Genomic DNA, 57671 nt, shown 5'->3' with positions numbered 1-57671 from the left:
TCTAAAACAATTGAAGTACTTAGCGCCCGCTCGCAAGAGATTTCAAAATCACTTGGTGTGATCACTGACATTGCCGCACAAACGAACCTGCTTGCCCTGAATGCTGCCATTGAGGCGGCCCGTGCCGGTGAGGCAGGACGCGGATTCGCGGTAGTAGCCGAAGAAATCCGCAAACTTGCCGAGGGATCACGCAAATCTGCTAACGAGATCAATACGCTGGTAGAAGATGTGAAAAAAGATACCGCCTCTGCCGCAATGGCGATCTCCACCATGGAAGGCCGTGTATTGAAAGGAAAGAATGCGACATTCGAAGCATCTGGCGCCTTCAAGAACATTGCCGCTTCCTCTGGTGAAACGCTTCGTTCGGCACAGGACATCCTGACAGCAACTGAGGTGCAGAAGTCGTCGATCGGCGACGTAGTGAAGTATGTGGAAGAAGTGGTAGCGATTGCCGAGCAAACGGCCTCTGGTACACAGCAGGTAGCGAGCACAGCCAAACAGCTGTCCGCCTCAATGCAGGAACTTACTTCGTCTTCGCAGAACCTGAACGACATTGCCGCAGACCTGCAGATCAGTATCTCCGCCTTCAAACTGGTGGATGGAAACCTGGTGTTCAACCACAGCCCGAATAATCGTCGTCTGGCTTCTATGCCTACCAAGCCGAAGCAGAAGCAATTGGCTGGCAACTCACGTCTGAGCTCGGTTAGCTCCAGAAATAAAAACAGCGAGGACAACAAATAATCCGTTCCGGACTGATGAAAGAAAAGACAAGTAAGAAAGAGGAACAATCCGTTGCCGCAGCAGTTGCACCCGGACAGGGTAATACGGCTGCGACTGCGGCAGCTCCCGCTAAAGAGAGTCTGGCTAAGCCTGAAGCCGTGAAGGATGAGATGATTCACCTGATCGTCTTTAAACTTGGCTCTGAAGAGTACGGTATTAAGATCGACCAGGTAAAAGAGGTGACGGTAACGCCAAATGTGACCCGTATGCCACGGACGCCTGATTTTATCAAGGGTGTAGCCAATATTCGGGGTGACATTATCGCCATTATGAATCTGGAAGAGCGCTTTGGCATACGATCCGTTCCATTGGCCAGTGACGTAAATCCACACATTACCTATACCCTGGTAATAGAAGCAAGGGAATACAGTATAGGCGTGATTGTGCGCGAAGTACCACAGTCCCTGAACCTTTCGATGACCAAGATTGACAAGACTCCTTCGTTTTTGCAGGATATCAATATCCACGAAAATTACATTGAAGGTATTGCCAAGGTCAATAACCGCCTAATCATTGTACTGGATATGTACAAGATCCTGACCCAGGATGAGATAAGGGAGCTGAAAAATAATTAAAGCAATTCATTCAAATTGAAGCTATACTTTAAAGTATGAAAAGAATTCTGATTGTAGATGACTCCTTCTACATGCGCACCATGCTCAAGAACATGCTCACAGATGCAGGTTATGAGATAGTTGGAGAGGCTCCAAACGGGCAAACAGCGCTGGAACTGGCTAAGGAAACCAATCCTGACCTGATTACGCTCGATGTGATCCTGCCAGACAATACGGGACTTGATGTGCTGAAGGGTATTAAAGCCGAGCAGCCTGATATGAAAATCGTGATTGTGAGCGCCGTAGGGCAGGAAGTGATCGTGAATGAAGCACTGGAGTACGGGGCTCTTTCTTATATCGTAAAGCCTTTCTCAGAAGAGCGGGTGCTGGAGGTTGTTAAGAAAGCGCTGGAAGAATAGCTGTATTCTGACTGTAGGAGTACTTATTGTTGGTAGAAGGAAAGGAGTCGTACTTTGAAAGGACAGAATAGCAGGCTGAAAGTCCTAGTTGCTGACGGATCAAGTCATGCTCGCCTGGTGCTTGAGAGCATACTCAGTCATTCACCTGATCTGGAAGTGATAGGTCTTGCTTCTAACGGAGCTCAGGTGTTGGAAACGTTGCGTCACCGGAAAGCAGATGTCATACTTGCTTCTGTGGATCTTCGGGATAACGAGCATTTACTTGTCTTCAAGCAGATCTTCAGTGAGTGCCCGACACCGATCATAATGTTGGTGGGGAAAGAACAGCTGAGTCTGGAACTTCTCCAGGAGGCTATCGATCTGGGAGTTTATGGAATGATTCTGAAGCCAGATCCATTAGCAAGACCAGCCTACAGAACCATTGCGGAGGAGATCCGCAGGAAAGTAGCCGCAGTGCGGGATTCCGAATACTGGGATCCTAAAAAGCGCTTGAGCATGCTGGGTGAAGAAGCACAGATTCTGCACCTGACTGAGCAAAAGAGGCACCGGAATGCGACAGCAGATATCATCATTGTGATTGGTGCTTCAACAGGCGGAACGCAGGCAGTGGAGCAAATCATACGGCAATTAGACCCGAAGCTAAAGGCTTCTGTTTTAGTTGCCATACACATGCCGCCAAAGTTCACGCACAGTTACGCTCGCAGACTCAAAGGCATGACGGGGCTGACCGTGACGGAGGGCCGTACAGGTTTGATACCTAGACCCGGTCATGTAGTTATTGCCCCTGGAGGTAGAAATATGATTGTACATACTGTGATGGGAAATGCCTCCAGCCTGAAGGTCGGCTTTAATGTAGGCGATGAAGCAGAGCACGATTTGCCATCAGTCGATCAGCTGATGATAGCGGTCGCCCAAAGCGGCGTACGACGCGTGATAGGTGTCATACTCACAGGTATGGGCAAAGACGGCACAGCAGGAGTTATGGCCATATCACAACGGGAAGGGGGACATGTTATAGCACAGGACGAGGCTTCGTCGGCCATTTTTGGGATGGCCAAATCAGCCATAGAGAGCGGTAACACCGACAAAGTGCTGCCTTTGTCAGAAATAGGCCAGTACCTGAACCGGTATGTGGCTGCAGGACAGCAGCAAGTCAGTACAACTGACATTAATTCATGAAATCGAGAGAGCAGGAGTATAAAGAGATATTTATAGCAGAAGCGCTGGAGTATTACGACGCCCTCAACAGGCTCATCAGCGAACTGGAAAAAAAACCGCAGGACGATCAGGTGCTGGCGGAGATATTCCGTATGCTACATAACCTGAAGGCGAACGCGAAGGCGATCGGTTACCTGCAGATCTCTGACGTATCGCATAAACTCGAAACAGCATTTGGCCTGATCCGCAACAAAGAGCTGAGTTTCAGTGATGAAGTGGTAGGCGTTCTGTTTGATGGGATCGACCTGCTCGGTGAACTGATCAAAAACATCGACAGCGAACGTCAGGTAGAAATTGACCCGGTTCTAATCCGAAACCTGGATATCGTAGTCGACAGTCTTTCAGATAGCACTGTAGAGTTGGCCAAGGTGCAGAAATTCAGCACCTCCCGCAACCTGACGCTATCTGATCTCATTTACATTCAGGTCAAAAAGCTGGACCACCTCATGAACCTGGTAGGTGAGCTGATCATTGACCGGGACCGTATACTCTCGCTCAGCCGCGAGTTGGACAATGATGAGCTAAAGATGGTGAGTTCACATTTGTACCGCATTACAGAGGATTTGCAGTACAGTGTGATGGATGCGCGTTTGGTAAGCATCGGTACATTGTTCAATAAATTTCCGCGAGTTGTACGCGATATTTCAACTGCCGAGAAAAAGGAAGTCAATCTGGAGTTAAGCGGTCAGGATATTCAGATTGACCGAAATATTCTGCAGATCATAACAGACTCGCTGCTGCACCTGGTGCGCAATGCAATCACGCACGGTATTGAGAAACCTGAACAGCGGTCGAAGGTGGGTAAAACTAAAGCCGGTTCGCTGCAGCTCTCTGCCCGCAGCGACCGCGAAAGTGTAATTATCACCCTGACAGACGATGGAAGAGGTATAGACGTCGGAAAAGTGAAGAGAGCCGCTGTTGAACGACATCTGGTTTCAGGGGATGTAGCTGACGGGCTTCCGGACTCAGAAGTGTACTCTTTCCTGTTTGAGCCCGGTTTCTCGCTGGCCAAGGAAGTGACAGAGTTCTCTGGCCGGGGCGTAGGGTTGGATGTCGTGAAAAATGCGATCGATTCAATTGGCGGGCGCATACGTATAGAGTCAGAAAAAGGGAAAGGGACCTCTTTTATTCTGCAATTACCGACTTCTATTGCCGTTAAGGGAGCCCTTTTATTTGAAATAGACAGTATTTTTTATGCCATCCCACTGATCCACACCGATTCCGTGGTAGCGCTGGATAAAGACGAACTACACGAAGTAGGAGAGGTGCTTGTCGCCGACATTAAAGGAGAAACAGTAACGGTCGTATACCTGGACGAGCTCCTGAACATGGAGGAAAGCCAGATGCGTTTGGGTGATAAAACACGGTTAAAGGGACAGGTACAGAACATCATTATTGTTACCTACAACAACCGCAAGCTCGGCCTGATAGTGGATAAGCTTTACCGGCAACAGGATATAGTAGTGAAGCCACTTAGCAAGCCACTGGATAGCATAGATTTATATGGCGGTGTCACGCTGCTGGGTACAGGCAAGGTATGCCTGGTGCTGGACGTGCCTGCTATCACTAAGTACTTTGTGAACAAAAGATGAGGAACTGAGGCGATGGATTACGGAATTTATAACACGATGAACATGATGGATACGCATGTAACCGAGTTGGAAAAGGATATTATCAAAGAAATCCTCAATATAGGACTGGCACGCGCCGCTGATTCTTTTGCCACGATCGCCAAAGATAAGGTTATGCTCAAGGTGCCCGATGTGCAACTGATCGAAGTAAAAGACCTTATTTCGCTTATCGCCAAATATGAAAACTCACACTTTATCATTCAGTCTGATATAAAAGGTGACTTTAACGGCGCTACGCTCATGCTCTTTTCAGATGAGCACATCACACTGCTCTCCAATGTGTGCCTCAGCATGCTGAATGTGCAGAAGGGCGAACTGAATGTGATGCAGGAGTCACTGCTACTCGAAATCAGCAATATTATAACGGGAGCTCTGGTCACCCAGCTGGCTAACATCCTGAAGAGCAACATTTACGGCTCGCCCCCGAAAGCGCCTAAAAGCCACATTGCGAACTCACTGAAGGATATCCTGGTACAGCATCCGCTTTTCCAGCCACTTGTGTTCACAGTCATCACTAAGTTCCAGCATAATTCAAAAGATATAGAACTTCCCTTGCTATTGTTTTTCGATACAGGCACCCTGATCAAGATGCTTGAAATCATCAGAACATTTAAAGTATAAACAGCCTGTCGTATACCTGTTTATAACCGATTCAAATAAAATAACTGACGAGCTATACCTGTCTGGTTTATCCCCACAGGTATAGCTCGTCCGCTTTTTATGCTATACTATGCTCGTGAAGGGGACGGCTCGCACAGTTCTAACTAGATGGCGTAGTTTGATTATAGCGTCAGTTTTCGTTTTTTTGCATTTTTATTTTCAAGAAACCACTAAGTCAATTGATGAACGCTTTAGGAAGACACATTTTAGTTGAATTTTACGATTGCTCCCCTGAATTAATGAACGATGTGATCCACATCGAAAACAGTATGGTTGCCGCCGCCGAAACGGCCGGGGCCACCGTCATCAACAGTACTTTCCATCACTTCTCGCCTTATGGTGTATCCGGAGTGGTGGTGATTCAGGAAAGCCACCTGGCCATCCATACCTGGCCTGAGTATGGCTATGCAGCCGTAGACCTGTTTACCTGCGGCGACTCGGTTGACCCTTGGGTTTCTTATACCTACCTGAAAGAGGCCTTCCAGTCCGGTCATGGATCTTCCATGGAGCTGCGCCGCGGCCAATTAAGTCTTTTGAAGCGCAACGACTTCAACCTGGAGAGCCTTCGTGACGCGTCTGCCAAAACAATTGAGGCAGATGGTTCTATTACAAGAGACGTTTGGTTCACAGAGCGTGATGAGAACATCGCTTTATCCCTGAAGCATACCGGCAATCAGCTTTATAAAAAAGACTCAGACTATCAGCGGGTAGAGGTATACGAGACACTGGCTTACGGCAACATGCTGACGCTGGATGGCATGGTGATGTGCACACAAAAGGATGAGTACGTATATCATGAGATGATCACGCATGTGCCGATGCTTAGCAACCGCTCCGCAAAGCGTGCACTGGTGATAGGAGGAGGCGACGGTGGTACCGTACGGGAGCTGCTGCGCCATGAGCATCTGGAGGAGGTCACACTGGTAGAAATCGACGAGCTCGTGATCGAGGCCTGTAAGCTGCACCTTCCTGAAACAGCCGTAGCCTTCGATAACCCGCGTCTGAACCTGCTGATTGAGGATGGCATCAAATATATTAAAGAGTGTGCTAATGAGCACTACGACTTGATCATAGTAGACTCTGCTGATCCGGTTGGGCCGGGTGAGGGCCTGTTTACGGCAGCGTTCTATCAGGAAGTATACCGCTGCCTGACAAAAGACGGTGTGATGATCACACAAAGTGAGTCACCTCGCTTCAACTCGGCTGTTTTTGTTGAAATTTACGATACTTATAAGAAGATATTCGGACAAGATAAAGTATACTGCTACCTGGCGGCTATACCTACTTACCCGACCGGCACCTGGAGTTTCTCGTATTCAGCAAAAGGTGATGCCAGACCTTTGCAATTTGATGTTGAGACAGCTGCAGCGTTTTCCAAAAAAGAGGGCCTCAAATATTACAATGAAGAAGTGCATATGGCTGCCTTCGCACTCCCTAACTTCGTGAAGGAGCTTTTAAACACAAAACCTGAACATGTAACTGATGAGTACTCAGCAGAACCAACCAACCAATAGCAAACAACAGAAGATCGCATCATTTGACCCGAACGGGGTGGGCGACGTGAATGGCGGCCTTTTCGGTTTGCCATTTACTATTGAAGAATCAGAGGTTGTCCTTATACCTGTGCCCTGGGAAGTAACGGTGTCTTACAGTGCCGGTACAGCAGCAGGACCACAGTCCATCAAAGATGCCTCCCCACAGCTCGACTTGTTTGAGCCTGCCATCAAAGACGCCTGGAAACTGGGTATAGCGATGGAGGAAATCTCTGAAGAATGGGCAGTAGTAAGTGATAACCTGCGCCAGCGGGCCGAGAATTATATCAACTGGCTGGAAGATGGAAGCCCGGAAACGGACAGAGCGGAGTTTGAGAACCTGCCAGCAGAAGTGACTGAAAAAGGAGAGGAACTGCTGCAGTGGCTCAAGACAAAGGCGCACAGCTACCTGGACCAGGGTAAACTGGTTGGCGTAGTGGGCGGCGACCACAGCACACCGCTTGGACTGATGCATGCGTTGGCCGAGCGCCACGAGGAATACGGTATCCTGCAGGTCGATGCACACGCCGATTTACGCGATGCCTATGAAGGCTTTAAGTATTCGCATGCTTCCATCATGTTCAATGCGCTGCAACTGCCGCAGGTTAAAAAACTGGTGCAGGTAGGTATACGCGATATTTGTCAGGCAGAGGCGGAACTGGCTAATCAGTCAAACGGACGGGTGGCTATTTTCTATGACAGTGTGCTGAAAGAGAACATGTATGCGGGAGACAGCTGGAAAAAAGAGTGTAAGAAAATCATCGCCCAGCTTCCACAAAAGGTATACATCAGTTTCGACATCGACGGACTTGATCCGAAACTTTGCCCTGCCACAGGTACACCGGTGCCTGGTGGTCTGGAGTTTGAAGAAGCCATATACCTGATTAAAGCACTTGTGAGATCAGGGCGTGAGATCATTGGTTTTGACTTGTGTGAAGTAGCACCCGGCGACAGCGAGTGGAATGGCAATGTAGGCGCGCGACTGTTGTATAAGTTGTGTAACTGGATGGCTGTATCTCAAAAGCGACTGGAAGTACAGTAGTCTTACCTTTATTCCCGATTTGCCGTATAGCGGGTTAGAAATAACATTCTATCACTATATATCGAAACAAAATGGGAATCATCATTAAGATCTTACTGACCGGTGTAGCCGCTCTTTTGGCTGCCTACTTACTGCCCGGTGTACATATTGACGGATTTGTAACGGCTCTGATTCTGGCAGTCGTACTGGCTTTGCTTAATGCGGTGGTTCGCCCGATCCTGGTTATTCTGACTATACCGGTTACAATACTGACACTTGGCTTGTTTTTGCTGGTCATCAACGCGCTTATCATTTTGTTGGCCGACTACCTAATAGGAGGGTTCGGTGTGGATAGTTTCCTGTGGGCGCTTATATTCAGCTTATTGCTGTCTCTTATTTCAGCGATACTAGACATGATCTTTTAAACGCAACTGTACCATAAACAGAAAAGCTCCTGGTTTAGATCAGGAGCTTTTCTGTTTTGAGAATTTGGTATTTAGCGTGACATCCAAGCTTCGCAGGCGTCAGCACATTCGCGGCAGGCGTCGGCGCATTTCTGGCAATGTTCGTGATCGTGCTTGCGACACTCTTCTTCGCACAGTCGACAAATTTCAATGCACTCTTTCATTACGTGCTTGGCATGGGCCGAGTCGCGGGCAACAAAACGCGCGGTAAGGGTACAGATGTCGGCGCAGTCACGGTCGAGCATAATACAGCGTACCATCATTTTAACGTCGTCTTCCTGCAAACAAGCGGTAGCACAGGTCTCGCAAGCGGTGATGCATTTGATCAGTACATGTTCTAGATCATTGGTTCTTTCAGATTTCATAGCTTCTGGTTTATAAAGTTCATACTTCTTTAAAATACGGTTGCGTGTGTTCATTGTTGGTATATCCGAAACCTATACCTAAAACATGAACCTATTTCACGCTGATATTGGTTAACTTTGGGTTCAGGATAGCAAATCTATTTCGCATCGTTACACTTTCTACAAAGCATGAGTTTAGGTATAAGAGAAGCACGTGAGGCATTAAAACTGTATTTTGGTTATGAGCAGTTCAGGCCGATGCAGGAGGAAATCATCACGAATATTCTGCAACAGAAAGATGTAGTAGTGCTCATGCCAACCGGGGGCGGTAAATCAGTCTGCTACCAGGTGCCTGCCGTGGTTATGCCTGGTCTGTGCGTGGTGGTATCTCCTTTAATTGCCCTGATGAAGGACCAGGTGGAGGCGCTTTTGGCGAATGGTATACCTGCTGCTTTCCTGAACAGCTCTCAGACGACGGATGAGCAATATAAGATAGAGGAGAAAAGCCTGGCAGGGCAGATCAAATTGCTGTATGTGTCTCCTGAGAAACTGCTTTCTGCAGGTTTTTTCTCTTTTTTGAAGAGATTGCAGGTATCCCTTTTCGCGGTAGACGAGGCGCACTGTATCTCTTCCTGGGGGCACGATTTCCGGCCGGAGTACACCCAGCTACGCGCCCTCAAGCAGCAGTTCCCGACTATACCTGTGGTGGCGCTCACTGCCACTGCCGACAAGCTTACTAAAAAGGATATACAGGAGCAGCTGCAGCTGCGACAACCCCAAGTGTTTGTGGCTTCTTTTGACCGGCCAAACATTAACCTCACAGTGCTGCCCGGGCAGAATCGTTTCAATAAAATCACAGATTTCTTGTCACGCCGTTCCGGACAGCCGGGTATTATTTACTGCCTGAGCCGTAAAGCAACAGAAAGCCTATCTGGCAAGCTGCGCGAGAACGGGTTTAATTCCACTTTCTATCATGCAGGTATGAGTGCCCAGCAACGCTCAAAAGCACAGGAGGCTTTTCTGCGTGACGATGTGCAGATCGTTTGCGCGACCATCGCATTCGGTATGGGCATCGATAAATCTAATGTGCGCTGGGTGATCCACTACAATCTGCCTAAAAATGTAGAAGGCTACTATCAGGAGATCGGCCGGGCCGGTCGCGACGGCGCCAAATCGGACGCGCTTTTATTCTACAGTTTTGCTGACGTCATGAATTTGCGTTCGATGCTGTCGGAGAATGACAAGGCTCAGAACGAATTGCAACTGGTGAAACTGGAACGTATGCAGCAGTTCGCCGAAGCCACCTTCTGCAGAAGACGCATCTTGCTGCAATACTTTGGCGAGGGCATGGCTAAGGACTGTGGCAACTGCGATATTTGTCGCAATCCCCCCAGCCGTTTTGATGGTACTCTAATCGCGCAGAAAGCCTTGTCTGCCATTGCACGATCGCAAGAGAAATTAAACATGAGCCTCTTGGTTGACGTGCTTCGCGGCTCCCGCAACAGCCAGGTAATGGCCGGCGGATACGATCGCATCAAAACCTACGGGGCAGGTCGCGATATTGGCACCCTGGACTGGCACCGCTACCTGCACCAGATGCTCAACGCAGGTCTGGTTGAACTGGCCTATGACCAGAACTATACCTTAAAGTTGACGGAACAGAGCAAACAGGTACTTTTTGATGGCCGTAAGATTGAGCTTGTGAAGTTTGAGGATGCCAAGCAGCAGACTGAAACGCTGCAAAGAGAGAAACCAAAACGCGAAATCATTAAAGATGCTCTGTTCGAGCGTCTCCGGGCATTGCGCAAGCGCCTGGCCGATGCTCAGAACGTACCGCCTTATGTTGTGTTCACCGATAGCACACTGCAGGAGATGGCAGCTGAGAAGCCGGCGAATCGGATTGCCATGTTAGCGATCAGTGGGGTCGGAGCTCAGAAGTTCGAGCGCTACGGTCATGATTTTATAAATGAGATCATTGCTTTTCTGACAGAAGAGCAGGCAAAAGGCAGCGCGATCAAAGGTGCTACGCACCTGGTTACTTGGGAGGCATATCAGCAGGGACTCAGTCCGGAGGAAATCGCAAGGCGGCGCAATCTGAATCCTGTTACGATCTATTCTCACCTTGCTACGCTACTGGAGCAAGGCTACGATGTGCCGGTTCACGATTTTGTCTCGAAGCGTGAGTACGAAGCAATTTCAGAAGCAATTGAGCGCCTCGGCAAGGATGCAAAGCTCAAGGATTTGTTTGAGCACCTGGAAGAACGCTATGAGTACTTCAAAATCCGACTGTCGGTTGCCATGTACAAAATGCAATACGCCTGGTAAAACAATAGCCAGTGAATGGTAAAAACGGAAGGCCGCTCTTTGGAGAGCGGCCTTCCGTTTTATTATAAGGTATAAGAATTACTCCACTGAAGCAATTGGATCTGGCCAGCTGTCTTTGTCGCCGTTTACAATACCTTGTGAGAATATCTCGCCACGAAGAAGTAGAATACCAGCCACGTGCGGTGCTGCGAGGGAAGTGCCGCTTCCGGCGCTACCGATACCACCGCCTATGCGCGTAGAAGTTACACTCACGCCTGGAGCAGCGTAGTCAACTGGAGCACCGTAGTTGGAGCTTGACCAGAGATTTTGATAGCTATCCATAGCAGAAACTGTATACACACCGGTCGCATTCACACGGGCAGGGGAGTTTACAGAGCAATCTGTAGCGCTATTGCCAGCTGCGATGGCAAACAGAATGCCTCTGCCAGCAGCCGTTGTCACAGCATTGTCCAGCGTGCTAGATATACCTGCTCCCAGGCTCATATTTACCACATCGCCAGGTTTCCCCATGTTGATCACATAGTTAACAGCACTGATAGCACGCGACACTGTACCATAGCCTGTGTTATCAAATACGCGAAGGGCAACAATAGTAGCATTAGCTGCTACACCCACCATGCCGGTGCCATTGTTTTTGGCGGCGATGATACCTGCCACATTCGTGCCGTGACCAAAACCATCCTCAATGGAGGCATCCCCATAGATAAGCGATGCGCTGCGCTGAAGGTCAACATTCAGGTCCGGATGATCCGTATCAATACCTGAGTCGATCACCCATACCGTTTTACCGGTACCGTCACCATAGCCGTTCATCGCAATGTGCCAAGGCAGTGTTTCGCCTGTAAGAGGCGTTATTTTAGCATATGGGCTGTTGGTAGGCTGCTCGGGTTCCGGCTCCGGGCTTGGCTCAGTAGGAGTAGGCTCGGTTGGAGCAGGTTCTGTTGGCGCTGGCTCAGTCGGAGTTGGTTCTGTAGGAGTGGGCTCCGTAGGCGCTGGCTCAGTCGGCGTAGGTTCGGTTGGAGTTGGCTCAGTAGGAGCTGGTTCAGTTGGGGCTGGCTCAGTTAGTTTTTTCTTGCCGTTACCGTTGCCTTTTGTATTCGTATCCGTGCTGCCGTCTTTTGTTTTGCCATTCCCTTTTATGGTCGTGTCATCACTCGTGTCCTTGGTCTTACCACTGTTACCTTTCGCTGATGTATTATCAGTGCCAGGCTTTGCAAGCATAATGATACGGTCTTGCTCTACATAGGCTACCTCGGGGTTTTTGCGCAGTTGCTCTAACTGATTTTTGGTCAGTCGGGCTGCAAAACCGTTTACATTTCCTTCAAAAGTTTGCTGTATAGCGTCACGCTCTATACCTGAGGCGAGTAACATTCGCTCACGAAGCGCCACTGTGGCAGCACGCCCCGCCATGGTCATAGCGCTCACACCAGTTGTGCTTAAATTGTTGGAACCGTTTTTAAATACCACAATGTATTGGCCAGGTATAGCCTGTCCGTGTTGTGCGTTTATTTGAACAGAATCTGTTTGAAACTGCTCCTCCATAAAGTCTTCTTTCTGACAGCTGGATAGGGTGAATACGGAAGCCAGTGCTAAACCTGACAACGCTTTAAATAGTGTAGAATTGTTCATCATATAAGCTTGGTTGGATTGGGTAATTAATTGAAGTTATTTTTTCACAAAGTATCGTAACAACACGTATTTTTAAAAAGTTTAAAGCAAGTCAAAAATTGTAAAAAATCAATGATGGCTTCAAATTTAGACGAATAAGAAATTCCTGTCTACATTTTAAAATGTGGATTCTTGAAGATATAGATCTCGTAAAGAGAGGAGAGGAATGTAAGGTTTTAGTAGATTTTTATCATATAATATACGTTATCAGTAACTTTTCACGAAAGATAATTGGATAAAAAGTAAGAATGCAAATTTTTATACAACTAAATTTTAATTGTATTATTATGATGCGTTTTATAAGTAAATAAAATGATTATGCATTAGTAAAATTGTACTATAAGAATATGTATAGGTTTTTATAAATATAACTAAAAATTACAACAAATATTTGCTAATAAAATTAGTATAATACGTATAGATTTAGTAAGTTTACATGCTGGCACCTAGAGTGCATTATTTATTGTCAGGACTTGAAGAAAGAATAATAGTGGAAAAGGTAACATCGAATATAAGGCATCTTCGCAAGCACGCCGGGTATACCCAGGCACAGCTTGCTGAAAAGCTAGAGATCAAGCGTTCGTTGGTTGGAGCGTATGAGGAGGGAAGGGCAGAGCCAAAATTAAGTACCCTTGTGAATGTGGCCCGCCTTTTCGAGGTTTCTTTAGACGAACTCATCACCGCGGACCTGTCAGATCCAAACTACAAACCAGAAGTTGGGCAGCAAGGTGGTGGCAAACTGCGAGTGCTGGCCATTACGGTTGATCAGGATGATCGTGAAAATATAGAGTTGGTGCCCCACAAGGCGAGCGCCGGTTACCTCAACGGGTATGCCGATCCGGAGTTTATTGAGGAGCTTCCCCGTTTCCGGCTTCCTACCTTGGGAAGCGGCGGTACTTATCGCGCGTTCGAGATTAGCGGAGACTCTATGCTGCCGCTGTCTTCCGGTACTGTCATTGTCGGCAGGTATGTGGAGGACTGGAATACGCTGAAAGACGGAACTCCCTGCATCATCGTGAGTGGCAAGGAAGGCGTAGTCTTTAAGCGTGTATTCAACAAAGTGAAAGAGGCTGCTACCCTGCGTCTCCATTCTGACAATCCGCTTTATGTGCCTTATGAACTTTCAGTGGATGATGTGGTGGAGATCTGGGAAGCCAAGTCTTACATTAGCTCTACTTTCCCCATTGCTGACATCTCACTTGACAAATTGTCGTCTATTGTTTTGGATCTTCAGAAGGAGATGCTCAAGTTGAAGAAAGCGGAATAACTTGTACCTTTAGGTATAGGAACAGTAGTAGATCCTGTCTCTAATGAGGCAGGATCTACTGTTTTAGCGCTGTTTTAATTGGTCCGTTAACTACAAACGGCATTATCCGTAAAGGCATAGCATAAAACAAAAGCGCGATATGATACGACTAATTACCGATTCCCAAAGATATGAGGCGCAGGTAGGCGAAGGACTTCGTTCTCACTACCTTTTCTCTTTTGCAGATTATTACGATCCGGAAAACATGGAGTTCGGCCCTTTGCGTGTCTTCAACGATGACTATGTCGCTCCCCGCTCCGGTTTTCCCGCGCATCCGCACTCTGAGATGGAGATCATGACTATAGTGCTCTCAGGTGAACTCACTCACAAGGATAACATCGGGAATGAAACAACCGTTACGCCAGGCCAGGTGCAGCGCATGACCGCAGGCACAGGACTCACCCACTCCGAAACAAATGAAACGGAAGAGGAGATCCACTTGCTGCAGCTTTGGTTTTTGCCAAACAAGCGTGGGCTTGCGCCTTCCTATGAAGTAATGGATGTCGGATTCCTGAAGGCTAAGAATGAGCTTATACCTTTGGTGACCGGACAGAAAGTGTTAGAAGATGTGGCTTACATCAACTCTAACTCTACAGTATATTATGGAAGCGTCACGCAAGGAGAGGAGGTTGATTTCAGAACCTTTAAGCTCCGCAGAACTTTGATCTATGTGCTGACAGGTAGTGTGCTGGTCAACAATGTGGAAGCCGATAGGCATGACCAGATCAGGTTGGATGACCAGGAGGTTATTGGGATAAAAGCGACAGCCGATGCCACCTTTATCTTGGTGGATGTTCCGGCAGTTGAAGCTAATTACTAACTGACTTATTACGAAAGCAGTGAGCAGGTCTTCTATAGGCCAGCTCACTGCTTTACTTTTTAGTCGATGTCCTCCCCGGGAACAGCGATAGCTTCCTGCAGGAGGTGTTCATCCAGTTGTTTGCTTGTTTTAGCGCCAAGTTCACGCAGTATCTCCACTTTGCGTATCAGGTTTCCCTTTCCGTCAGTGAGTTTGCTCATAGCGCCGCTATAGGCAGTCTGGCTTTGCTCCAAATGGCGGCCAACTGTTTTAAGGTCCTCGACAAAGCCAACAAATTTATCATAGAGCTTCCCGCTTTCTTCTGCAATCCTGAGTACGTTTCTTTTCTGGTCTTCCTGTCGCCACACACCGGCAACGGTACGCAAAGTAGCCAGAAGGGTAGAGGTGGTCACGAGGACAATATTTTTGTCAAAAGCATCCGTAAAGATATTTTGGTCATGCTGCAGTGCCAGGTTAAAGGCAGGTTCTATGGGAATGTACATCAGCACAAAATCAGGGGAATTGATGCCGCTCAGGCGGTGGTAGTTCTTGCGCCCCAGATCCGTATAATGTGTCCTGATTGATGTGATGTGGCTGCGCAGGTATGTCTCTAACTGTGAGTCGTCTTCGCAGCTGCAATAAGCTTCGTAGGCGACGAGCGAAAGTTTGGAGTCGATGACCAAGTGCTTGGTGTCTGGCAGGCGTATGATCACATCGGGGCGGTATACCTTTTGCTCATCGTTCTGCCTTACCTCTTCACGCTCATAATGTACTCCTTTTCTTAAACCGGATTTTTCGAGCAGACTCTCCAGCAAATATTCACCCCAGTTCCCTTGTGTTTTGTTTTCACCCTTCAGAGCTTTTGTCAGGTTAAGCGCATCCTGGCTCATCTGCTGGTTCAGGGCCGATAACTGCGTGATCTGCTCTTTGAGTGAAATGCTATCCTTGAGTGTTTTCTCATAGGTCTGGTCAACTTTGGCCTCGAACTCGCGGATGCGCTCTTTTAAAGGAGACAGAATGCGCTCCAGGTTTTCGGAAGAAGCTTTGTTGAAGTGCTCGGCGTTCGTCATCAGCACCTGGTTGGAGATGTGCTGAAACTGCTGAAGGAATTTTTCGCGGAGTTGCTCGAGTTCTCTGGCTTGCTCGTGCATGCGCTCGCGCAGGTGTTCGTAGTCGGATTCTGTTTTGGTGAGGGCATTTGTCAGCTCCATAGTTTCTGCCTGGGCATCACGCAATTGGCTTTTCAGCGCTTCGGCTTCCTGCGCCTGGTGCCGGGCCTGGCCCTCCAAAACTCCCTGTGCCACGACTGCTTGGTTCAATTTGTCCTGCAGTGCGCTTATTTTCCCTTTCATAGCCAGATAGGCTATTACGAGCCCCGCCAGAAATGCCGCTATACCTATCATGATCTCCATACTGTAAAGGTATGTTTTTTTAGCATTTCAAACCAGATGCTAACCATTTTAGTTTTTAGGAAATCTCATGATGGTCTTTTGTATCCCACTCTGCATAAAACTGGCTCAGAAAATCTTCCATGTACTGGTGGCGCTTTTCGGCCAGGGCGCGGGCCGTGGGGGTGTGCATCCGGTCCTTTAAAAGCAGCAGCTTTTCATAGAAGTGGTTGATGGTGGGCGCTGTGCTTGCTTTATAAGCCTCAAAATTATCATGAAGCACAGGCTCTATACCTGGATTATAAAGCTCCCTTCCCTTGTGGCCGCCATATGCAAAGGTGCGGGCAATGCCGATGGCACCGATAGCGTCCAGACGATCCGCATCCTGCACGATACGGCCTTCGAGGGTAGGCATGGAAGAGGAAGTGCCGGCTCCTTTATAAGACAGTCCGCTTACGATGGCACACACAGTGGTAATTAGCGCTTCATCGAGCGGTTGTCTTTCCAGCCACTCCCGCACCATGCGCGGTCCCACGGTTTCGTCCCCGTTATGGAATTTATGATCCCCTATGTCGTGCAGCAGCGCTGCCAGTTCAACAGTGAACAGGTCGGCACCTTTTTCCTGTGAGGCAATGTAGCGTGCGTTTTTCCATACACGGTAAATATGCCACCAGTCGTGACCGGAGCCTTCGCCCTCCAGTTGCTCTTTCACATAGCGAGCGGTTTCGTCAATAATAGCTTGTTGCTGCATGGTATCAGGTATAAGCTCCAAAACTGCGAAATATCCCGCTAAGCCGCAACGTTCTGGCTATACCTCTATACCTGTTTCAAGCGCCGCTATACCTTGCAGCGATGGAAGATGGATTAATTCCAGTTCAAGCAGATCAGCCCATGTGTGCAGGTATAGGACCACATCGTCACGCAGGTTGTACTTTAAATAGCGCCTATTGGGTGGAAGTGCTTCGATCACTTTTCTGTCGGAGAGACGCTCCAGGTGCGCCAGGTCATCCCTGGTAAGACCCCAGGAAAGCATTTGGTCAATGATCTCGTCTAGGGGCAATCCGCTCTGGGGGCAGTAATCGCGCAATTGTTCGCTCCAGTCGCCGTGCCGCCGCATGGCCGCTCCGTGGATTTGTCCTTTGTCGAGTTGTGTAATGGTTTGGGCCAGGTGACCGCAGTTGCAGCTTCCCATGTGTCCCCATTGGTAGTTGGCGCCCTGTGCCAGTCGGTCGGCTGTCTGGCGTATAGCCGCCACCAGCTGTGCTGAACTTCTTGCCATAAGCTTGATTCTTAAAGGTGATTGTGATTGTGTAGGTGTAAGCCTCTCCTGATATAAAACGGCAGAGACGCCAAATGTTGATGAAAAGGGGCCTTATTTTCATACCTCCCCCGAGCTTTATACCTTTGCAGGTATACCTGCTCACCCTACTATGCCTATGATCATGCGTACTATACCTGCCGTCGCCCTTTTAATGTTGATTTTGTTCGTCAATACTGCACCGACGGCAGAGGCTCAGATCCTCAATATCGAACGGTCCAGGATCGAGCATGATACGGCAGATTTTGTGACAGGCAAGGCTGGGCTTAACTTTTCGATGTTCAACCGAAATGCAGGACGAAACAATCCTAATAATTTTCTGCAGCTAACCTTTAACGGCGATCTGGCTTATATTTCAAAACTCCATACCTATCTGTTTCTCAACTACTATAACTACCTGCTTGTAAACTACGACTCCCGTGAGTTGCGCAATACGGTAGCCAGCAACGGCTACTCCCATTTCCGAGTAAATCTAATGAGCCGTCGCAAGGTGTCTTATGAGTTGTTCACGCAGTACCAGGCCGATATGGCCCGCGGTCTTGAGCGGCGCATTCTGACGGGAGGAGGCGTACGCTGGTTGCTTTATCGCACGGACAATACTTCCTGGTTTGCGGGAACGGGCTTGATGCACGAGCACGAGACTTGGAAAGACCCGGAGCAGGAGGGAGTGACCGGTGTATCGGATCTGTTGAAATCCTCCAACTATGTTAGTCTCCGCTCAAAACTTTCGGAGCATGTGGAAACGAATAACATCGCCTATTTCCAGACTGGTTATGACCGCAACATCAGCCGTTTTCGTAACCGCATCAGCGGGGATCTGGGCCTGACCGTGAAATTGATAGGCCGGGTGTCCATGCGTACGAATTTCAACTTCACTTATGAAGACAGACCGATCGTTCCGGTTGCGCACTTTATCTATGCGATTACCAACGGATTGCAGGTGGATTTTTAGCCTGGACAACTATCCGTAACAACAAATGCAGTATTTGCACTGGCTAATAATGGATTTATATCAAATTTTTTTAATATAATTTGCACCGAACCGAACAATGGAGTCAACTTTGGCGTAAGCTGCGTCATAGGATTATGTTGCTGGCACGTACCTGGCCTGCATTTCAATATATATCCAGAATCCGGAACGCTCAATCCCGGTCAATAACGTTTAATTAAATAACTGGTATGTCCAGCGCGCTTAAACGGCGCATATTTGTACTTTTTTATCGATGGAAAAAACTTCTAAAATTTACATTGCTGGCCACCGGGGCATGGTAGGCTCTGCCATTCTGCGCCAGTTGGAGGCCAACGGTCACACAAACATCATCACAAGGACTTCTTCGGAACTGGACCTGCGCAATCAGCAGGCTGTTTTTGAGTTCTTCTCAACCGAGAAGCCTGACTATGTTTTCCTGGCAGCCGCCAAAGTAGGGGGAATCCACGCCAATAATATCTTTCGCGCCGAGTTCCTGTATGACAACCTGATGATGCAGGCCAACATCATTCACGCCTCCCATGTGTCGGGCGTGAAGAAGCTGATGTTCCTGGGTTCTTCCTGCATCTACCCAAGGATGGCCCCGCAGCCGCTCAAGGAGGAGTATTTGCTTACCGGTCCGCTGGAGCAAACCAACGAGCCCTACGCCATTGCCAAGATTGCCGGCATCAAGCTGTGCGAGTCCTACCGTGATCAGTACGGCAACAATTTCATCAGTGTGATGCCGACTAACCTTTACGGGTATAACGACAACTACGACCTGCAAAACTCGCACGTGCTGCCGGCCCTGATCCGAAAAATACATGAGGCCAAAGACAACGGCGCACCCACTGTTACCGTATGGGGTACGGGCAGCCCGAAACGCGAGTTCCTTTTCGCGGATGATCTGGCAGCTGCCTGCGTATACCTGATGGAGACGTATGACGGCCGTGAACTCGTGAATATCGGTACGGGCGAGGATGTCTCGATCAAGGAATTGGCCCTGCTGATTAAAGACGTGATTGGTTTTGAAGGAGAGCTTGAGTTTGATACCTCCAAGCCGGACGGTACGCCACGCAAGCTAATGGACGTGACCAAACTGCACAGCCTTGGTTTTAGACACAACATTGAGCTGCGTGAAGGTATAGCACTTGCCTATGCCGATTTCAAAGAAAAATACGTGACTGCATAGTCATACATTCTATACAACCATAAAAAGAGAATTACATTAAAGAAGTATATCACATGAAGACAGCCCTTATCACTGGCGTAACCGGACAGGACGGCGCATACTTAGCAGAGCTTTTACTGAGCAAAGGATATAAAGTACACGGAGTGAAGCGCCGTAGCTCTATGTTTAACACCGAGCGTATTGACCACCTCTACCAGGACCCACACGAGAAGAACATCAACTTCAAACTGCACTACGGTGACCTGACCGACTCCACCAACCTGATCCGCATCATCCAGGAAACGCAGCCCGACGAGATCTATAACCTGGCCGCCATGAGCCACGTGAAGGTGAGCTTCGACACGCCTGAGTACACGGCCAATGCAGACGGACTGGGCACACTTCGTATCCTGGAGGCCATCCGCATCCTGGGCTTAACAAAGAAAACAAAGGTATACCAGGCCTCTACTTCAGAACTCTATGGTCTGGTGCAGGCAGTTCCGCAGTCAGAGACTACGCCGTTCTATCCGCGCTCTCCATATGCCGTGGCAAAGCTGTACGCTTACTGGATCACGGTCAACTACCGTGAGGCCTACGGCATGTTCGCCTGCAACGGTATCCTCTTCAACCACGAATCACCGCTTAGAGGTGAGACCTTCGTAACCAGAAAGATCACGCGTGCTGCCGCCCGTATCGCCATGGGCCTGCAGGATGGTTTGTACCTGGGTAACCTGGACGCCAAGCGCGACTGGGGCCATGCCAAGGACTATGTGGAGGCCATGTGGCGCATCCTGCAGCAGGACGAGCCGGAGGACTTCGTGATAGCTACAGGTGTAACAACAACTGTTCGTGACTTCATCCGCATGGCCTTTGGCCACGTAGGTATCGAACTTGAGTTTAAGGGCGAGGGCGTAGACGAGAAAGGTTATATTGTGGCCTGCAACAATCCGGAGTACCAACTGGAAATTGGAAAAGAAGTGGTTTGCGTGGATCCGAACTACTTCCGTCCTACAGAGGTGGAACTGTTGATTGGCGACGCGACCAAGTCGAAGGAGAAACTGGGCTGGGTGCCTAAGTATGACCTGCAGGCTTTAGTGACCGATATGATGCAGAACGATATCGAGCTCTTCAAGCGCGACACTTACCTGATGGAAGGTGGTCACCGCATCCTCAACTACCACGAATAATCGCTTATACCTTAAACAAGGTATAGCTCAGATAGAAAACGGCAGTCTCACTTTGGTGGGGCTGCCGTTTTTTTCATATCCGAACCTGAAAGATTGGCAATTGAAAAAATGGAATTTCACTGATAATAGGTATAGCTCAACTGATGTCAGGTATAGCTCGGCGGTTAATTTTAGAAGTAAAAAGTTGAGCGCGATAGGGGATTTAGCTCAGGTATAGGCTAATTCTGGAAATAACTTAAGGAGTCTGATGGTGTGAGCGTCCTAGCTCGTGTCTTCTATGGTGAGACCTCTGACCAGGAATAGATATAGGTATAGGTATAGGTATAGGTATAGGTATAGGTATAGGTATAGGTATAGGTATAGGTATAGGATACGGGAGGGGAGGGCTATAAATGCAAAAAGCCCTTGCTTTCACAAGAGCTTTTAAGCGGTCTGGACGGGACTCGAACCCGCGACCTCCGCCGTGACAGGGCGGCATTCTAACCAACTGAACTACCAGACCAATACTTTGAAAAGATCAGAGTCATCTACTCTGAAAAATATACCGCAGTTTATAGCTGCGGTCCGGACGGGACTCGAACCCGCGACCTCCGCCGTGACAGGGCGGCATTCTAACCAACTGAACTACCGGACCAAAATTTTACTCTGTAAAGTCTACACCTTACATCTGTTAACCGCAGGGATTTAAGCTGCGGTCTGGACGGGACTCGAACCCGCGACCTCCGCCGTGACAGGGCGGCATTCTAACCAACTGAACTACCAGACCAACTGTATATCCTTAACGCTATCCGTTAAAGTGTCACAAATGTAGACGGTAAATTTCGATTCTGCAAGACCAATGCTATATTTTACCCCTATATTTTTAGCCTGAAACCGTAAGTCGCTCAAAACCAAATATTCTTTTTTTGCAATGCACGATAAATTTCGAATAATCGCCATTCCATATTCCGAAACTGTTAAATTTGTGATTCAATCAGCAATGAGGATTTATGCTTTTGGATTTTGAGAAACCTATAGCGGCCCTGGAGGGCAAACTGCAGGAAATGAAAAAGCTGGCCAACGAGAGCCAGGTAGACGTTTCTGAAGCAGTAAAAGCGCTTGAAGAAAAAATAAAGACGCTTAAGAAAGAAACCTATGCTAACCTGACCCGCTGGCAGCGTGTGCAGCTTTCGCGCCACCCGGACAGACCGTATACCTTAGACTACATTGCAGGCATTACTTCTAAGTTTGTGGAGTTGCACGGCGACCGCACCGTTAGCGATGATAAAGCGATGGTAGGTGGGTTTGGTGAAGTAGATGGACGCAGCATTATGTTTATCGGGCAGCAGAAAGGCCGCAATACGAAGCAGCGCCAGATGCGCAACTTTGGTATGGCCAACCCCGAAGGATACCGCAAAGCACTCCGACTGATGAAAATAGCTGAGAAGTTTGGCCGTCCCATCGTTACTTTCATCGACACCCCGGGTGCTTTTCCGGGACTGGAGGCTGAGGAGCGCGGACAGGGCGAGGCGATTGCCCGCAACCTGAAAGAGATGTTCATGCTGAAAGTTCCGGTAATCTGCATCATCATTGGAGAGGGAGCTTCAGGCGGTGCCCTGGGTATAGCCATTGGCGACCGTGTAATGATGCTGGAGAATACATGGTACTCGGTGATTTCGCCTGAATCCTGCTCGTCTATCTTATGGCGCAGTTGGAACTACAAGGAGCAGGCAGCCGAAGCTTTGAAGCTGACTGCTACTGACATGCTGCAAAATAAACTGATTGACGGTATCATCAAAGAGCCACTGGGGGGAGCGCACACAGAACCAGATAAAATGATGCGTGCACTCAAGAAAGAGATTTGTAAAATGCTGGATGAGTTGGAAGGTATAGCACCTGAAGACCGCATCATGCAGCGTATCGAGAAGTTCTCTGCCATGGGCGTGGTACAGGAAAGCTAAATAGAGTTTAGGAGTTAACGCAATCCTGAACATAGCGAATTAGCTTCTCAATTATATAAGAGGTGGCAGGCCGGACAGGCTTTGTCACCTCTTATTGTTTTGGTAACTTTAGGCTGCTCACGATAACATAAGAGGACGCTGCTAGTAAAGAGTGGTAATCATTTCTCTAATGCTAAATAGATCAAACTCCCTAACGAGATATAATTATGAAACTGCATGTAATTGATACCGGGTTCTTTAAATTGGATGGTGGTGCCATGTTTGGGGTGGTGCCCAAATCGCTTTGGCAACGAACTAACCCGGCCGATGAAAATAATTTGTGTACCTGGGCGATGCGCTGTCTGCTGATAGAGGATGGTGAGCGTCTCATTCTGATCGACAATGGCATTGGCGACAAACAGGATGCTAAGTTTTACAGTCACTATTACCTGCACGGCGAAGCCACGTTGGAGAAATCTTTGCATGCGGCAGGCTTTTCGCATAAGGATATCACGGATGTTTTTCTGACCCATCTTCATTTCGACCATTGTGGGGGAGGCGTAAAGTATAAGAACAGCGAAGGCGCCCTGGAACTGGTTTTCCCTAATGCTACTTACTGGTCTAATCCCGACCACTGGAAATGGGCAACGCAGCCTAACGCACGAGAGAAAGCCTCTTTCCTGAAAGAGAACATACTGCCCATGCAGGAGAGCGGTCACCTGCAATTTATTGATCCTACCAAGCCATCCCCTTTCCCGCAATTCGACATCTTTTATGCTGACGGGCATACGGATAAAATGATGGTGCCGATTATACCTTACAAAGATCGCAAAGTGGCCTTCATGGCTGATCTGCTGCCTTCTACAGGTCATATTCCGCTGCCTTATGTGATGGGCTACGACACGCGTCCCCTGCTGACGATGGATGAAAAAGCCCGTTTTCTGAAAATGGCAGCCGACGAGAATTTTGTGCTATACCTGGAGCATGATTCTGTAAATGAGTGCTGCACGGTGCAACACACTGAAAAAGGGATCAGGCTGGATTCAACCTTCTCACTTAACGAACTTTAATGAAGAAAATTGGGCTGGCACTGTCAGGAGGCGCCGCCAGGGGGATTGCCCATTTAGGTGTGCTGAAGGCCTTTGACGAACTAGGTATAAAGCCGGCCATACTTTCTGGTGTAAGCTCAGGGGCTATTGTGGCGGTATTCTATGCTGCAGGCTATAAACCGGATGACATTCTGCACCTCATAAAGGAACTGCGCATCTACCGCATCATGCGGCTGGCTATCGGGCAGGTGGGTATCTTACACCTTGATGCGGTTGAAAAGCTGTATTATCGCTACCTTGGTGAGCAGGCCATATTCGAAGACCTAAGCATACCCGTTATCATCGGAGCAACCGATATGCATGCCGGTGTTACAGTAAATTTTTCGAGTGGCGAACTGATCAAACCGCTGATTGCCTCTTCAGCGGTGCCCATCCTGTACAGGCCTGTGCAATACCAAGGTATGCTGCTCAACGACGGCGGTCTTCTCGACAATCTCCCGATCGTGGCCCTGGCAGGAAAGTGCGATGTTAAAATTGGCGTGCATAGCAACCCGATCAATCATGATGCGCGTATCGCCAGCCTGCGGAGCATGATAGAACGCACGGCGCACCTGGCCATTAATAACAACGTGCAACTCCGCCGTCATCTCGCTGATTTCTTCATTGAACCGCCCGAGCTAAAGCATTACAGATTAATGAGTTTCAGTAAGGCAGATGAACTTTTCGATATTGGTTATAAGTACACGATGAGCATAAAAGAGGAAATAAGGCAGGCAATTGGGTAATTGCTTGGTATTTTTTTATGAAAAATCTTTCATTATTTGATTTTATTTTTCTAATATTAGGTGAGTAATTGCAATCTATTTCTTTCTTTTTCCGTAAAACCTGCATATACAACCCAAACCCACTATGCTACAACGCACCTTTACCCTTATTGTAGCCCTATTTCTTATTGGAATCTGTTCTCTTAGGGCCCAGGAAAACGAGAGTTCACTCATCAGAGCCAAAATCAAGCATGGCTCATTGCTATTAGGCGGTAATCTCCAGGGGAGTTACCAGGTCACATCCAGCGAATTAAACAGCACGGGCCAGAAAGTAGATGGGCGACGCATCGACTTTAATTTACGCAGTAAGAATGGCTATTTCGTTCTCGAAGATTTAGTGGTGGGGCTCGACCTAAGTGTGCTGCACCAGAGCAACAAATTAAACGATGTTTCAGATAGAGTAAGCGAGCCACGCAGGGAGACGTTTGTCATGGCTGGTCCTTTCGTGAGATACTATATGCTTAATGGCGTCTTTGGCGAACTGACCATGCTGGCAGGTCTTCATAACTTCAATGATGTTGACCAGAAGTATAAAGCCCTGGAAGGTGGGGTAGGCTTGGGCTATGCCTTCTTCCTCAACAAGCAGTTTTCTTTGGAACCGGTACTCTCCATGCGTTACTTCCGTAAAGTTGACAGAGACGGAAGAGCTTACAGCGAATTTGGCCCTATGATCGGCTTCGGTTTGCAGGCTTATTTACTACGTCAGAAATCCCATGTGATCAAACGCGCCCTCTAGGGTTCTGATTTAACAGAGAATATACTATATTTGAAATGCTAATCCAGTCGCTCTGATCGAGTCGTGGATTAGCATTTTTTTATAGCCTTTTTATGTTAGCAAAAGCGATCTCTAAACTTATTTTCAAACTTGCAGGCTGGAAGTTGAATGGCAACCTGGCGCCTGATCAGCGGCGCTGTGTGATGGTGGCCGCACCGCATACCAGCAACTGGGATTTTATATTTGCCCGTGCCGCCTTCTACATGATGGAAGCCCCTATTCGCTTCACGATTAAGAAGGAATTCATGCGATTTCCTTTTGGCGGCCTTCTCAAATCGATGGGTGCCTTGCCTATCGACCGTTCTAAAAATACCCGAATGGTGGACGCCATGATCAAGATCATTAAAGAAACTCCAGGTGATATGTGTGTGCTCGTAACACCAGAAGGTACACGCAAGTACCAGCCGCGCTGGCGTTTGGGGTTTTATCATGTGGCGATAGGTGCCGGCGTGCCCATTGTGCTTGGTTATGTCGACTATGCGAATAAGGAAGCAGGTATAGGGCCATCCATTTATCCGACAGGGGATGTAGAAGCGGATCTGGAGAAAATTAAGGCTTTTTACCGTACCAAGCAAGGCAAGTTTCCTGAAAATGGCGTACTGTAATGCGCTCAATTTTAAAAGCTGATCTTCTGATGAATATAGAAAAATTAAGAGCCTACTGCCTGAGCCTGAAAGGTGTGACAGAAGACGTAAAATGGGGAAATGACCTCTGTTTTCTGATCGGTGGCAAGATGTTTTGTGTGACCAGTCTGGACGGGGAACCAAGCGTATCTTTTAAGGTGGCAGATACTGACTTTGACGAACTTTCTTCCTCAACAGGTATAATTCCGGCTCCCTACATGGCGCGAAACAAATGGGTGCAGGTTCAATCCTGGGATCGGTTAACAGTGCAGGAGTGGGAAAGTTATGTTAAGCAGTCTTATGAACTCGTTAAGTCAAAACTTACCAAGAAGCTGCAAAAAGAAATAGAGGCTGCTTAGGTATAGCTGATTGGTTCGAATAGCATTTTTACCTGAAACATAAAAGGAGCCGCTCTTAACAAGCGACTCCTTTTATGTTTCAGGTATAGCCGATTGGCTAGGCGATCTGTCTTAAGTCTACAGGTATAACCCTGGATATACCTGCTTCAATCATGGTGATGCCGTACATCACGTCTGTAGAGGCCATTGTGCGCTTATTGTGCGTTACTACAATGAACTGCGACTCATTCGAGAAGGTACGGATGATGTTGTTGAACTTGTCAATGTTCGCATCATCCAGCGGTGCATCCACTTCGTCGAAAATACAGAACGGCGCTGGCTTGAGCAGGTAGATGGCGAAGAGGAGGGAGATGGCTGTTAAAGTCTTCTCACCACCTGACAACTGGTTGATCGTCAGCGGTCGTTTACCCTTCGGTTGCGCCATGATCTCGATACGCGAGTCCAGCGGGTTCTTCGGATCTGTCAGTACCAGGTCGCAATTATCTTCTTCGGTAAACAGGCTGCGGAATACCCGGATAAAGTTCTGCTTGATCTCATTAAATGAGGACAGAAACTTCTCTTTTGCCACCGTGTCGATCTCGTTGATCGTATCAATAAGCGCATTCTTGGCGTTAACCAGGTCATCCCGCTGCTCTGTAATAAACCTGTTGCGCTCTTCGATCTCCACATAGGCTTCGGCCGCCATGGCATTCACCGGTCCCATTTTATCCAGCGATGTTCTGATCTCACTGATATTCTTATTCAGCTCTTCATTACTCAATTGGAACAGTCCATCGTGCTCCAGCTCAGGTATAGGTTGCTCCAGTTCTTCGGTTGCAATATTAAATTCAGCTCCCAAACGCTCCTGTACTGACACCAGTTTAATGCGTGTATCATTGATGGTCTGCTGCATTCGCATGAGGAGTTCGTCCGCATTCTGACGCTTGCGTTGTAGCTCGCGTATGGTTTTGTCTTTCTCGTCGAGCTCACCACGCAGGCTGAAGTATTTCTTTTCTACAGCATCAAGTTCATAGCCAAACTCGCTACGGGCTTTCACCATGGACTGAACCAGCGCCTCGTTCTCTTCTATAAAATCAGTCGCTTCAACTGTTTCTTCCTCTGATTTCTCCAGCTCTTGGCGCAGGCCGGCGATACGTTCCTGGTTCGTCTCCACCGTTTTCTGCTTGTAGCTGATTTCCTGTTGCAGTGAGCCAAAGCGATTTTTAAGCTGGTGAAACTGGATGTTCTCCTGGTTGTACATACCTGAGATCACCGTGATCTGCTCTTGCTGCTGGTTGATCTGCGAATTGAACACAGCCATTTGCTCCTCCAGCTGCTTCAGTTCCTGCATGTCCTCCTCAGCCTGCGGCGACACCTGCTGACTCTGCACGTACAGATCGTCGAGGCGCTGTTGCAATTCATATTGCTTCTGATCGAAGTTTTTGCGGTTCTGCTGATGCTGCTCGTTTTTAATGCGAACCGTAAGCAGGTCCTGCTGGAGTTTGGCTACTTCTTTCTCCAACTGCTTGATAGCATCTTTCTGTGACTCGCTACGGTAGTTGAGCAGGATCTGCTGCTGTGCGTTAATACGACTTTGCATCAGTTCCACTTCCTGCTGCAGTTGCTCCAGTTCTTCGGCCAGCTGCTCCAAATTTTGCTTCCGGCCCAAACGACTACCATCAAACAGACCCACAGAGCCTCCAGACAGACTGAGTGGTTTCTTGATAGCGGAACCGTCTTTCAGGATGATCGTGCGGTAGTCTTCTGCTGAAAAGTCTTCTTCAGTTTCGTCGCTGATGTACACATTGCGCAGCATGTACTTGAGTAGGCTGCTATACTTCTTATCGGCTTTTACGACCTCAAAAGCAGCCTTCGAAGCTCCATCACTAAAAGTGGCTGTCGGCTCCAGTTCCTCAATTTCGGAGAGGATAATAAAGTTTGCGCGTCCCTTGTTGTGCTGCTTGAGCAAGGCGATAGCTTCTATGGCATCCTGTAGTTCCTCTACCACAAAGAAGTTCATGTAGGGCTCGAGGTAGCTTTCGATAAGCGACTTATAGTCAGGTTCACATACAATGATATCCGATAGGAGTGGAGCTGGTTTTTTCCAGTTATCTGACTGCGCCAGGTATTTGATCGCTTCCGGAAAACCTTCCATATTTTCAACCAGTGATTTGGTCAGGTTGTACTGGTTTTGACGAGCGTCACGCTTTCGGTTTAGCGTTACCAGCTGCTCTTTCAGCCCTTCTATGTCAGTTTCTGTTTTCTCGATGTTCTGCAGCATCGACTCTTCCTTGGCTTGTAAACTGACAAGGGTAGAGGTTTTGTCTTCCAGCTCGGCCTGTGCCTCCTGTAGTTGCTCTTGAAGCACGGCTGCGTCCTCGTCGGCTGTCAGTTGTTGCTGTCTGAGCTGCTCCAAGTCCTTTGTCAGGTTATGGATCTGAACCTGGCTGATCTCAAGAGATTTATTCAGTTGGAATACGGCATTCTGCTTGCTGCGCTGCTCCTGTGATAATTCCTGGTAAGCTTCCTGCAGACTAAGCTTTTGTTCGTTCGCCTCCTGCAGCTGCTCTTTCAAAGCATTCACTTGTTCTTCGGCACCTGCAAAACTGTCCTGTACCTGTATCAGTTCGTCACGCAGCTCTACTATACTCTCCTGTGTATGCTCCAGGTTGGCAGTATCCTGACTGATCTGCTGACGCAACTGCGTCATGCGCTCCTTCAGGAAATTGCTGCGTTCCGATTTAAGCTTGATATCATTCTCCAGTTGGCGCAGTTTGGCTGTCTGCACCTGCATGGTTTTCTGCATCTCGGCCAGCTGCTCCTGCGTCAGGTTCAGTTCGGCTTTCTGGTCGGCTATGGCGTCTTCAGCTTCTGTTACCGCCAGCACATAGCTCTCCTTCAGTTCAGTTTCGCGCTGCACATCCTGCTCCAGGCGCTTCAGTGTTTGCTGGTACTGGTTAATGTTGCGACGGGCAAACTCCAGACTGAACTTTTTGTAGTCATCCTTTAATTGGAAGTACTTAATCGCCTGTTTTGCCTGACGTTCCAGTGTTTTCATGTTCTTGCCGATCTCAAATAGAACGTCTTCTACACGCTCCAGGTCGGCATCGGTTTCTTCCAGCTTTTTAAGCGTCTGTTTTTTGCGCACACGGAACTTTGAGATACCAGCAGCCTCTTCAAAAAGTAGTCGACGGGAGTTTTCCTTATCGTTCAGGATCTCGTCTACCATCTTCAGCTCAATGATGGCGTAACTGTCAGATCCTATACCTGTGTCGAGGAAGAGCTCGTTGATGTCTTTAAGGCGGCAGGTTACGCCGTTGAGCATGTACTCGCTGTCGCCGTTGCGGTAGTACTTGCGCGTAACGGTTACCTGGGAGTACTCGGTCGGGAGGATGCCCTTGTTGTTATCGAAGGTAATGGACACTTCGGCCATCTGTACCGGCTTGCGGGTTTTGGAGCCATTGAAGATCACGTTCTCCATTTTGTCGGAACGCAGGTTTCGTGTCTTCTGCTCTCCCAACACCCAGCGTATAGCATCCACAATATTGGATTTGCCGCAGCCATTCGGGCCCACTATACCTGTAATACCTTCATCAAAATTAATGACGACACGGTCGCCAAAACTCTTGAATCCTTTAATCTCTAATCTTGATACTTGCATTCGCGTCAGCGGAATCTATTCAAACTAAACTCAAAAATAAGACTAATTTGTTTACCATATCATAAGGGAGCGGTATAAATATGCAGGTAGTATACCGGTGGAATACATTATTTATGCTATATTTGATAAGAGACTGAGAGCATGGAAGATTTTAAACTGATTCTATACATACTGGCCATTGTGGCTTATTTCATTTACACAGCCTGGCGCAAAGCCTTTAAGACGCCTGACGAAGATGGCCGGCCCCCGGCACCGAAGGAGCGTCCATTTGAAGAACGACCAGCGAGGAACCGTACAGACCAGGAGCGCCCTACACCACGACCTATACCTGCCACTCCATCACAGCCCCGACAGCAAAGACCGGCAGCCCCTGCTACTTCATTTGAGGATATTCTGCGGGAGATGCAAAGTAAAATGGAGCGGACAAATGAGCAAAATAGTACACCTGTAGAAAAGCCTATACCTGTTTTGCAACCAATTACGAAGGCGGTAACCAAAGAGCGGACACCTAATCGTGCGCTCTCTCTGGAAAATCCGGAACAAGCCCGACTCTATAACCAGCAAAGGATGGAGCGCATTGCTGCAGCGGATGCTCTTTACGAGACTAAAAAGCAGGAGCGTAAGGCAGTTCCAAATGTATACGGTGAGCTGCTGCACAATCCGCAGTCTGTTCGACAGGCGTTCATTCTTTCAGAGATCTTTAACCGGAAACAGTACTAGCTATACCTTAGTCTGTGAAAGGCTGACCGATATGCACCCCTTAATTGGTTGAATCTGGTTGGAAGAGAATAATTCTTGCCCGTCGAATAGTGAAGATTAGTCTCAGGTATAGGGTTTGAAATTTACTATAAATACTGCGTGAGGGCATAGGCCAGGATATTGGCGCCCATCTGGAGTGCTTCCTGTCTTTTATTTTCGGGATCGTTGTGTACCCCTGCATCCTCCCAGCCATTGCCTAAGTCAGTTTCGTAACTGTAAAAGCAAACCAACCTGCCTTTGTGGATGATGCCAAAGCCCTGTGGCGGCTTGTTGTCGTGCTCGTGGATTTTAGGTAGCCCGTTCTTGAAGGTATACTTCTGATTGTAGATCGGGTGATCAAAAGGCAACTCAACAAACTCATATTCCGGAAATACCTTCTTCATCTCTTTCCTGATGTACTGGTCCATCCCGTAGTTGTCGTCGATGTGCAGGAAGCCCCCGCTGATCAGGTAATTGCGTAAGTTTTGTGCCTCTGCATCTGAGAACACCACATTGCCATGCCCTGTCATGTGCACAAAGGGATAGGTGAAGAGCTCAGGGCTTCCAACTTCCACCACGCCTTCTTCCGGCGCGATGTTCATATTCAGGTTTTGATTACAGAATTTGATCAGGTTTGGCAAGGAAGTTTTATTCGCATACCAGTCACCACCTCCGTTATACTTCAGTTTGGCTATTTTAAAGCTATACTTCTGCTGTGCAGCCAGTACACCACAAAACAGCATCAGGTATAGGAACAGGAGGGAGCGCTTCATAAATTAGATCTTATAAGTTTATAACGGGGCGTAGATATCGTGTAGTACGTGCAATGTATGGCAGGCAACCAGGGCGGCTGTTTCAGTGCGTAACCGACTCTGGCCTAGCGTAACGGGCTTTATACCTGCTTCATAGGCAGCCGCAATTTCGGTGGTTGAAAAGTCACCTTCCGGACCGATCAGAATACAATGCTGGCGGTTGGGTTTATAATGATCTTTAATCGATTTGGTCGCATCATCTTCCAGGTGCGCAATAAAGGTATCCGCAGGTATACAGGTTTTGATGAAGCGCTGGAATGGAGTTAGTTCGTTCAGCAACGGAAGATAACCCTTCTGCGATTGTTTCATGGCACTAACCGCTATCTTTTCAATACGGTCGAGGCGGAGCTGCTTGCGTTCGGAATGCTCACATTCCAGAAAAGTGATCGCACTAACTCCAATTTCGACGGCTTTCTCTACAAACCATTCGATCCGGTCTATGTTCTTAGTCGGTGCTACGGCAATGTGCACGTAATAAGGAAGTTTGCCATATTCGAGCTGCTTGTCTATTATTTGCAGCTGACAGCGCTTCTGGTGTGCATCCTGAATGATGGCTGTATACCTGCCGCCCCGCCCGTCCACCAGGTATACTGTGTCGCCCTGGTGCAGGCGCAGCACGCGGGTACAGTGCTTCGATTCGTCTTCGGCCAGGGTATAGATGTCAGAATTGATGTCGGGGGTATAGAATAAGTGCACGGTAGTATCGGTTGAATTACAAAGCCTGCTACAGGTATACGAATGTAGTCATTTTAGTAACAAGGAAACAGACTGACTTGCATAAAAAAAAGCCTTCCCGCTTAAGCAGGAAGGCTTTCTTAGACGATAATCTTATCTTAGTTGATAGAAACTTCCACCTGTGGCGCACCAGCCAGGATGTCTTCGCTGGCACCATCTGCATACTTGCTGAAGTTCTTCACAAACTTAGAAGCAAGGTCAGTGGCTTTCGCATCGTACTCTTCCTTGTTAGACCAGGTGTTACGCGGGCTCAGGATTTCTGCCGGAACGTTCGGGCAGGTGTTTGGCATTTCTACACCGAATATTGGATGTTTTGTATATTCCACATTGTCAAGCTCACCATTCAGGGCTGCTGTGATCATGGCACGGGTAAAAGGCAGTTTCATGCGAGAGCCTACACCGTAAGCACCACCTGTCCAGCCTGTGTTTACCAACCAAACGTTTACGTTGTTCTCGTTCATCTTCTGTCCGAGCATCTCCGCATACTTAGTTGGGTGCAATGGCAGGAAAGCAGCTCCGAAACAAGCAGAGAACGTAGTCTGTGGCTCTGTTACACCTACTTCAGTACCGGCTACTTTTGCTGTATAGCCAGAAATGAAGTGGTACATAGCCTGGCTGGTGTTCAGCTTCGAGATGGGAGGCAATACACCAAAAGCATCAGCCGTCAGGAAGAAAATGTTCTTTGGAATACCAGCTCTAGATGGCTCTACAGCATTATCAATATGGTTGATTGGATAAGCTGTACGTGTGTTCTCCGTAACAGATTTGTTCTCGTAATCTACTGTGCGTGTGCCTTCTATAAAGCGCGTGTTTTCTACGATAGACCCAAACTTAATGGCATCCCAGATCTGTGGTTCTTTCTCCCGGGTCAGGTCAATCACCTTGGCGTAGCAACCACCTTCGAAGTTAAATACACTGTCTGAAGTCCAGCCGTGCTCATCGTCACCGATCAGTCCACGGTTAGGGTCAGCAGACAAGGTAGTTTTACCTGTACCTGACAAACCGAAGAAGATAGCCGTATCACCATCTTTGCCAACATTAGCAGAACAGTGCATAGACAAGGTGTTTTTCTCCTCAGGCAGGATGTAGTTCAACACGCCGAAGATACCCTTCTTCATTTCCCCTGCGTAGCCTGTGCCACCGATCAGGATGATGTTGCGGGTAAAGTTGATGATCGCAAAGTTAGCCTGACGTGTGCCATCTACTTCCGGATCAGCTTCAAACTCAGGGGCACAGATGATGGTGAAGGCCGGGTTGTGGTCTTTAAGCTCTTCTTTGCTAAGACGCAGAAACATGTTGTTGCAGAAGAGGTTATGCCAGGCCTGCGTATTGATGATGCGCAGGTCGAGACGGTAGTCGGGGTGAGCACCTGCATAAGCGTCGCGTACGTACAGACGACGGTCTTTCAGGAAGTCAACCATTTTGTCGTAGAGTCTGTCGAACTTCTCAGGATCGAACGCTATGTTGATGTCGCCCCACCAGACGGTGTTTTCAGTTTTGGCGTCTTTCACCACAAAGCGGTCCTTTGGAGAACGACCTGTAAACTTGCCTGTGTCACACATCAGGGCGCCAGTGTCAGTGAGTACGCCTTCGCCATTTTTCAGAGCCTCTTCCACTAGCTCGGCAGGAGTGAGGTTCCAGAGCACTTCTTTCGCTTCTTTAATGCCCAGGCTCTCCAGACCTACTTTGCCTGATTTATTACCAGATTCTTTCATTTGAAAATAAAGGGGTTTTTAAGTGAACTGTTTGTTTCACAACGGTGCTACAAAAATATAAAATATTAGATATTAAAATAAGATTAGTCGCTATAATTAAAAAAGAGGTCTGCTAATGGCGTTCCACCAAAAAAATTTGTCAGTAAGTGTTTAAACCGATATATTTACCTTCTTTGTATGCTAAACTGAACAAAACTAACTCAACAATCAACTAACAAACCCTATGTCTTATCAAGATCATACGCTTACTGACCAGGTAAGTGAGCAAAATGCACCGATTGGCGCTGACCCTACCGGACCGGAAATGTTCGGGCATCCGAAGGGGCTTTTCTACCTTTTCTTTGCCGAACTTTGGGAGCGTTTCAGCTTTTACGGCATGCGCGCCCTGTTGGTGCTTTACATGGTAAACAACCTGTTTCAGTCGTTTGCCAACCGCGACGAGATCGCAATTGGTATCTACGCAGCATACGGAGCCTTAGTTTATGCCACTCCGGTGATTGGCGGTATGATTGCCGATAGATTGCTGGGCTACCGCAAAGCTATTATGCTGGGTGCCGTGCTGATGGCGCTGGGCCACTTTGCACTAGCCATTGAGCATCCTGTTTTCTTCTACGGTTCTCTTGCCCTTTTGATTGTAGGTAACGGTTTTTTCAAGCCAAATATTTCAACAATGGTAGGTACTCTTTACAAAGAGGGTGATACGCGTCGCGATGCAGGTTTCACGATCTTTTATATGGGTATCAACATTGGCGCCATGGTGGCACCACTTATTTGTGGTTGGTTAGGTATGACTTACGGCTGGCATTTCGGCTTCGGCGCCGCCGGTGTTGGTATGTTGCTTGGCCTGATCATGTTCTGGCAAGGTGGCCGTAGTGGCGTTTTTGGTAGCAATGGTCTTCCGCCGGAGCCGGCTGTTATCAAGGAGCGTGTGGCAGGCGTTACAAAAGAAGCCTGGATCACAATTCTGAGTTTCCTGTCGCTTCCAGTTTTCGGTCTGCTGCTGTTCAATGGTACGCTTGATCTGCCTGGTTTTGGCGAAACGATCTTTGATGGTTCTATCATGCACATCGTGATGAACTACATCCTGCTTCCTGTTATCGCTCTTGTTTTGATTTACAACCTAGTGAAAGTAGACAGTGTAGAACGTCAGCGCCTGTTTGTGGTGATTCTACTTACCTTTTTCATCACGGTTTTCTGGTCATTCTTTGAGCAGGCGGGTTCTTCACTCACACTATTTGCTGAGCGTAACGTGAATCTTACCTTCATGAACGCGGCTCAGACCAACTCGATCAACCCTTTCTTTATTATCCTATTCGCCCTGCCTTTCTCGGCCATGTGGGTGTTCCTGTCCAAGCGTCGTGTTAATCCTTTCACGCCGGTTAAGTTTGCGCTGGGTATAGCACAGCTTGGTCTGGGCTTCCTGATCTTTGCCTGGAGTGCTAATTATGCCGACGCTGATGGCAGAGTATCGATCTGGTTCCTGATCCTCGGTTACATGTTCATCACAACAGGAGAGTTATTTGTATCGCCAGTGGGTCTTTCTAAGGTAACTGAACTCTCTCCGAAGAAGATTGTTGCCTTTATCATGGGTATCTGGTTCTTGTCATCTTCTTTTGCACACTACATAGCAGGTCTTATCGCTAAGCTGACCGCCGTAAGTGGTACTGAGGGAGAAGCTGCTACAGGTATGGCTTCTCTGCTGGTTTACACAGGCGTATTTGAGCAAATTGCTTATGTGGCCTTTGGTTTTGCTGTCCTAGCGCTGTTGCTGACTCCAATCATGCGTAAGTGGATGCACGGTATTCACTAATCTGAATATTCTCATATAAAAAGAGCCCGCACTTTAACAGGTGCGGGCTCTTTGTTTTTAAAGTGCTATTCGTGATATTGCGAAAAATTTTGGATCAGCGCTGAACTGCCTGTTAGCTAGTGGCTTGGTGTTTATCTATAATTACAACTTTTAGCCACATTACCATTTACATGCATTTATCGATCAGGCGCTTTTTTTTAGCCGCCTCCATTATTTTTGTAGCTGTCTCATGCGAGGTAGAGACAACTACCACTACCACCACCAATACTGATTCTCCTATACCAGAGCCGGCGAGCACTACTTATACCATCAATAAGGGCGGGCACACGAGTCAGAACCCATTGAAGTTTGTCGATACCTCTTCCATCCGCTTTGAGGCGACCTTCGACAGTACCGCTATTTACACGACCAGTGTGCCGGGCAATCAGGCTGACATCAACAAGCTGTACGGCCTCTCTGATTGCGAGACAGACCACCACACTAACAGTGCGCGCTTTGGTTGGCGCTGGTACGATGGGCGTCTGGAAATTCACGCCTATACCTACAGTAACAAGAAACGTAACACAGCCTATATCACTTCGGTGCAGCCTGGCCAGACAAACAGGTATGAACTTGTGTTAGGGGAGAAGGCGTATACCTTTAAAGTAAATGATAAACAGGTATCATTGCCACGACACTGTAGCACGGCGGTTAACCATTACCAACTATACCCATATTTCGGGGGGGACGAGACGGCACCACATGATATTATAATCCGGATCAGAGATCTTTAGGTATACCTGAAAAGAAAATTATAAAAAACACAAAGCCCCAGGCCTATTGGCCCGGGGCTTTGTTATATAGACTATGGGAGTCGATTACATCATGCCGCCCATGCCGCCCATGCCACCTGGCATACCGGCTGGTGCGCCACCTTCTTCAGACGGCTCCTCAGATACTACACACTCAGTAGTCAGCAGAAGGCCGGCGATAGATGAAGCGTTCTCAAGCGCAAGACGCGTTACTTTGGTTGGGTCGATGATACCGGCCGCAAACATGTTTTCGTATCTGTCGTCGCGGGCGTTGTAACCGTAGTCAGCTTTGCCTTCACGAACAGCTTGTACCACTACAGAACCTTCGCCACCAGCGTTAGCTACGATCGTGCGAAGCGGAGACTCAAGAGCAGTTTTGATAATGCTTACACCTGTCTGCTCATCCGCATTGTAAACGTCAATGTTGTTCAGGGCATCCAGCGCACGGATCAGAGCAACGCCACCACCAGCTACGATACCTTCTTCAACGGCAGCTCTTGTTGCGTGCAGCGCATCGTCCACACGGTCCTTCTTCTCTTTCATCTCTACTTCTGTAGAAGCACCGATGTATAGGATGGCAACGCCACCAGAAAGCTTCGCAAGACGCTCCTGCAGTTTTTCCTTGTCGTAGTCAGATGTCGTAGACTCCATCTGAGATTTGATCTGGTTGATACGAGCCACGATATCATCTTTCTGACCGGCACCGTTTACCACAGTCGTATTGTCTTTGTCGATGATGATCTTCTCGGCTTTACCCAGGTATTCCAGCGTAGCGTTCTCCAACTTGTAACCGCGCTCTTCAGAAATCACAGTACCACCAGTCAGGATGGCGATGTCTTCCAGCATAGCTTTTCTGCGGTCGCCGAAGCCAGGAGCCTTTACAGCAGCGATCTTCAGGGAACCGCGCAGTTTGTTTACTACCAGGGTAGCAAGCGCTTCGCCATCCACATCTTCCGCCACAATCACCAGGCCTTTACCAGTCTGCACAACCTGCTCCAATACTGGAAGCAGCTCCTTCATGGTAGAAACTTTCTTGTCGTAGATCAGGATGAAAGGGTTATCAAACTCGGCTTCCATCTTCTCAGCGTTTGTCACGAAGTAAGGAGAAAGGTAACCGCGGTCAAACTGCATGCCTTCAACAGTTTTCACTTCAGTCTCTGTACCTTTTGCTTCTTCTACCGTGATCACACCGTCCTTACCAACTTTGTCCATCGCATCGGCAATCATTTTACCGATCTCAGAGTCGTTGTTAGCAGAGATAGTACCCACCTGCGCGATCTCAGAAGAGTTCTCTATTTTCTTAGACTGTGAACGCAGGTTCTCAACTACAGCGTGAACCGCCTTGTCGATACCACGTTTCAGGTCCATTGGGTTGGCACCAGCCGCTACGTTCTTTATACCGGCCGTGTAGATAGCCTGTGCCAGAACAGTGGCCGTTGTAGTACCGTCACCAGCCTGGTCAGCAGTTTTAGAGGCAACTTCTTTTACCAGTTGCGCGCCCATGTTCTCGATCGCGTCTTTCAACTCGATCTCTTTTGCTACGGATACACCGTCTTTTGTGATGGTAGGGGCACCAAATTTCTTATCAATGATTACGTTGCGGCCTTTAGGACCGAGGGTAACTTTTACAGCATTTGCCAGTTTGTCAACGCCAGACTTAATCTTGTGGCGAGCTTCAGCATCAAATGTGATGTTCTTAGCCATAGTTATATTGCTTAGTTTTTAATTAAATAGAATAAATTAAAGGATAGCCAGAATATCTGACTCACGCATGATCAGGTAATCGCTGCCGTCAATTGAAATCTCGGTACCTGCATACTTGCCATACAACACCTGGTCGCCCACGGCAACCTGTGGCTTCATCAGAGCGCCCTGCTCAGATAATTTGCCCTCACCTACAGCTACGATCTCGCCGCGCTGTGGCTTCTCTTTAGCAGTGTCCGGAATGATGATACCAGACTTCGTTTTTTCTTCTGCTGCAGCAGGAGCTACAATCACTCTGTCTGCTAATGGTTTAATGCTGATTGACATAGTTTGTTATGTTTTTAGTTTTTGTGGTTAATGATATAACGTTGAAACCATACTGTCCCTATCATTTCCTGTGCCAAGGCCGTTTCTCTGCCAATTTGAGCAATTTTTGCAGTTTTCGACCACCTGTTGACTGACATTTCTGTCAGGCTATGTCAGGTATGCATGAACTGGCAGGAGGGAGTGACAGGGAGAGAGGTGCGAAAACAAAAAAGCCGGCTTTAGAGGCCGGCTTTCTCAGGTATAAATTAATGCTACTGGGCAGTGTCTGTCATAGTAGGGATCTCAGCGGCGTCAGGAATCGACATGTCGCCTTCAGACTCGGCTCCTGGCAGTGCCGGAGCAGCTGGAGAACCCATCTGGCGGGCACGCTCTTCGTTTACGCTGCGGATGGTTGTATCAGCACTGGTGTCGATCATCATGTGTGTACCAAGTGTCAGTACTACTAATGCGATGGCGAAACCCCAAGTCAGTTTTTCAAGCAGGTCGCCTGTGCGCTTAACGCCCATCAGTTGGCTGGCACCACCGCCGCCAAACTGGCTTGAGAGTCCACCACCTTTAGGGTTTTGAGCAAGTACTACTAATATAAGAAGTACGCAAATGAAAAGAATGATACTGATTAGGGCGATATACATTTTATGTTATGTTTTGTAATTTCTCGATCTGTTCGGCAAAGTAAGACTTTTTTTCCGGATATTTCAAAATAAGCTGTTCATAAATTTTAGCAGCTTTTTTGGGCTTTCCTTGTTTAATAAAGATGTTGGCCAGGCTTTCTGTCGCCATCCCTTTCTTTATTTTAGAGCTCTTCAGGGATAAATCTTCCTGTGGCTCAGGCTTTAGCTTCAGGCTGGCCATGGTCTTGAGCCTCGGGTTGAGCTTAAGAAACTGGTCGATAATGTCGAGCTGTTTGCTGAGCACATGTGCCGTAGGCTGGATTGCTTTTTCGAGCTCGTGGGTTTTGCTGTACTCTAAGATCAGTTCCGGGTGAAAGCCTAGGGGACGTGTTCGGGTATAATCGTCCTTCAGCTGCAGCACTTCACCCAGGCGGCTGGAGCCCATCCAATAGCCAAGGGCATCTTCGGCGTACAGGCGGTCAATTTCGTCAAACGAATAATTGATCTCCGCATCTTCCGCATTTACCTGCGCCGGCTCATCTTCTTCATCAAACAGCTCAACACTGGTCTCTGAAGATTCAGTTAGCGGTGTTTCCTCTGGAAGTTCGTAATCCAGATCTGACTTTGGCTGCAACTCGGGTATAGTCTGCGCCTCAGCGTCTGGTTCATTGGGCTGCTCTTCTGCAGAGGTATACAGATTAGGCTGCTGCGCTTCTTCCAGGTCGAGCAGTGCTTCGGCTGCTTCAGAGAGGTATGCGTATTCAACTTCCTGTGCCGCCTCTTCAAGGTTTTCCTCTTCTCGTTGACTCAGCAAGTCAGTGGAAGAGGAGCTGATGCTGTTAAAGGTAAACAACAAGGCAAGCTCAGAATCTATTTCTGCATCAGGGGTTTCTGTGTCAGATTCAGTTGTGGCCTCGGCCAGGTATGCGCTCTCCTCGACAGGGGCAGGGCTGTATACCTGTTCCAGGGTTTCCTCCTGAGTAGCCTCTTCCGATGCAGGTATGGCAGCTGTTGTTTCAGTGTCCGCTGTTATGGCTTGCTCTACATCAACTGTAGTTTCAGCTTCAGTGTTGATTGAATCCAACAGGGTGGCCTCTGTTTCCTCTGCCAATGGCTCCTCCTGTTCCTCAGCATATACTGGTTCCAGTACTGAAGCGGCGTAAATAATGCGCTTGAGCAACTGGCGATCTGTGGCATAGGCTGAAGCCCGGCGCAGACGCTGTGTGGAGAGCATGCTGCCTCTGTCATAAGCTGACTTTGCCAGCAGCAGATGGGCCGTCTGGCAATAAGGGAAGGTGGCCGCCACCTGCTCCAGCTCATTTTGCTGCTGGTCAGAAATGTCGGATACCTGCTTGATCAGTTTAAGAAAGGCAGATTTATTCATGTAAGGGTTAAAGGTAATGGTGCTATGTAATGACTACCAGTTTGCAACCGACTTGTTAAACACATCGGCTACCAGTCGCTCAGTCATGCGGTCGATGGCAGCGGGTGGTATGCTTGTAATGTCCACGGTCGGAGGGAACTCCTCAGTGATCGTGAACTGCTGATCAAAATCCTGCTCGGGATCCTTCGCGTTCGTAAAGCGGATTTGAATGCCCATCGTGAGGCGGTTCAGCGTGGCCTGATCAATATTCCCATCGCGCTGTACAGCGTTTGGCGTCAGCGTAAAAGTAATGATCTGTCCCTCTAATTGCAAATCGCCATCGCGCTGCAAAACAGTCAGGTTTGTGTTGCGCTGATAATAGTTTTTGAAGCTGTTGGTGACCACCTGCGAGAGGTTAGAGGGGCCTTCGCCGGCCGTGTTCTCAATCGTCTGGATAGAGATGGTCTTGATATCAGGGGAGATGGAGGTGCCTGTAAAAGAATAGACCCCGCAGGCATTGCAGCACAGGGCTACCAGGACAGTCAGACACAGGACAAGGGTTTTAGTTCTCAATATCATATTGCTTCAGTTTGCGGTACAGCGTTCTTTCCGAAATACCCAGGTCATTGGCCGCGTATTTTCGTTTGTTGTTGTGCTTTTTAAGCGCTTTCAGGATCATCTCCTTCTCCATTGACTCCAGCGACAGGCCTTCTTCCTCAGTTTCATGGGAGATGTCTTCTACACGATCCTCATATTCTTCATCATCACGTGGCTGCTGCACAGGCAGGTAGTAAGGCTCGGGTTTCTCAGCGCTCTTGTAAGGGCGCACATGATTTACCTGCTCAATGTTCTCAAACAAGTGACTGTGCTCTTTCAGCAGTTCGTTGTCGCCGGGCTGCCGTGTCATGAGTTCATATACCAGTTTTTTGAGATCCGACACATCGCGGCGCATATCGAAGAGTACTTTGTACAGCAGGTCACGCTCTGAGAAAGAGTGATCCGCACCGTTCTCTCTGGCAAGCAACGCCGGAACCTGACTGCCACCCTGCTCGCGGGGAAGGTAGTGTCTTAGCCTGGCTGCGTCTAGCTCACGTTCGTACTCCAGCACCGAGATCTGCTCGACAATGTTTTTCAGTTGACGGATGTTACCCGGAAAACGGAAACTCAAAAGCTCTTCCACCGCATCTGGCGTAAGCGTAATGGATTTAACGCGGTAACGTTCTGCAAAGTCAGAGGCAAACTTTCTGAACAACAGGTAAATATCCTCGCCACGTTCACGCAAAGGTGGAACTGTGATCGGCACCGTGTTCAGGCGGTAATACAGGTCTTCACGGAAACGGCCTCTTTCCAAGGCATTGATCAGGTTTACATTGGTAGCAGCCACTACCCGTACATCCGTCTTTTGCACTTTGGAAGATCCAACTTTGATAAATTCTCCGTTTTCGAGCACGCGAAGCAGACGAGCCTGTGTGGCAAGAGGCATCTCACCGATCTCATCGAGAAAGATTGTGCCACCGTCCGTTACTTCAAAATAGCCTTTGCGGGTATCTGTGGCGCCCGTAAATGAGCCCTTTTCGTGACCGAAGAGCTCCGAGTCGATGGTGCCTTCAGGTATAGCGCCGCAGTTAATAGCAATGAACTGTCCATGCTTGCGCGGACTCAGTTGGTGTATGATCTTGGAAAAAGACTCCTTGCCGCTGCCGCTCTCACCCGTAATCAGCACGGTCATTTCGGTAGGGGCTACCTGAGCAGCCACCTGTATGGCGTAGTTGAGCAAGGGTGAGTTGCCAATAATGCCAAAGCGCTGTTTTATGCTCTGTATATCGATGTTGCGCATGTTTTAAGATTTGAGGATTTGGAGATGAGCAGATTTGAAAATGGTTTTGAAGAGCAATGCATACGATTCGTCATCTTCAAATTTCCAAATTTTCAAATCTCCAAATTAGTCAACCGCCTCGCCGAAGAGGGTGCCTACGGAGCAATCGTTTACAAATACATTCACGTAGTCGCCTTTCTGATAATGCTTCTTGTCGAAGATCACAACTTTGTTCTGGTCATTGCGTCCGCTCAGCTGCTGGTCCGATTTCTTGGAGAATCCTTCTACTAGCACGCGGTGCATGCGCCCTACATCGCGCTTGTTGCGGTTCAGGGAGCACTCGCGCTGCTTTTCGATGATCTCGGCCAGACGTCGTTTCTTCACCTCAAGCGGAATGTCATCTTCCAGCTTGCGGGCAGCCAGGGTGCCTGGGCGTTCTGAATAGAAGAACATATAGGAGTAATCGTACTGCACATAATCCATCAGTGAAAGTGTATCCTGGTGCTCTTCCTCGGTCTCGGAGCAGAAGCCCGCGATCATGTCAGAGGAAATGCCACAGTCTTCGCCTAGTATGGCACGGATCGCATCCACACGGTTCAGGTACCAAGCACGGTCGTAGGTACGGTTCATTAGTTCCAGCACACGGGAATTACCGCTCTGCGCTGGCAGGTGAATGTATTTGCAGATGTTGTCGTACTTTTTCATGGTATACAACACTTCATCTGTAATGTCTTTGGGATGAGACGTAGAGAAGCGCACGCGCATCGTCGGGCTGAGTTTCGCCACCATTTCCAGGAGTTGGGCGAAGTTTACACTTTCAGTTTCGTCTTCTGAGGCCCATTTATAAGAGTCCACATTCTGGCCCAGGAGAGTGACCTCTTTATAGCCTTGTGCCACCAGCGCTTCAGCTTCACGTACGATCGAGTGGGCATCGCGCGAGCGCTCACGACCGCGGGTGAAGGGCACCACGCAGAACGAGCACATGTTGTCGCAACCACGCATGATCGAGATAAAAGCGCTAACCCCATTGCTGTTCAGGCGGATTGGGTTGATATCGGCATAAGTTTCTTCACGGGAAAGCAGCACGTTCACCGCTTTTTGTCCGCCATCCACTTCACTGATCAGGTTGGGTAGGTCGCGGTAAGCATCAGGGCCTACCACCAGGTCCACGATCTTTTCTTCTTCCAGTAGTGATTTTTTCAGGCGCTCGGCCATACAGCCGAGTATACCAATCACCATTTCCGGCTTTTTCTTCTTGAAATAGTTGATCTGACCCAGGCGGTTGCGCACAGTGGTTTCGGCCTTCTCGCGGATGGAGCAGGTGTTCAGGAATACCACATCGGCCTGCTCGATCTGAGCTGTAGTGTCAAAGCCCTGCTCAAACATGATCGACGATACGATCTCACTGTCAGAGAAGTTCATCTGGCAACCGTAGCTCTCGATGTACAGTTTGCGGGACTTACCGGTATTGGTTTCAGCCGTCACTTTGGTATCGCAGGAAGCCGAGGCAGTTGCCTGCTCAGGTGTGCGATTATCTATAAAATCTAAATCAATGATTGGATCCATGCTTCAAAAAATCTCTTAGGAGGTGCAAATATACTATAATCCGCTTTAAAACGTGACAGAATGGCAGAGGATTTCTTTAAATCTGATGACTTATTCCAGTCCCAGAGCTTTCCGTATACCCTGCGCTTTGAGCAGACACTCTTCGTACTCCTGTTCAGCTATAGAGTCGTAGGTAATGGCGCTGCCCACCATAAAGGACAGATAACCTGTAGCTGCATTGTACTGTAAACTTCGGATAACGACATTAAAGTCGAAATCCTGGTTCGGCTTCAGGTAGCCGAAAGCCCCGGAATAAAGTCCCCGTTTGGTCACCTCAAGGTCTTCAATCAGTTCCATTGCCCGGATCTTTGGTGCGCCCGTCATGCTACCCATCGGAAATGCCCCTTTCAGCGCATCGGCTATATCGCATTCAGGTCTTAATTCACCTGTTATGGTCGAAATCATCTGCGAAACCTGCCGGAAACCGTAAATCCCGAACATCTCCTCGACCTTAATGGTGCCCGTGGCACAGGAGCGGCGCAGGTCATTCCGAACCAGATCCACAATCATCATGTTCTCGGCCAGTTCTTTCTCGTCGTGGCGCAGTTGGTGCTGCAGTTTCTGATCCTCCTCGGGTGTAGCGCCGCGCCGGATGGTGCCTTTGATGGGCTGCGAGATCAGTTTTCGACCTTCTTTTTTCAGAAAGCGCTCCGGTGAAGCACAGAGCAGGTAGAGGTCGCCGTACTTTAGGAAACCCGAGAAAGGAGTGGGAGAAAGGGCGTTGAGCTGCAGGTATAGTGGCAAAGGAGCCAGTCTGACTTTCTCGGCGAAAAACTCCATGCAGTAATTCAGTTCGTATACCTCCCCATCCCGAATATAGTCCCTTACTTGCTCCACATTCCGGATATAAGCCTCTTTAGCTACTCTTTGCTTTAGTTGAACAGGCTGCTTGTTGAAGTCTTCAGGTATAGGAGTTGCCTGGACTTGAGATAAAATGGCAGAGATGTTATCTTCTTTGCTGTAGATACTTACACTATTTTCGTAAAAGTATAGGTATAGCTCTGGTTCAAAAAAGAAAATGTCCGGAAAGCCTACTTCATCTCTATTTCGACTGCTCAGCTTCTCCACCTGATTCTTGAGGTCATAGCCCAGGTAACCGCACCAGAGTTGCTGCTGTGTTGCTAATTTTTGCTGCAGTTCCTCAAACACATTCTCCTGCTCCCACTTAATAGGTTCGCCACTCGACACAGCAATTATTTCATCAAAGCCGTCATAAGGATACGGTATGCCATTAGAGGTATAGCTGGCCAACAGCGGAAATTGCTGCGCCCAGGCCAGCGCCTTCCGGCGAAAAACGTCCAGCGGAACCGGTAAATCAGATATAGGTATGCTGAAGGTATAGGCCATGAGTTTACAGCTTTTTAAGCGTCTGAAGTGCCAGCTTGGCTTTGCCGTCTATGCTGTTTTTGTAGGTATGCCCTTTGTAAGCCAGCGCCTTGGTGTACCATTGTCTGGCAGTCTGGGGCTTTTGCTCTTCCTGGTAAATATACCCTAATTGCAGGGCAGCGTAAGGCGCGAAATACAAACTCGTGTGCTGGCTCGCTTCAATGGCCTGCTCATAATAGCGCTTGGCTTGCGGCAGATTCTCCAAGCCATGGTAGATGCGGGCCTTGCGGTAATAGTACTCAGCCCGTTCAGCAGATATAGTCTCGGGCTTAAGTGGCATTTTGTTCATGACCTCGAGTGCCTCCTGATAATAGCCGCCATCATATTGTAAACGGGCCAGCATCAAGTAGCGGTTAGGGTGAGGCTGTTCTTTCACAAAACGGGCGGCATAGGTGTCCTCTTCCATTTCAGTTCTGCCCAGAAGTGAAATTTGCGCCAGATGCTTCTCTGCCTGTTGAACCTGACCGCCTAGCCAATGCGCCAGGTATAGCTTGTAGTTTGCTGCCTTTAGGTAGTGCTCCCCTTTGTGTTGTGTCAGGAAAAGTTGGTTTGATTTAATGGAGTTGCTGAAATCGCCTTTGTAAAGGTATAGGTCTGCCGCCATATGATGCAGGTAAGGGAAAGCCAGATAACCAGCTTGCTGCGGCCGGTCAAGGTATACCTGCAAAGCTATGTCACTTTTATGTGTTTTTTTCAGCACGTGCAGGGCAGCGAAGCTGAATAGGAGATTGTCAGGAGATTGCCTGCTAAGTTTTAAAACCGATTCAGCAGCAGCGTCATTTGCCTCCGGATCCACCAAATGCTGCAGCAAGATCAGCAGAAGCTGCGCTTCTTCCCGGAATGGATTGCTCTTAGTCGCAGCAACTTTTAGGTTGGCCATACCTGTTTCGATACTACCCTGCATCCCGATGATGTTGAGCAGCACACGGTAGGAGTCGGGCACGGAGCCGATAAGCACCTGCAGGGCACCCAGCGTTTTACGGTTTGGCAGAAAGTCGGGGTATAGACGGGCGTTGGCAGTATATTGCAGGTATGCCTGCCGTAAATCCCAGGCGGCACCCAGCTTGTTGCCCTGCAGGAGTTTACTCAAAGCGATCTGCAGTCGCACTTCGGCCAGAGCATAGCCTACCCACACGGAATTATCATTCAGAATGCTGAGCTGCTGCAATCGCTTTTCCTGACGTGTCAGTATACCTGCGTATACCTCCGGATTTTGTTGAATGGCCCAGGTGAGAAAGTCTTGCTGGTTGGCGATCAGAAGGGCAGCAGCATTGTCAGGGTTATGTAAGAGTTCGTGCTGGATCTGACGGCGTCCTTCCGGTATGCGTAAACTGATCGTTGACTCATAAGCCTGGCGCACGGCGGGACTATAGACCGAGGCCGCATGAGAATGATTATGAGGGTACAGGTATAGCAACAAAAAAAAAGGATGGGCGAATGCCATCCTTTTTAAGTATGTATGCAAGCGCATAACGCTCAACACGTCACTATTTAGTAGATACGCTGCTCAACACCTGCCATCACACGGCCACAGTGCTCGCATACGATAACTTTTTTCTGGGCTGCAATATCAGCCTGGCGCTGAGGAGGTACTGTGTTAAAGCAACCACCGCAGGCATCACGCTTCACCAGTACCACGGCAAGACCGTTACGTACGTTTTTGCGGATACGGTTGTAAGCTGTCAGCAAACGCTCTTCGATCTGATTGGCAGCTGAGTCACGGTCTTTTTCCAGGTTCTTTTCCTCTTCTTCGCTCTCGGCTACAATTTGGTCAAGCTCGTGCTTCTTGGTGTCAAGGTCTTTGCGGCGCTCTTCCAGGCGGTTTTTCGTGCCTTCGATCTCGTTGATCTTCTGCTCGATCTGGTAGTGCGCTTCTTTGATTTTTTTCTCTGCGATCTGGATTTCCAGTTTCTGCAGTTCGATTTCTTTCGTGATGGCGTCGTACTCGCGGTTGTTGCGAACGTTCGTTTGCTGGTCTTCGTATTTGCGGATCAGACCTTCGGCGTCTTTGATGGACTGCTTGCGCTGGGCAATGCTGTCGTTCAAGGCAGCTACTTCATCATCAAACTTACGAACCCTTACCTCATAGCCCTCAATTTCATCTTCGAGGTCCTGAACCTCTTCTGGTAAATCGCCTCTTACTCTTCTGATTTCGTCAAGCTGCGAATCGATACTCTGAAGCTTTAGCAGTGCTTCTAATTTGCTGGCTACCGTACTTTCCATGTAGTTAATTAGGTGTATCTGATAGGGTTTGTGTTTACTTCCGATAAATAGACTGCAAAATTAGCAAAGTTTTTGGAAATTGTATCATAAAAAATCTCCTTTGTAAATACCTCGCTTTCGTAGTGTCCGATGTCGGCGATGAGTAGCTTTCCTTCGGCGTCGAAGAACTCATGGTACTTCACGTCAGCCGTCACATAGGCGTCTGCGCCCTGCCGTATCGCGTCCTTTATCAGGAAACTCCCCGATCCTCCGCAAACCGCTACACGCTTGATCTTATTGTCTCCTACAGGGGTATAGCGAATAACTGACAGTTGCATGTGTTTTTTAAGGTAGTCCAGAAAATCCTGCTCGGCCAGCGGCTCCGCCAGTTCCCCAATCATTCCAATACCGACTTCCTGATTGCCGTTTTCGAGCAGGGTTAAGTAGTTGGCCACTTCCTCGTAAGGATGCGCCTCCAGCAGGGCCTGCATGATGCGCTGCTTCTTGAAGGCCGGGAATATCACTTCTACACGGTTTTCCTGTACCTGCTCCGGTTTGCCCGCCTTGCCTATGGTCGGATCAGCATTTTCGGATGGAAGGAAGCGGCCCGTGCCCTGTACCTGGAAGCTGCAGTCGCTGTACTCGCCGATCTGCCCGGCACCGGCTTTGTGTATGGCATCCAGTACCTCATCTGTATTCTCAACGGGCACAAAAAAGGCCAGCTGCATGAGGGTATGCGGTTTGGAAGTAAGCAAACGGGTATTCTGCAGCTTCAGCTTCTCCGCGATCTTGGCATTGACGCCGTTGTGCACACTATCCAGGTTAGTGTGGCAGGCGTAAATGGCAATGTTGTTTTGAATAGCCTTGATGATGGTGCGTTCCACGTAACTACGGCCGGTCAGGCTTTTGAGCCCTTTGAAGATAACCGGATGATGCGCTACCACGAGGTTACAGCCTTTTGCCATGGCCTCTTCAATCACAGCTTCGGTACAGTCTAGCGTCAGCAGCACACCTTTTACTTCGTCGCTGGAATGGCCGGTCTGCAGGCCGGAGTTGTCGTAGCTTTCCTGATAAGGTATTGGAGCATATTGTTCAAGTACCTTTATGATATCGCCAATAGTGGTTTTCTCTTTCATAGTCTGGACTGATTTTGAAAACACCAAATTACGAAGATCGGGACAGCCCTGAAAATTAAAACACCTGGAGTTGCAGATAACCTGTATCCGGCTGGCGCTTGAGCTCTTTGCCATTGAAGTAGAAGGCTGAGTAGGTATAGTCGGTATAGCACTTACCCCGGCTCACTGTATAGGCGATGTCGAGCGTGTCGGTGTTCTGGCTGTTGATCTGCAGCAGCATGCGGACTCTGGACTTCGTGTAGATGACCGGATATGTCTCAAAGATCAGGTTGTTCACCTTTTCATCGGTGCCCGTAAACAAGTAGTTAAAGGGTTCTCCATCCAGTATCAGTTGAATGGAGTCGGGGTGCATGTCAGCATTGGGGTTGTTGAACGGACTGCTGCCAGTGGCATCCACCAGGTAAAAGGAGACAGGCGTCGGTGGATCGGAACGCATGGTGGCGCAAGGCGAACAGGCTGCCGCACTGAGCAGCAGCGAGAGCAAAATACAGGCAATGGTACGGTTCGTTTTCATGTGAAAGATGTGGGGTCGGATATTGTCGGTACTAAATATAGTGTATTCAGAGTATACGAATCAAGTACAATCGCTGGCTTTGCGCATATTTCTATACCTTTGCAAGGTATAGCCGACCCATATGACTGTTTTGCGTTACCTTTTATGGCCTTTTTCGATCCTCTATGGCGGTATCATGCTGTTGCGGAATTGGCTGTACGACAAAGGCTGGCTGCGATCAGAGCGATTTGAGGTACCGGTTATATCGGTCGGGAACCTGACAGTGGGAGGCACTGGCAAAACACCGCACGTCGAGTATTTGCTTCGCATGGTATCGGACAAAAAAACCGCAGTGCTGAGCAGGGGCTACCGCCGGAAAAGCAAAGGCTTTGTGCTGGCCGATGAACGTGCGACGACAGAAACACTGGGAGACGAGCCCTTTCAGTACCACCGCGATTTCCCGGAGGCGCTGGTGGCGGTGTGCGAAAGCAGACCAGCAGGTATAGCCCAGTTGCTTCACATTCAACCAGACACGGAGGTCGTGCTCCTGGATGATGCCATGCAACATCGCCCTGTACGTACTTCACTAAACCTGATGCTAACCGACTATGGCCGTCTGTTTTACAAAGATCATGTAATGCCAACCGGTTTGCTACGTGAGCCACGACAAGGTGCCCGACGGGCAGATGCCATCATTGTGACTAAGTGCCCGGCTGATTTGTCGCCCGCACAACTTAACGACATTACCAGACGGGTACAAAAGTATAGCCGACCCGGCAGACCGGTTTTCTTCAGCGCCTTCCGCTATGGCAAGCCGGTAGGTATAGGCAATGCAGTGCAGTTAACCAAGCGTGTGGTATTGCTGACAGGTATAGCCAATGCCGGGCCGCTGCTGTCTTACTTAACTGATAAGGGCTACGAAGTAGTAGAGCACCTGGCATATGCAGACCACTACAGCTATACCTCAGCCGATCTGGAGAAGCTGAAAGTGATACTGGAACAACAGCAGGGTAACGGTCTAACTATCATGACGACACGGAAAGATGCTGTGAAATTAACGGATAAGGCATTGGCAGCTCATACAAGCCAGTTGCCCATTTTTTATGTGCCCATCGAGGTATTCTTTTTGCAGCAGGGGGAAGCTTTTGATGCTTTGATCAGGCAGCACGTCGGTTCTTATGAAGCGGCAAAATCTACTGAAACGGATAAAATTTAAACGAATACACCTGATACTTCCAATCGGTACGTATACGGGTTGCACGAAAATCACTAATTTTGGCTTGTGAAAAGTAAGCTCTTAGCAGTAATATGGCTCCTGGTGGGTCTGGCTGGCGCCGCGCAGGCGCAGTCCCAGATTATTGACGACACGACCAAAGCGCTCTTCAGTCCTAAAACAACCCTGCAGTTGTTTGAAAATGATGTGTTGGAAGGACGCTATCTCTTGCAGCGCATCGATACCAGCATCAACAACATGCAAAATGAACGTTTCTGGTATCAGGACACGGCTTATTTTCAGCATCTGGGCAACGTCGGGACGGCTTCCAAACCCATCCTTTTCAGAGTACCGAACAAGATTGGCGCCCGCCTGGGTAGAAACGTGTTTGACCGTTACGCCTATGATCCGCACACTATCAATTATTACGACACGCGTTCCCCATACTCCCATATTTACTATGTTCAGGGACAGCGTGGCGAACAGATATTTGAAGCTACACATGCCCGCAACATTACCCCGCGCTGGAATGCCGGTGTAGCTTACCAGATCATTTCCGGTAACAGGCAGATAGGACCAGGCGTAACTAATCGGGATGGCATCCTGAGCAGCCAGGCCGTGAAGGCCTTTACCCACTACCGCTCTGAAAACGAGAAATATCACCTTTTTGCTAATTTCACCCACCTCAACCACGAGCAGATAGAGTTTGGAGGTATAACAGCCGAAGAGGCGAATCGTTTTCTGTTCCAGCAGGCGACTACTAATCTGGACCAGGCATCCACACGTGAACTCCGCAACAACTACCACCTGCTGCACATGTATAAGCTGGCAGGAGAGGACCTGAAGCTCTTCCATAGCTTTGATTGGGGTAGCCAGAATAATATTTTTCAGGATGATGCTATTCAAAGACTGGCAAATGAAGAACGTTCGCCCGTTTTTTACCCACGCGTGCTTTCGGGGCTTAACCGCACGGATGATCGCAGCGCTTACCGTGAAATGGAGAATGTGGCAGGCGTAACGGGCAACAACAAAATCTCTTTTTACAAAGCCTACGCCAAGTTCCGTAACTCCAAATTGGACTACAGGGTGCTCAGCACAGCAGAACAGGAGTCGACTGTTGAGGTATACAATGAAATTAGCAATAGCCTGAACCAGTTGTTTGTAGGCGGTGAGTTCCGGCTTATGTACAAGCAGGCGCTGCTGTCCTTTGATGGTGAGTTTCAGATGACAAATGACTACAAAGTGGGCGCTACGGCCAAACTGGGCCCTCTGCAGGGGCGTGTTAGCCGCATCTTACGTTCCCCCTCTCTTGTAGAGCAACGTTTAATCAGTAACCACTTCGACTGGATCAACTATTTCAACAACTCGGTAACCGATCGTCTGGAGGCAACCTTTGCCAGCAAGCTAGGCGAGCGTCAGTTTGTGCGGCTGACCGGTCACTTCAACCACATCAAACGTCACATTTACTTCGACACGGTTGCCGTACCAGCCCAATATGCCGACAACCAGCAGGTATTCGGTGTAGAACTCAAGCATCACATTCGTTTTGGCAAGTTTCATTTCGAAAACTTTGTAGCTTATACCAACACCAACGAAGCGCCCGTTATCCGCATACCGGAATGGCTCTTTGATTCTAAGCTCTACTTTGAGGGGGCTTTGTTCAGAAGAGCGCTGATAGGCCAGTTTGGGGTGCAGGTATATACACCTACCGCCTACATGGCCGATGCCTACATGCCGGTGACACAGCAGTTCCACCTGCAGAACGGCTTCACCATAGAGCCTTACCCGATAGCAGATGTGTTTATCACGGCGGATATCAAGAGCCTGAACGTGTTCCTGAAAATGTCTAACATCGCTTCCGATCTGACAGCGCCCGGTTACTTTACCACACCGTACTACCCGGGTATGCGCACAAGCTTTGTGTTCGGCATTAAGTGGATGTTCTTCGATTAATTGATTTTTTACCTATGTCTTCTCAGTTCACCAAAACCATCCTGCGCCTGCAACTCCCAACAGATCCGCGTTGGGTGAATATTGTCGAAAAAAACATTGAAGAGATCCTGGTAGACCACGCCTATTGTGAGCAGAAAGCGGCGACCTCAGGTATATCCCTGATCGTGAAATACCCGGATAAAACCCGACTGGTGGAAGAGATGACGGACTTGGTAGCCGAGGAGTGGAGTCACTTCGAGCGTGTGCTGGCAGAATTGAAAAAGCGCGGCTGGGGACTGGGACGCAACCGCCCTGACGAGTATGTGGTGGAACTGACCAAGCACATCCGCAAAGGCGGTCTGCGCGAAAGACAGCTTATGGACCACCTGCTGGTAAATGCCCTGATTGAAGCCCGCAGCTGCGAGCGCTTCAAGTTGCTCTGGAAAAATATACAGGACGAGGACCTGCAGAAATTCTATTACGAGCTTATGGTATCAGAGGCAGGCCACTATGTAAGCTTCGTAAAGCTAGCCAAAGAGTACATGCCCGCCGACGTTGTGGACGACCGCCTGAAAGAACTGCTCGAGATCGAAGCAGAGATCATCCGTAACCTGGAGCCTCGACCAGACAGGATGCATTAAGTTAAATTGTTTGTTCATAATATCCTTGTTATAGTAAGATAACTAAGAGCAAGATATAGGTGTGTTCATGCACAATCACATTCAAAACCTGAATGTGAAATGACAAATTTAACAATTCAATCCTCACGTCTTCTGCTTTTTCTTCTTAGCCGCCGGGAACAGGATGTTGTTCAGGATAAGCCTATAGCCGGGGGAGTTGGGGTGGAGGGCTAGGTCGGTCGGGTCTTCGCCTACAAGGTGCTGGTAATCCTCCGGATCATGGCCGCCATAAAAGGTCCAGGTGCCACGTGCGAAGGTGCCGTGCATGTACCGGATCTCACCTACTTCTTTGTTCTCGCCCATTACTACTACTTCGGGCTTCACCTGGCTTTTACGGAAGGCAGTGGTCTGTCCCATAAATCCCTTAATGGTCTTCGCATGATTCTGTGTCAGCATAGTAGGTATAGGATCCCACTTGGCTGAGAAGGTGAAGAGCTGGAAAAAGTCATTTGGCTCCGTCAAGCCGCGCTCTTGTGGCTGCATATCTATATTGGAGTATTCGTACTCCAGCGGGTTACGCACCAGCGAGAAATCTTTAAAGGCAAAGGTTTTACCAAAGTCCAGTTTACTTTGCGCATTGGGATCGGCGCCGTCTCCGTCGTACATCGCTTCAATAAAGTCTATACCTTCAGCAGCGAGTGCGATGTCGTAGGTGTCGGTGGCGGAGCACATGGCGAACAGGAAACCGCCTCCAGCACAGAAATCGCGGATGGTGCGTGCTACAGCACCTTTCAGATCAGACACTTTGTTGAAGCCGAGCGACTTGGCAGAAGCCTCTGATTCGCGCTGCTGCTCTTGGTACCAGGGGTAGTGCCGGTAGCTGGAGTAAAACTTTCCATACTGGCCCGTAAAGTCTTCGTGATGAAGATGTAACCAGTCATACTTAGGCAAGTCGCCGCGTATGATCTCTTCGTCGTATACCTTGTCGTATGGTATTTCGGCATAGGTCAGCACTAGCGTCACAGCATCGTCCCAGGGCATTTTAGATTTTGGGGTATAGACTGCGATCTTCGGCACTTTCTCTAATTTCATCACGTCCATATTCGCCTCCGGATCGCTGATCTGGGTGAGGATGGTGTTGTATTGCGCATCTGAAATAACCTGGTAGCTGATGCCCCGAACTACGAGTTCATTTTCGAGTTGCGGCGCATGCTGAAAAGCGAAACTTCCGCCCCTGAAGTTCAGCAGCCAGTCAACCGACACACTTTTGGAAAGCACCCAGTAAGCCGCCCCATACGATTTGAGGTGGTCTTTCTGCGTCTCGTCCATCGGTATCAGTACCATGGAACTGAAAGCCTGAAAAGGGAGCACCAGGTATGCGGCAAGCAGTAGAATATGGCGGAATGACTTCATGGGCTTAACATATGGTAACAAATGTATTGAAATTGGTTCTTTTTTCAGATATTAGAGGTCAATTAGAAAACAGAGGTTCCCTCTTATACTTAACGCAAGGGGGAACGTTTCGCATATAAGACCCAACCTATGGACCTGTTCGAAAATATACGGGAAAGTATTCGAGCCATCAAAAACAATTTGCTCCGCACCATCCTGACAGGCTTGATCATTTCGATCGGCATTATGTCGCTGGTAGGTATACTCACAGCAGTAGATGGCATGAAGCACTCACTGAACCAGACCTTTTCGAGCCTTGGGGCCAACTCCTTTGATATCCGGAAAAAGTTCAACAGCGGCAATGGAAACAGCGGGCAGAGCAGAACGGAAAAGGTATATCCGAATATCACCTACGATCAGGCTATTAAGTATAAAGAACTAATGGGAGCAAAGGCGCAGGTAAGCCTTTCAGCGAATGTCTCGGGTGCTACCGTTGTGAAAAGTGCTACAGACAAGACGAACCCAAACATTAACGTAATAGCCGGAGACGAATTCTACCTGGCAGGTCAGAATCTGAACCTCGAGCGTGGACGTTCGTTTTCTACTTATGAATTGGAGCTAGGAACGAATGTTGCCATTATCGGTAAAGAGATTTCTGCCAAGCTCTTCCCGAAAACAGACCCTATCAACCAATACATCACCTTTCTGGGACGCCGTTTCAAAATTGTGGGTGAACTGGAGAAACGCGGCAGCAGCATGGGTGGTAGCGGCGGGGACCGCATGATCCTGATTCCGCTCGAAACTGGCCGCCAGATTCCGCAGGCAGGTACAGGCGCTCTGACCTATAATATTAAGACCTCCATCTCCAGACCCGAAGAACTCACTTATGTAATGGGCGAAGCAACTGGGGTGATGCGCAATGTGCGTCAGGACCGGTTAGGTCAGGAAGAGTCCTTTGAGATCAGAAGAAGCGACTCCCTGATCCAGAGTCTGAACGAGATTTCCGGGTACCTGAAAGTAGGCGGATTTGTTATCGGGTTCATCACCTTGCTGGGTGCCTCTGTCGGGCTGATGAACATCATGATGGTGTCGGTAAACGAGCGTACGCGTGAGATTGGTGTTCGCAAGGCGCTGGGAGCAACCGCTAAACAGATCCAGCAGCAGTTTCTGATAGAAGCCGTAGTGATCTGTATCCTGGGTGGTATAGTTGGTATTTTCCTGGGTATACTGATGGGCAATGGCATTGCTTCTCTGATTGGAGAGGGCGGGTTTATAGTTCCGTGGATTTGGGTGTTTGTTGGCCTTACAATCTGTGTGCTGGTGGGGGTGCTTTCAGGATTTTACCCAGCACGTCGTGCTTCCAAACTCGACCCGATTGAATCGCTCCGCTATGAATAACCTATGGCCGAACCAGTAGATGTTTTTTCCCGTCTCTTAGAAAAGAAACGCCTGGTGCCAATTCTGAATCAAACGAAGTGGCGCGAGCTGATCGGGGCAATTTGCGAGCTGTCACTGATCGATCTGAATGTCCGCATAAAGTACCTGCAGGACGAAAAGGAGCCAGTTGGGTATGCACCCATCTGGTGGAATCAATTGGAGCAGACGGGTCTGAACAACATTGAGTGGCTGGAGATAAAAGCTTTGAAAGAAATTGGTGCCGGGCTGCTAGCGCCTACGCTTCAGGAAGACTATACAGATCTGATTCACAAGTTACTGGATAGGTATAGCATCCCCTATGTAGTGGATGGCGAAGTGTTCCGGATAGCGGGGTATCTGCAATTGCAATAACTGACCAGAATCCAGAATAAAAAAGGCGGACTTAAGAGTCCGCCTTTTCTTTTGCTATACCTGTCTGTCAGGTTATTTCTTTTTGGTAGCAGCCGTGTCGGTAGTCTTTGCTGATGCCTTCTCCTGGTCGTACTCGTTGTTCAAGCCAGTCAGTACTTCTTCTGTTATATCCAGAGAGTTATCACCGTACAAAATAGCGCTCTGGCCTCTTGAGTAGGTCAGTACCATTTTGTAACCTCTTTCCTGGCTCAGCTTCTGCAGGTACGCCTCAACGCGGTCGTAGATTTTTTTCATTTCTTCTGCCTCTTCCGTAGCAAGCTGGTTACCGGTAGTCTGGCTCTGCTGCTGCAACTGCTGCTGGCGCTGTGCCAGTTTCTGCTCTGTAGAAGCACGCTGCTCCACGGTCATGCCGCCGCCGTTACGCTGGTAGTTCTGCACATCTTTCTCGAAAGCAGCTGCCTTGGACTGTAAATCTTTCTCGGCCTTCTGCGTTTTGGACTGGAAACGCGTACGAGCGTCTTTGAAATACTCATACTTGGTCAGCAGCGAGTCTGAGTTGATGTACACAATGTCAGTTGTGCCAGCAGTAGCCAGGCTGTCTGTGCTGGTTGCCGAAGTAGTGGCAGTGCCCGTTGCCTGAGGTTTTTGATCTGTGTTACAAGCAGTTACTAGAGCGCCCAAAGCAACTCCCAAAACGATTCTAGATAGGTTCACAAGTAGTTAATTAAACTGTTATTGATTGTTTCAGACTGAAAATATAGGGCTAATTTTTAAAAATTCAGAATTTTTAATGTTTCAGTACCTCTATATATGTTTCTTCGGCCTCCATTAGGCCCTGCTCGTTGATACCGGTCAGCCGTACATGCTTTGTTTCGTTGACCAGCACAGGATCGTATTTGGCCGCTACACGCACATAGTTTTCAGTCCAGCCCTCCATAACGCCATCTTTCACATCGTCCTCAAACAGCACTGTAAACTCACGGCCAACATTCTGCTCATAGAAATAGCGCTTTTTCTTTTCGGAAAGGATGCGTAGCATATCCGCCCGGCGGTTGCGGTCTTTGATGCTCACTTTGCCCGGCATATCGGGTGCTATGGTGTTTTCGCGCTCCGAGTAAGGGAACACGTGCAGGTAACTCACATCAAGCCCATTGATGAAGTTATAGGTCTCCAGGAAATCTTCTTCTGTCTCGCCCGGAAAACCTACGATCACATCCACACCAATGCAGCAGTGCGGCATCAGGTTTTTAATAGTAGCGACACGGTCCGCGTACAATTCGCGCAGGTAGCGGCGGCGCATCAGCTTCAGTATCTTATTGGAACCTGACTGTAGCGGTATATGGAAGTGGGGCATAAAGCGCTTGCTCTGGCTCACAAATTCAATGATCTCATCCTTGAGTAAGTTTGGCTCGATAGAGGATATCCTGAAGCGGTCTATACCTTCCACCTTATCCAGTTCCTGTACCAGTCCGAAGAAAGACTCCACGCGCTCCCCATCCCGCAAACCAAAGTCGCCGGTGTTCACGCCTGTCAGCACAATC

54 protein-coding genes and 3 tRNA genes (2 of these 57 cut by a window edge) are annotated in these 57671 nt (G+C 48.6%); 29 read left to right on the top strand and 28 right to left on the bottom strand.

Annotated elements, in window-relative coordinates; all coding sequences use genetic code 11:
* The 9 genes from AC4QZR_RS04850 to AC4QZR_RS04810 form a co-directional block, all read left to right on the top strand.
* On the top strand, nucleotides 1-741 hold the final stretch of the coding sequence (locus tag AC4QZR_RS04850) for a HAMP domain-containing protein (RefSeq protein ID WP_494479878.1). Its footprint begins 2337 nt before the window's first position; only the last 741 of its 3078 coding nucleotides appear in the window; its start codon lies off the left edge, out of view; the stop codon is at nucleotides 739-741.
* Nucleotides 742-755: 14 nt separating this feature from the next.
* The gene (locus AC4QZR_RS04845; RefSeq protein WP_494479877.1) at nucleotides 756-1355 is read left to right on the top strand and encodes a chemotaxis protein CheW; all 600 of its coding nucleotides are present in this window, start codon (nucleotides 756-758) and stop codon (nucleotides 1353-1355) included.
* Between the two features lie 35 nt (nucleotides 1356-1390).
* The gene (locus AC4QZR_RS04840) at nucleotides 1391-1753 is read left to right on the top strand and encodes a response regulator (protein WP_188502988.1); all 363 of its coding nucleotides are present in this window, start codon (nucleotides 1391-1393) and stop codon (nucleotides 1751-1753) included.
* Between the two features lie 54 nt (nucleotides 1754-1807).
* Nucleotides 1808-2932, top strand: coding sequence for a chemotaxis protein CheB (locus AC4QZR_RS04835; protein ID WP_494479876.1), 1125 nt, complete (start codon nucleotides 1808-1810; stop codon nucleotides 2930-2932).
* Nucleotides 2929-4563 (top strand): chemotaxis protein CheA, encoded by a 1635-nt coding sequence (locus AC4QZR_RS04830; RefSeq protein WP_494479875.1) that lies wholly within the window; start codon nucleotides 2929-2931, stop codon nucleotides 4561-4563. Before AC4QZR_RS04835 ends, AC4QZR_RS04830 begins: the two co-directional genes overlap by 4 nt.
* Nucleotides 4564-4575: 12 nt before the next feature.
* Nucleotides 4576-5223 (top strand): chemotaxis protein CheC, encoded by a 648-nt coding sequence (locus AC4QZR_RS04825; RefSeq protein WP_494479874.1) that lies wholly within the window; start codon nucleotides 4576-4578, stop codon nucleotides 5221-5223.
* A gap of 221 nt (nucleotides 5224-5444) precedes the next feature.
* On the top strand, nucleotides 5445-6776 hold the full coding sequence (speE, locus tag AC4QZR_RS04820) for a polyamine aminopropyltransferase (RefSeq protein WP_494479873.1): 1332 nt from the start codon (nucleotides 5445-5447) through the stop codon (nucleotides 6774-6776).
* Nucleotides 6745-7836 (top strand): agmatinase family protein, encoded by a 1092-nt coding sequence (locus AC4QZR_RS04815; protein WP_494479872.1) that lies wholly within the window; start codon nucleotides 6745-6747, stop codon nucleotides 7834-7836. The genes speE and AC4QZR_RS04815 overlap by 32 nt, the downstream gene beginning before the upstream one ends.
* Before the next feature lie 71 nt (nucleotides 7837-7907).
* Nucleotides 7908-8240, top strand: coding sequence for a phage holin family protein (locus AC4QZR_RS04810; protein ID WP_494479871.1), 333 nt, complete (start codon nucleotides 7908-7910; stop codon nucleotides 8238-8240).
* A gap of 71 nt (nucleotides 8241-8311) precedes the next feature.
* Here AC4QZR_RS04810 and AC4QZR_RS04805 read toward each other — a convergent pair whose 3' ends face one another.
* A complete protein-coding gene (locus AC4QZR_RS04805; protein ID WP_253404802.1) occupies nucleotides 8312-8644 on the bottom strand; it encodes a four-helix bundle copper-binding protein in 333 nt (110 codons plus the stop codon).
* Between the two features lie 168 nt (nucleotides 8645-8812).
* On the opposite strand from AC4QZR_RS04805, the gene recQ reads away from it, so the two are divergent.
* Complete coding sequence (recQ, locus tag AC4QZR_RS04800; protein WP_494479870.1) at nucleotides 8813-10948, top strand: DNA helicase RecQ; 2136 nt, start codon at nucleotides 8813-8815, stop codon at nucleotides 10946-10948.
* Between the two features lie 78 nt (nucleotides 10949-11026).
* Here the strand turns inward: recQ and AC4QZR_RS04795 are convergent, their stop codons facing one another.
* Nucleotides 11027-12580: a S8 family serine peptidase gene (locus tag AC4QZR_RS04795; RefSeq protein WP_494479869.1), complete on the bottom strand. Its 1554-nt coding sequence runs from the start codon at nucleotides 12578-12580 to the stop codon at nucleotides 11027-11029.
* A 526-nt stretch (nucleotides 12581-13106) separates the two neighbouring features.
* On the opposite strand from AC4QZR_RS04795, the gene AC4QZR_RS04790 reads away from it, so the two are divergent.
* Together AC4QZR_RS04790 and AC4QZR_RS04785 are read left to right on the top strand one after the other, a co-directional pair.
* The gene (locus AC4QZR_RS04790) at nucleotides 13107-13883 is read left to right on the top strand and encodes an XRE family transcriptional regulator (protein ID WP_494479868.1); all 777 of its coding nucleotides are present in this window, start codon (nucleotides 13107-13109) and stop codon (nucleotides 13881-13883) included.
* Between the two features lie 139 nt (nucleotides 13884-14022).
* Complete coding sequence (locus AC4QZR_RS04785) at nucleotides 14023-14742, top strand: pirin family protein (protein ID WP_494479867.1); 720 nt, start codon at nucleotides 14023-14025, stop codon at nucleotides 14740-14742.
* Nucleotides 14743-14801: 59 nt separating this feature from the next.
* Here the strand turns inward: AC4QZR_RS04785 and AC4QZR_RS04780 are convergent, their stop codons facing one another.
* Genes AC4QZR_RS04780 through AC4QZR_RS04770 form a run of 3 tightly spaced genes read right to left on the bottom strand, consistent with a single transcriptional unit; the run spans nucleotide 14802 to nucleotide 17388 of the window.
* Nucleotides 14802-16133, bottom strand: coding sequence for a DNA recombination protein RmuC (locus AC4QZR_RS04780; protein WP_494479866.1), 1332 nt, complete (start codon nucleotides 16131-16133; stop codon nucleotides 14802-14804).
* 55 nt (nucleotides 16134-16188) lie between these two features.
* Nucleotides 16189-16860 (bottom strand): HD domain-containing protein, encoded by a 672-nt coding sequence (locus AC4QZR_RS04775; RefSeq protein ID WP_494479865.1) that lies wholly within the window; start codon nucleotides 16858-16860, stop codon nucleotides 16189-16191.
* A 57-nt stretch (nucleotides 16861-16917) separates the two neighbouring features.
* On the bottom strand, nucleotides 16918-17388 hold the full coding sequence (locus AC4QZR_RS04770) for a hypothetical protein (RefSeq protein ID WP_494479864.1): 471 nt from the start codon (nucleotides 17386-17388) through the stop codon (nucleotides 16918-16920).
* Between the two features lie 151 nt (nucleotides 17389-17539).
* On the opposite strand from AC4QZR_RS04770, the gene AC4QZR_RS04765 reads away from it, so the two are divergent.
* The 3 genes from AC4QZR_RS04765 to gmd all read left to right on the top strand — a co-directional run bounded on the left by AC4QZR_RS04765 (nucleotide 17540) and on the right by gmd (nucleotide 20752).
* A complete protein-coding gene (locus AC4QZR_RS04765) occupies nucleotides 17540-18379 on the top strand; it encodes a DUF481 domain-containing protein (protein ID WP_494479863.1) in 840 nt (279 codons plus the stop codon).
* A 253-nt stretch (nucleotides 18380-18632) separates the two neighbouring features.
* Nucleotides 18633-19586: a GDP-L-fucose synthase gene (gene fcl / locus AC4QZR_RS04760; protein ID WP_494480381.1), complete on the top strand. Its 954-nt coding sequence runs from the start codon at nucleotides 18633-18635 to the stop codon at nucleotides 19584-19586.
* Nucleotides 19587-19639: 53 nt separating this feature from the next.
* Nucleotides 19640-20752 (top strand): GDP-mannose 4,6-dehydratase, encoded by a 1113-nt coding sequence (gmd, locus tag AC4QZR_RS04755; protein WP_253404821.1) that lies wholly within the window; start codon nucleotides 19640-19642, stop codon nucleotides 20750-20752.
* A gap of 235 nt (nucleotides 20753-20987) precedes the next feature.
* Here gmd and AC4QZR_RS04750 read toward each other — a convergent pair whose 3' ends face one another.
* From AC4QZR_RS04750 to AC4QZR_RS04735, 4 genes are all read right to left on the bottom strand, one after another.
* Nucleotides 20988-21167 carry a hypothetical protein gene (locus AC4QZR_RS04750; RefSeq protein WP_494479862.1) on the bottom strand — a complete coding sequence of 60 codons (180 nt, stop codon included), beginning with the start codon at nucleotides 21165-21167 and terminating at the stop codon, nucleotides 20988-20990.
* Between the two features lie 13 nt (nucleotides 21168-21180).
* Nucleotides 21181-21254: transfer RNA gene (locus tag AC4QZR_RS04745), tRNA-Asp, on the bottom strand.
* A 58-nt stretch (nucleotides 21255-21312) separates the two neighbouring features.
* A tRNA-Asp gene (locus tag AC4QZR_RS04740) sits at nucleotides 21313-21386 on the bottom strand.
* Nucleotides 21387-21444: 58 nt separating this feature from the next.
* Nucleotides 21445-21518, bottom strand: a tRNA-Asp gene (locus AC4QZR_RS04735).
* Between the two features lie 223 nt (nucleotides 21519-21741).
* Here AC4QZR_RS04735 and AC4QZR_RS04730 point away from each other — a divergent pair.
* From AC4QZR_RS04730 to AC4QZR_RS04705, 6 genes are all read left to right on the top strand, one after another.
* Nucleotides 21742-22692, top strand: a complete 951-nt coding sequence (locus tag AC4QZR_RS04730; RefSeq protein WP_494479861.1) for an acetyl-CoA carboxylase carboxyltransferase subunit alpha — start codon at nucleotides 21742-21744, stop codon at nucleotides 22690-22692.
* A gap of 206 nt (nucleotides 22693-22898) precedes the next feature.
* Nucleotides 22899-23741, top strand: a complete 843-nt coding sequence (locus tag AC4QZR_RS04725; protein WP_494479860.1) for an MBL fold metallo-hydrolase — start codon at nucleotides 22899-22901, stop codon at nucleotides 23739-23741.
* A complete protein-coding gene (locus AC4QZR_RS04720; RefSeq protein ID WP_494479859.1) occupies nucleotides 23741-24505 on the top strand; it encodes a patatin-like phospholipase family protein in 765 nt (254 codons plus the stop codon). Before AC4QZR_RS04725 ends, AC4QZR_RS04720 begins: the two co-directional genes overlap by 1 nt.
* Nucleotides 24506-24743: 238 nt before the next feature.
* A complete protein-coding gene (locus AC4QZR_RS04715) occupies nucleotides 24744-25280 on the top strand; it encodes a hypothetical protein (protein WP_494479858.1) in 537 nt (178 codons plus the stop codon).
* Nucleotides 25281-25372: 92 nt separating this feature from the next.
* Nucleotides 25373-25924 carry a 1-acyl-sn-glycerol-3-phosphate acyltransferase gene (locus tag AC4QZR_RS04710; RefSeq protein ID WP_494479857.1) on the top strand — a complete coding sequence of 184 codons (552 nt, stop codon included), beginning with the start codon at nucleotides 25373-25375 and terminating at the stop codon, nucleotides 25922-25924.
* A 29-nt stretch (nucleotides 25925-25953) separates the two neighbouring features.
* Entirely contained in the window at nucleotides 25954-26301 is a 348-nt protein-coding gene (locus AC4QZR_RS04705) for an MmcQ/YjbR family DNA-binding protein (RefSeq protein WP_494479856.1), read from the top strand.
* A gap of 97 nt (nucleotides 26302-26398) precedes the next feature.
* Here the strand turns inward: AC4QZR_RS04705 and smc are convergent, their stop codons facing one another.
* Nucleotides 26399-29941 (bottom strand): chromosome segregation protein SMC, encoded by a 3543-nt coding sequence (gene smc / locus AC4QZR_RS04700; protein WP_494479855.1) that lies wholly within the window; start codon nucleotides 29939-29941, stop codon nucleotides 26399-26401.
* Nucleotides 29942-30082: 141 nt separating this feature from the next.
* Here smc and AC4QZR_RS04695 point away from each other — a divergent pair, with 141 nt between their 5' ends.
* Nucleotides 30083-30661 (top strand): hypothetical protein, encoded by a 579-nt coding sequence (locus AC4QZR_RS04695; protein WP_494479854.1) that lies wholly within the window; start codon nucleotides 30083-30085, stop codon nucleotides 30659-30661.
* Nucleotides 30662-30786: 125 nt separating this feature from the next.
* Here AC4QZR_RS04695 and AC4QZR_RS04690 read toward each other — a convergent pair whose 3' ends face one another.
* The 3 genes from AC4QZR_RS04690 to pckA all read right to left on the bottom strand — a co-directional run bounded on the left by AC4QZR_RS04690 (nucleotide 30787) and on the right by pckA (nucleotide 33941).
* Nucleotides 30787-31452, bottom strand: coding sequence for a DUF4159 domain-containing protein (locus AC4QZR_RS04690; RefSeq protein WP_494479853.1), 666 nt, complete (start codon nucleotides 31450-31452; stop codon nucleotides 30787-30789).
* Nucleotides 31453-31470: 18 nt separating this feature from the next.
* A complete protein-coding gene (locus AC4QZR_RS04685) occupies nucleotides 31471-32187 on the bottom strand; it encodes a 16S rRNA (uracil(1498)-N(3))-methyltransferase (RefSeq protein ID WP_494479852.1) in 717 nt (238 codons plus the stop codon).
* A 137-nt stretch (nucleotides 32188-32324) separates the two neighbouring features.
* On the bottom strand, nucleotides 32325-33941 hold the full coding sequence (pckA, locus tag AC4QZR_RS04680) for a phosphoenolpyruvate carboxykinase (ATP) (RefSeq protein ID WP_494479851.1): 1617 nt from the start codon (nucleotides 33939-33941) through the stop codon (nucleotides 32325-32327).
* 223 nt (nucleotides 33942-34164) lie between these two features.
* Between pckA and AC4QZR_RS04675 the strand changes: the two genes are divergently transcribed.
* The gene (locus tag AC4QZR_RS04675; protein WP_253404847.1) at nucleotides 34165-35751 is read left to right on the top strand and encodes a peptide MFS transporter; all 1587 of its coding nucleotides are present in this window, start codon (nucleotides 34165-34167) and stop codon (nucleotides 35749-35751) included.
* 170 nt (nucleotides 35752-35921) lie between these two features.
* Entirely contained in the window at nucleotides 35922-36524 is a 603-nt protein-coding gene (locus AC4QZR_RS04670) for a hypothetical protein (protein WP_494479850.1), read from the top strand.
* Between the two features lie 84 nt (nucleotides 36525-36608).
* Here AC4QZR_RS04670 and groL read toward each other — a convergent pair whose 3' ends face one another.
* From groL to AC4QZR_RS04610, 12 genes are all read right to left on the bottom strand, one after another.
* Nucleotides 36609-38246 (bottom strand): chaperonin GroEL, encoded by a 1638-nt coding sequence (groL, locus tag AC4QZR_RS04665; RefSeq protein WP_494479849.1) that lies wholly within the window; start codon nucleotides 38244-38246, stop codon nucleotides 36609-36611.
* 36 nt (nucleotides 38247-38282) lie between these two features.
* Entirely contained in the window at nucleotides 38283-38573 is a 291-nt protein-coding gene (gene groES / locus AC4QZR_RS04660; RefSeq protein WP_494479848.1) for a co-chaperone GroES, read from the bottom strand.
* 251 nt (nucleotides 38574-38824) lie between these two features.
* Nucleotides 38825-39205, bottom strand: a complete 381-nt coding sequence (secG, locus tag AC4QZR_RS04655; protein WP_494479847.1) for a preprotein translocase subunit SecG — start codon at nucleotides 39203-39205, stop codon at nucleotides 38825-38827.
* Between the two features lies 1 nt (nucleotide 39206).
* Complete coding sequence (locus AC4QZR_RS04650; protein WP_494479846.1) at nucleotides 39207-40568, bottom strand: DUF8458 domain-containing protein; 1362 nt, start codon at nucleotides 40566-40568, stop codon at nucleotides 39207-39209.
* Between the two features lie 33 nt (nucleotides 40569-40601).
* Entirely contained in the window at nucleotides 40602-41126 is a 525-nt protein-coding gene (locus tag AC4QZR_RS04645) for an LptE family protein (protein ID WP_253404863.1), read from the bottom strand.
* Nucleotides 41110-42384: a sigma-54 interaction domain-containing protein gene (locus AC4QZR_RS04640; RefSeq protein ID WP_494479845.1), complete on the bottom strand. Its 1275-nt coding sequence runs from the start codon at nucleotides 42382-42384 to the stop codon at nucleotides 41110-41112. The genes AC4QZR_RS04645 and AC4QZR_RS04640 overlap by 17 nt, the downstream gene beginning before the upstream one ends.
* A 105-nt stretch (nucleotides 42385-42489) precedes the next feature.
* On the bottom strand, nucleotides 42490-43929 hold the full coding sequence (gene miaB, locus AC4QZR_RS04635; protein ID WP_494479844.1) for a tRNA (N6-isopentenyl adenosine(37)-C2)-methylthiotransferase MiaB: 1440 nt from the start codon (nucleotides 43927-43929) through the stop codon (nucleotides 42490-42492).
* A gap of 90 nt (nucleotides 43930-44019) precedes the next feature.
* The gene (locus AC4QZR_RS04630; RefSeq protein WP_494479843.1) at nucleotides 44020-45315 is read right to left on the bottom strand and encodes an anthranilate synthase component I family protein; all 1296 of its coding nucleotides are present in this window, start codon (nucleotides 45313-45315) and stop codon (nucleotides 44020-44022) included.
* 4 nt (nucleotides 45316-45319) lie between these two features.
* Nucleotides 45320-46798 carry a tetratricopeptide repeat protein gene (locus AC4QZR_RS04625; RefSeq protein WP_494479842.1) on the bottom strand — a complete coding sequence of 493 codons (1479 nt, stop codon included), beginning with the start codon at nucleotides 46796-46798 and terminating at the stop codon, nucleotides 45320-45322.
* Between the two features lie 47 nt (nucleotides 46799-46845).
* Nucleotides 46846-47577, bottom strand: a complete 732-nt coding sequence (locus AC4QZR_RS04620) for a zinc ribbon domain-containing protein (RefSeq protein ID WP_253404872.1) — start codon at nucleotides 47575-47577, stop codon at nucleotides 46846-46848.
* A gap of 8 nt (nucleotides 47578-47585) precedes the next feature.
* Nucleotides 47586-48692: a Nif3-like dinuclear metal center hexameric protein gene (locus AC4QZR_RS04615; RefSeq protein WP_494479841.1), complete on the bottom strand. Its 1107-nt coding sequence runs from the start codon at nucleotides 48690-48692 to the stop codon at nucleotides 47586-47588.
* 55 nt (nucleotides 48693-48747) lie between these two features.
* Entirely contained in the window at nucleotides 48748-49206 is a 459-nt protein-coding gene (locus AC4QZR_RS04610) for a hypothetical protein (RefSeq protein ID WP_494479840.1), read from the bottom strand.
* A 121-nt stretch (nucleotides 49207-49327) separates the two neighbouring features.
* On the opposite strand from AC4QZR_RS04610, the gene lpxK reads away from it, so the two are divergent.
* The 3 genes from lpxK (at nucleotide 49328) to AC4QZR_RS04595 (ending at nucleotide 52971) form a co-directional block, all read left to right on the top strand.
* Complete coding sequence (gene lpxK / locus AC4QZR_RS04605) at nucleotides 49328-50401, top strand: tetraacyldisaccharide 4'-kinase (protein WP_494479839.1); 1074 nt, start codon at nucleotides 49328-49330, stop codon at nucleotides 50399-50401.
* A 66-nt stretch (nucleotides 50402-50467) separates the two neighbouring features.
* The gene (locus tag AC4QZR_RS04600) at nucleotides 50468-52351 is read left to right on the top strand and encodes a putative porin (RefSeq protein WP_494479838.1); all 1884 of its coding nucleotides are present in this window, start codon (nucleotides 50468-50470) and stop codon (nucleotides 52349-52351) included.
* A 14-nt stretch (nucleotides 52352-52365) separates the two neighbouring features.
* Nucleotides 52366-52971: a MiaE family protein gene (locus AC4QZR_RS04595; RefSeq protein ID WP_494479837.1), complete on the top strand. Its 606-nt coding sequence runs from the start codon at nucleotides 52366-52368 to the stop codon at nucleotides 52969-52971.
* A gap of 123 nt (nucleotides 52972-53094) precedes the next feature.
* Here the strand turns inward: AC4QZR_RS04595 and AC4QZR_RS04590 are convergent, their stop codons facing one another.
* Nucleotides 53095-54363, bottom strand: a complete 1269-nt coding sequence (locus AC4QZR_RS04590) for an asparagine synthetase B (protein WP_494479836.1) — start codon at nucleotides 54361-54363, stop codon at nucleotides 53095-53097.
* Between the two features lie 129 nt (nucleotides 54364-54492).
* Here AC4QZR_RS04590 and AC4QZR_RS04585 point away from each other — a divergent pair, with 129 nt between their 5' ends.
* Nucleotides 54493-55740: an ABC transporter permease gene (locus tag AC4QZR_RS04585; RefSeq protein WP_494479835.1), complete on the top strand. Its 1248-nt coding sequence runs from the start codon at nucleotides 54493-54495 to the stop codon at nucleotides 55738-55740.
* A gap of 3 nt (nucleotides 55741-55743) precedes the next feature.
* Nucleotides 55744-56130 (top strand): DUF6678 family protein, encoded by a 387-nt coding sequence (locus tag AC4QZR_RS04580; protein WP_494479834.1) that lies wholly within the window; start codon nucleotides 55744-55746, stop codon nucleotides 56128-56130.
* A gap of 72 nt (nucleotides 56131-56202) precedes the next feature.
* On the opposite strand, the gene AC4QZR_RS04575 is transcribed toward AC4QZR_RS04580, so the two are convergent.
* Both AC4QZR_RS04575 and mtaB read right to left on the bottom strand, forming a co-directional pair.
* Nucleotides 56203-56844: an OmpH/Skp family outer membrane protein gene (locus AC4QZR_RS04575; protein ID WP_494479833.1), complete on the bottom strand. Its 642-nt coding sequence runs from the start codon at nucleotides 56842-56844 to the stop codon at nucleotides 56203-56205.
* 73 nt (nucleotides 56845-56917) lie between these two features.
* A protein-coding gene (gene mtaB / locus AC4QZR_RS04570; RefSeq protein ID WP_494479832.1) for a tRNA (N(6)-L-threonylcarbamoyladenosine(37)-C(2))-methylthiotransferase MtaB crosses the window boundary here: on the bottom strand, nucleotides 56918-57671 show its 3' portion. 566 nt of this gene lie beyond the right edge of the window; 754 of the gene's 1320 nt are visible here — the last part of the coding sequence; its start codon lies beyond the right edge, outside the window; the stop codon is at nucleotides 56918-56920.

The organism is Pontibacter sp. YIM B11418, assembly GCF_059278805.1.
This window is presented reverse-complemented; position numbering and strand designations above follow the sequence as displayed.

Excerpts from the sequence above, each read along its gene's own strand:
- AC4QZR_RS04675 (WP_253404847.1), top strand. The coding sequence starts at position 34,165 with ATGTCTTATCAAGATCATACGCTTACTGACCAGGTAAGTGAGCAAAAT.
- lpxK (WP_494479839.1), top strand. The coding sequence starts at position 49,328 with ATGACTGTTTTGCGTTACCTTTTATGGCCTTTTTCGATCCTCTATGGC.
- AC4QZR_RS04710 (WP_494479857.1), top strand. The coding sequence starts at position 25,373 with ATGTTAGCAAAAGCGATCTCTAAACTTATTTTCAAACTTGCAGGCTGG.
- AC4QZR_RS04845 (WP_494479877.1), top strand. The coding sequence starts at position 756 with ATGAAAGAAAAGACAAGTAAGAAAGAGGAACAATCCGTTGCCGCAGCA.
- AC4QZR_RS04650 (WP_494479846.1), bottom strand. The coding sequence starts at position 40,568 with ATGAATAAATCTGCCTTTCTTAAACTGATCAAGCAGGTATCCGACATT.
- groL (WP_494479849.1), bottom strand. The coding sequence starts at position 38,246 with ATGGCTAAGAACATCACATTTGATGCTGAAGCTCGCCACAAGATTAAG.
- miaB (WP_494479844.1), bottom strand. The coding sequence starts at position 43,929 with ATGGATCCAATCATTGATTTAGATTTTATAGATAATCGCACACCTGAG.
- AC4QZR_RS04610 (WP_494479840.1), bottom strand. The coding sequence starts at position 49,206 with ATGAAAACGAACCGTACCATTGCCTGTATTTTGCTCTCGCTGCTGCTC.
- recQ (WP_494479870.1), top strand. The coding sequence starts at position 8,813 with ATGAGTTTAGGTATAAGAGAAGCACGTGAGGCATTAAAACTGTATTTT.
- gmd (WP_253404821.1), top strand. The coding sequence starts at position 19,640 with ATGAAGACAGCCCTTATCACTGGCGTAACCGGACAGGACGGCGCATAC.
- AC4QZR_RS04595 (WP_494479837.1), top strand. The coding sequence starts at position 52,366 with ATGTCTTCTCAGTTCACCAAAACCATCCTGCGCCTGCAACTCCCAACA.
- AC4QZR_RS04840 (WP_188502988.1), top strand. The coding sequence starts at position 1,391 with ATGAAAAGAATTCTGATTGTAGATGACTCCTTCTACATGCGCACCATG.
- AC4QZR_RS04810 (WP_494479871.1), top strand. The coding sequence starts at position 7,908 with ATGGGAATCATCATTAAGATCTTACTGACCGGTGTAGCCGCTCTTTTG.
- AC4QZR_RS04720 (WP_494479859.1), top strand. The coding sequence starts at position 23,741 with ATGAAGAAAATTGGGCTGGCACTGTCAGGAGGCGCCGCCAGGGGGATT.
- AC4QZR_RS04585 (WP_494479835.1), top strand. The coding sequence starts at position 54,493 with ATGGACCTGTTCGAAAATATACGGGAAAGTATTCGAGCCATCAAAAAC.
- AC4QZR_RS04825 (WP_494479874.1), top strand. The coding sequence starts at position 4,576 with ATGGATTACGGAATTTATAACACGATGAACATGATGGATACGCATGTA.
- AC4QZR_RS04620 (WP_253404872.1), bottom strand. The coding sequence starts at position 47,577 with ATGGAAAGTACGGTAGCCAGCAAATTAGAAGCACTGCTAAAGCTTCAG.
- AC4QZR_RS04615 (WP_494479841.1), bottom strand. The coding sequence starts at position 48,692 with ATGAAAGAGAAAACCACTATTGGCGATATCATAAAGGTACTTGAACAA.
- AC4QZR_RS04775 (WP_494479865.1), bottom strand. The coding sequence starts at position 16,860 with ATGCAGCAACAAGCTATTATTGACGAAACCGCTCGCTATGTGAAAGAG.
- AC4QZR_RS04725 (WP_494479860.1), top strand. The coding sequence starts at position 22,899 with ATGAAACTGCATGTAATTGATACCGGGTTCTTTAAATTGGATGGTGGT.
- AC4QZR_RS04705 (WP_494479856.1), top strand. The coding sequence starts at position 25,954 with ATGAATATAGAAAAATTAAGAGCCTACTGCCTGAGCCTGAAAGGTGTG.
- AC4QZR_RS04670 (WP_494479850.1), top strand. The coding sequence starts at position 35,922 with ATGCATTTATCGATCAGGCGCTTTTTTTTAGCCGCCTCCATTATTTTT.
- AC4QZR_RS04780 (WP_494479866.1), bottom strand. The coding sequence starts at position 16,133 with ATGGAGATCATGATAGGTATAGCGGCATTTCTGGCGGGGCTCGTAATA.
- AC4QZR_RS04640 (WP_494479845.1), bottom strand. The coding sequence starts at position 42,384 with ATGCGCAACATCGATATACAGAGCATAAAACAGCGCTTTGGCATTATT.
- AC4QZR_RS04630 (WP_494479843.1), bottom strand. The coding sequence starts at position 45,315 with ATGGCCTATACCTTCAGCATACCTATATCTGATTTACCGGTTCCGCTG.
- AC4QZR_RS04795 (WP_494479869.1), bottom strand. The coding sequence starts at position 12,580 with ATGATGAACAATTCTACACTATTTAAAGCGTTGTCAGGTTTAGCACTG.
- secG (WP_494479847.1), bottom strand. The coding sequence starts at position 39,205 with ATGTATATCGCCCTAATCAGTATCATTCTTTTCATTTGCGTACTTCTT.
- AC4QZR_RS04805 (WP_253404802.1), bottom strand. The coding sequence starts at position 8,644 with ATGAAATCTGAAAGAACCAATGATCTAGAACATGTACTGATCAAATGC.
- AC4QZR_RS04785 (WP_494479867.1), top strand. The coding sequence starts at position 14,023 with ATGATACGACTAATTACCGATTCCCAAAGATATGAGGCGCAGGTAGGC.
- AC4QZR_RS04765 (WP_494479863.1), top strand. The coding sequence starts at position 17,540 with ATGCCTATGATCATGCGTACTATACCTGCCGTCGCCCTTTTAATGTTG.
- AC4QZR_RS04580 (WP_494479834.1), top strand. The coding sequence starts at position 55,744 with ATGGCCGAACCAGTAGATGTTTTTTCCCGTCTCTTAGAAAAGAAACGC.
- speE (WP_494479873.1), top strand. The coding sequence starts at position 5,445 with ATGAACGCTTTAGGAAGACACATTTTAGTTGAATTTTACGATTGCTCC.
- AC4QZR_RS04690 (WP_494479853.1), bottom strand. The coding sequence starts at position 31,452 with ATGAAGCGCTCCCTCCTGTTCCTATACCTGATGCTGTTTTGTGGTGTA.
- AC4QZR_RS04815 (WP_494479872.1), top strand. The coding sequence starts at position 6,745 with ATGAGTACTCAGCAGAACCAACCAACCAATAGCAAACAACAGAAGATC.
- pckA (WP_494479851.1), bottom strand. The coding sequence starts at position 33,941 with ATGAAAGAATCTGGTAATAAATCAGGCAAAGTAGGTCTGGAGAGCCTG.
- AC4QZR_RS04645 (WP_253404863.1), bottom strand. The coding sequence starts at position 41,126 with ATGATATTGAGAACTAAAACCCTTGTCCTGTGTCTGACTGTCCTGGTA.
- groES (WP_494479848.1), bottom strand. The coding sequence starts at position 38,573 with ATGTCAATCAGCATTAAACCATTAGCAGACAGAGTGATTGTAGCTCCT.
- AC4QZR_RS04730 (WP_494479861.1), top strand. The coding sequence starts at position 21,742 with ATGCTTTTGGATTTTGAGAAACCTATAGCGGCCCTGGAGGGCAAACTG.
- AC4QZR_RS04695 (WP_494479854.1), top strand. The coding sequence starts at position 30,083 with ATGGAAGATTTTAAACTGATTCTATACATACTGGCCATTGTGGCTTAT.
- AC4QZR_RS04590 (WP_494479836.1), bottom strand. The coding sequence starts at position 54,363 with ATGAAGTCATTCCGCCATATTCTACTGCTTGCCGCATACCTGGTGCTC.
- AC4QZR_RS04770 (WP_494479864.1), bottom strand. The coding sequence starts at position 17,388 with ATGGCAAGAAGTTCAGCACAGCTGGTGGCGGCTATACGCCAGACAGCC.
- AC4QZR_RS04830 (WP_494479875.1), top strand. The coding sequence starts at position 2,929 with ATGAAATCGAGAGAGCAGGAGTATAAAGAGATATTTATAGCAGAAGCG.
- AC4QZR_RS04625 (WP_494479842.1), bottom strand. The coding sequence starts at position 46,798 with ATGGCATTCGCCCATCCTTTTTTTTTGTTGCTATACCTGTACCCTCAT.
- smc (WP_494479855.1), bottom strand. The coding sequence starts at position 29,941 with ATGCAAGTATCAAGATTAGAGATTAAAGGATTCAAGAGTTTTGGCGAC.